General features: G+C 73.2%; 53 protein-coding genes and 1 pseudogene (1 of these 54 cut by a window edge). 31 read left to right on the top strand and 23 right to left on the bottom strand.

All coding sequences use genetic code 11. The features are described 5' to 3' along the window. The 3 genes in view from ABZ899_RS08165 to ABZ899_RS08155 are tightly spaced (at most 43 nt apart) and all read right to left on the bottom strand, a layout consistent with a single transcriptional unit that may run on beyond the window. A protein-coding gene (locus tag ABZ899_RS08165; protein ID WP_361342413.1) for a hypothetical protein crosses the window boundary here: on the bottom strand, positions 1-351 show its 5' portion. Its footprint begins 450 nt before the window's first position; the window shows 351 of its 801 coding nt (coding positions 1-351); it begins with the start codon at positions 349-351; the stop codon falls past the left edge of the window. After that, a complete protein-coding gene (locus tag ABZ899_RS08160; RefSeq protein WP_361342410.1) occupies positions 351-1,619 on the bottom strand; it encodes a VWA domain-containing protein in 1,269 nt (422 codons plus the stop codon). The genes ABZ899_RS08165 and ABZ899_RS08160 overlap by 1 nt, the downstream gene beginning before the upstream one ends. Before the next feature lie 43 nt (positions 1,620-1,662). Further along, complete coding sequence (locus ABZ899_RS08155) at positions 1,663-3,168, bottom strand: IucA/IucC family siderophore biosynthesis protein (RefSeq protein WP_361342408.1); 1,506 nt, start codon at positions 3,166-3,168, stop codon at positions 1,663-1,665. Between the two features lie 94 nt (positions 3,169-3,262). On the opposite strand from ABZ899_RS08155, the gene ABZ899_RS08150 reads away from it, so the two are divergent. The 4 genes from ABZ899_RS08150 to ABZ899_RS08135 all read left to right on the top strand — a co-directional run bounded on the left by ABZ899_RS08150 (position 3,263) and on the right by ABZ899_RS08135 (position 6,595). Then, positions 3,263-4,783: an IucA/IucC family protein gene (locus tag ABZ899_RS08150; RefSeq protein ID WP_361342405.1), complete on the top strand. Its 1,521-nt coding sequence runs from the start codon at positions 3,263-3,265 to the stop codon at positions 4,781-4,783. Positions 4,784-4,916: 133 nt separating this feature from the next. Next, the gene (locus ABZ899_RS08145; protein ID WP_361342402.1) at positions 4,917-5,246 is read left to right on the top strand and encodes a hypothetical protein; all 330 of its coding nucleotides are present in this window, start codon (positions 4,917-4,919) and stop codon (positions 5,244-5,246) included. Positions 5,247-5,390: 144 nt separating this feature from the next. Continuing rightward, a complete protein-coding gene (locus ABZ899_RS08140; protein ID WP_361342399.1) occupies positions 5,391-6,305 on the top strand; it encodes a HipA family kinase in 915 nt (304 codons plus the stop codon). Further along, entirely contained in the window at positions 6,302-6,595 is a 294-nt protein-coding gene (locus ABZ899_RS08135; protein WP_361342396.1) for an Rdx family protein, read from the top strand. Before ABZ899_RS08140 ends, ABZ899_RS08135 begins: the two co-directional genes overlap by 4 nt. Here the strand turns inward: ABZ899_RS08135 and aceB are convergent. Beyond that, on the bottom strand, positions 6,585-8,207 hold the full coding sequence (gene aceB, locus ABZ899_RS08130; RefSeq protein WP_361342393.1) for a malate synthase A: 1,623 nt from the start codon (positions 8,205-8,207) through the stop codon (positions 6,585-6,587). The genes ABZ899_RS08135 and aceB overlap by 11 nt on opposite strands. Positions 8,208-8,418: 211 nt before the next feature. Next, complete coding sequence (locus ABZ899_RS08125; RefSeq protein WP_361342391.1) at positions 8,419-9,021, bottom strand: nucleotidyltransferase family protein; 603 nt, start codon at positions 9,019-9,021, stop codon at positions 8,419-8,421. A gap of 176 nt (positions 9,022-9,197) precedes the next feature. Between ABZ899_RS08125 and ABZ899_RS08120 the strand changes: the two genes are divergently transcribed. Further along, positions 9,198-9,518, top strand: a complete 321-nt coding sequence (locus ABZ899_RS08120; RefSeq protein ID WP_361342388.1) for a DUF5955 family protein — start codon at positions 9,198-9,200, stop codon at positions 9,516-9,518. Positions 9,519-9,524: 6 nt separating this feature from the next. Here the strand turns inward: ABZ899_RS08120 and ABZ899_RS08115 are convergent, their stop codons facing one another. After that, positions 9,525-10,316 carry an IclR family transcriptional regulator gene (locus ABZ899_RS08115; RefSeq protein ID WP_361342385.1) on the bottom strand — a complete coding sequence of 264 codons (792 nt, stop codon included), beginning with the start codon at positions 10,314-10,316 and terminating at the stop codon, positions 9,525-9,527. A gap of 276 nt (positions 10,317-10,592) precedes the next feature. Here ABZ899_RS08115 and allB point away from each other — a divergent pair, with 276 nt between their 5' ends. Next, positions 10,593-11,930, top strand: a complete 1,338-nt coding sequence (gene allB / locus ABZ899_RS08110; protein ID WP_361342382.1) for an allantoinase AllB — start codon at positions 10,593-10,595, stop codon at positions 11,928-11,930. A 37-nt stretch (positions 11,931-11,967) separates the two neighbouring features. Then, positions 11,968-13,083 (top strand): allantoicase, encoded by a 1,116-nt coding sequence (alc, locus tag ABZ899_RS08105; protein WP_361342379.1) that lies wholly within the window; start codon positions 11,968-11,970, stop codon positions 13,081-13,083. A gap of 99 nt (positions 13,084-13,182) precedes the next feature. Here alc and ABZ899_RS08100 read toward each other — a convergent pair whose 3' ends face one another. Continuing rightward, on the bottom strand, positions 13,183-13,569 hold the full coding sequence (locus ABZ899_RS08100) for a ribonuclease domain-containing protein (protein ID WP_361342376.1): 387 nt from the start codon (positions 13,567-13,569) through the stop codon (positions 13,183-13,185). Between the two features lie 106 nt (positions 13,570-13,675). Then, positions 13,676-13,876 (bottom strand): hypothetical protein, encoded by a 201-nt coding sequence (locus ABZ899_RS08095; protein WP_361342373.1) that lies wholly within the window; start codon positions 13,874-13,876, stop codon positions 13,676-13,678. 169 nt (positions 13,877-14,045) lie between these two features. Between ABZ899_RS08095 and ABZ899_RS08090 the strand changes: the two genes are divergently transcribed. Together ABZ899_RS08090 and ABZ899_RS08085 are read left to right on the top strand one after the other, a co-directional pair. Next, positions 14,046-15,299: a histidine kinase gene (locus tag ABZ899_RS08090; RefSeq protein WP_361342370.1), complete on the top strand. Its 1,254-nt coding sequence runs from the start codon at positions 14,046-14,048 to the stop codon at positions 15,297-15,299. A gap of 76 nt (positions 15,300-15,375) precedes the next feature. Then, positions 15,376-16,065, top strand: coding sequence for a response regulator transcription factor (locus tag ABZ899_RS08085; RefSeq protein WP_361342367.1), 690 nt, complete (start codon positions 15,376-15,378; stop codon positions 16,063-16,065). A gap of 15 nt (positions 16,066-16,080) precedes the next feature. Here ABZ899_RS08085 and ABZ899_RS08080 read toward each other — a convergent pair whose 3' ends face one another. After that, positions 16,081-17,103: a Gfo/Idh/MocA family oxidoreductase gene (locus ABZ899_RS08080; protein WP_361342364.1), complete on the bottom strand. Its 1,023-nt coding sequence runs from the start codon at positions 17,101-17,103 to the stop codon at positions 16,081-16,083. Between the two features lie 129 nt (positions 17,104-17,232). On the opposite strand from ABZ899_RS08080, the gene ABZ899_RS08075 reads away from it, so the two are divergent. The 5 genes from ABZ899_RS08075 (at position 17,233) to ABZ899_RS08055 (ending at position 24,737) form a co-directional block, all read left to right on the top strand. Then, positions 17,233-17,970, top strand: coding sequence for a GntR family transcriptional regulator (locus ABZ899_RS08075; RefSeq protein WP_361342539.1), 738 nt, complete (start codon positions 17,233-17,235; stop codon positions 17,968-17,970). Positions 17,971-18,138: 168 nt separating this feature from the next. Further along, positions 18,139-19,287: an ROK family glucokinase gene (locus ABZ899_RS08070; protein ID WP_055619448.1), complete on the top strand. Its 1,149-nt coding sequence runs from the start codon at positions 18,139-18,141 to the stop codon at positions 19,285-19,287. Further along, a complete protein-coding gene (locus ABZ899_RS08065) occupies positions 19,284-19,865 on the top strand; it encodes a sugar kinase (RefSeq protein WP_361342361.1) in 582 nt (193 codons plus the stop codon). Before ABZ899_RS08070 ends, ABZ899_RS08065 begins: the two co-directional genes overlap by 4 nt. A gap of 106 nt (positions 19,866-19,971) precedes the next feature. Beyond that, the gene (locus ABZ899_RS08060) at positions 19,972-22,794 is read left to right on the top strand and encodes a DEAD/DEAH box helicase (protein ID WP_361342358.1); all 2,823 of its coding nucleotides are present in this window, start codon (positions 19,972-19,974) and stop codon (positions 22,792-22,794) included. Continuing rightward, positions 22,791-24,737 carry an SWIM zinc finger family protein gene (locus ABZ899_RS08055; protein WP_361342355.1) on the top strand — a complete coding sequence of 649 codons (1,947 nt, stop codon included), beginning with the start codon at positions 22,791-22,793 and terminating at the stop codon, positions 24,735-24,737. The genes ABZ899_RS08060 and ABZ899_RS08055 overlap by 4 nt, the downstream gene beginning before the upstream one ends. Before the next feature lie 299 nt (positions 24,738-25,036). Here the strand turns inward: ABZ899_RS08055 and ppdK are convergent, their stop codons facing one another. Continuing rightward, positions 25,037-27,730: a pyruvate, phosphate dikinase gene (ppdK, locus tag ABZ899_RS08050; protein ID WP_361342352.1), complete on the bottom strand. Its 2,694-nt coding sequence runs from the start codon at positions 27,728-27,730 to the stop codon at positions 25,037-25,039. A gap of 304 nt (positions 27,731-28,034) precedes the next feature. On the opposite strand from ppdK, the pseudogene ABZ899_RS08045 reads away from it, so the two are divergent. The 3 genes and pseudogenes from ABZ899_RS08045 to ABZ899_RS08035 form a co-directional block, all read left to right on the top strand. Then, positions 28,035-28,133: pseudogene (locus ABZ899_RS08045) on the top strand (universal stress protein); the annotation flags it as partial. Between the two features lie 184 nt (positions 28,134-28,317). Then, positions 28,318-29,202, top strand: coding sequence for a glycosyltransferase (locus ABZ899_RS08040; protein WP_361342349.1), 885 nt, complete (start codon positions 28,318-28,320; stop codon positions 29,200-29,202). After that, complete coding sequence (locus ABZ899_RS08035) at positions 29,199-30,095, top strand: glycosyltransferase (RefSeq protein WP_361342346.1); 897 nt, start codon at positions 29,199-29,201, stop codon at positions 30,093-30,095. Before ABZ899_RS08040 ends, ABZ899_RS08035 begins: the two co-directional genes overlap by 4 nt. A gap of 474 nt (positions 30,096-30,569) precedes the next feature. On the opposite strand, the gene ABZ899_RS08030 is transcribed toward ABZ899_RS08035, so the two are convergent. Then, a complete protein-coding gene (locus tag ABZ899_RS08030) occupies positions 30,570-31,481 on the bottom strand; it encodes a polysaccharide pyruvyl transferase family protein (RefSeq protein ID WP_361342343.1) in 912 nt (303 codons plus the stop codon). A 338-nt stretch (positions 31,482-31,819) separates the two neighbouring features. On the opposite strand from ABZ899_RS08030, the gene ABZ899_RS08025 reads away from it, so the two are divergent. The 4 genes from ABZ899_RS08025 to ABZ899_RS08010 all read left to right on the top strand — a co-directional run bounded on the left by ABZ899_RS08025 (position 31,820) and on the right by ABZ899_RS08010 (position 34,387). Further along, on the top strand, positions 31,820-32,845 hold the full coding sequence (locus ABZ899_RS08025; protein ID WP_361342341.1) for a DNA topoisomerase IB: 1,026 nt from the start codon (positions 31,820-31,822) through the stop codon (positions 32,843-32,845). Positions 32,846-33,179: 334 nt separating this feature from the next. Further along, complete coding sequence (locus tag ABZ899_RS08020) at positions 33,180-33,347, top strand: hypothetical protein (RefSeq protein ID WP_361342338.1); 168 nt, start codon at positions 33,180-33,182, stop codon at positions 33,345-33,347. A gap of 28 nt (positions 33,348-33,375) precedes the next feature. Next, a complete protein-coding gene (locus ABZ899_RS08015) occupies positions 33,376-33,699 on the top strand; it encodes a hypothetical protein (protein ID WP_361342336.1) in 324 nt (107 codons plus the stop codon). A 145-nt stretch (positions 33,700-33,844) separates the two neighbouring features. Then, positions 33,845-34,387: a DUF1360 domain-containing protein gene (locus ABZ899_RS08010; protein WP_361342333.1), complete on the top strand. Its 543-nt coding sequence runs from the start codon at positions 33,845-33,847 to the stop codon at positions 34,385-34,387. Between the two features lie 56 nt (positions 34,388-34,443). Here the strand turns inward: ABZ899_RS08010 and ABZ899_RS08005 are convergent, their stop codons facing one another. From ABZ899_RS08005 to ABZ899_RS07965, 9 genes are all read right to left on the bottom strand, one after another. Further along, positions 34,444-35,547, bottom strand: a complete 1,104-nt coding sequence (locus ABZ899_RS08005) for an MSMEG_0565 family glycosyltransferase (protein ID WP_361342331.1) — start codon at positions 35,545-35,547, stop codon at positions 34,444-34,446. Between the two features lie 19 nt (positions 35,548-35,566). Then, positions 35,567-36,403 carry a carbon-nitrogen hydrolase family protein gene (locus ABZ899_RS08000; RefSeq protein WP_361342328.1) on the bottom strand — a complete coding sequence of 279 codons (837 nt, stop codon included), beginning with the start codon at positions 36,401-36,403 and terminating at the stop codon, positions 35,567-35,569. Further along, a complete protein-coding gene (locus ABZ899_RS07995) occupies positions 36,400-37,251 on the bottom strand; it encodes a carbon-nitrogen hydrolase family protein (RefSeq protein ID WP_361342326.1) in 852 nt (283 codons plus the stop codon). The genes ABZ899_RS08000 and ABZ899_RS07995 overlap by 4 nt, the downstream gene beginning before the upstream one ends. Continuing rightward, positions 37,248-38,750 carry an MSMEG_0567/sll0787 family protein gene (locus tag ABZ899_RS07990; RefSeq protein ID WP_361342323.1) on the bottom strand — a complete coding sequence of 501 codons (1,503 nt, stop codon included), beginning with the start codon at positions 38,748-38,750 and terminating at the stop codon, positions 37,248-37,250. Before ABZ899_RS07990 ends, ABZ899_RS07995 begins: the two co-directional genes overlap by 4 nt. Before the next feature lie 2 nt (positions 38,751-38,752). Next, a complete protein-coding gene (locus ABZ899_RS07985; RefSeq protein WP_361342320.1) occupies positions 38,753-39,868 on the bottom strand; it encodes an MSMEG_0568 family radical SAM protein in 1,116 nt (371 codons plus the stop codon). 10 nt (positions 39,869-39,878) lie between these two features. Then, the gene (locus ABZ899_RS07980) at positions 39,879-40,409 is read right to left on the bottom strand and encodes an MSMEG_0572/Sll0783 family nitrogen starvation response protein (protein ID WP_361342317.1); all 531 of its coding nucleotides are present in this window, start codon (positions 40,407-40,409) and stop codon (positions 39,879-39,881) included. Between the two features lie 62 nt (positions 40,410-40,471). Beyond that, positions 40,472-41,287 (bottom strand): amidohydrolase family protein, encoded by an 816-nt coding sequence (locus tag ABZ899_RS07975; RefSeq protein ID WP_361342314.1) that lies wholly within the window; start codon positions 41,285-41,287, stop codon positions 40,472-40,474. A gap of 14 nt (positions 41,288-41,301) precedes the next feature. Continuing rightward, positions 41,302-42,651 carry an MSMEG_0569 family flavin-dependent oxidoreductase gene (locus ABZ899_RS07970; protein WP_361342311.1) on the bottom strand — a complete coding sequence of 450 codons (1,350 nt, stop codon included), beginning with the start codon at positions 42,649-42,651 and terminating at the stop codon, positions 41,302-41,304. After that, positions 42,648-42,953, bottom strand: coding sequence for an MSMEG_0570 family nitrogen starvation response protein (locus ABZ899_RS07965; protein ID WP_361342308.1), 306 nt, complete (start codon positions 42,951-42,953; stop codon positions 42,648-42,650). The genes ABZ899_RS07970 and ABZ899_RS07965 overlap by 4 nt, the downstream gene beginning before the upstream one ends. 350 nt (positions 42,954-43,303) lie before the next feature. Between ABZ899_RS07965 and ABZ899_RS07960 the strand changes: the two genes are divergently transcribed. From ABZ899_RS07960 to ABZ899_RS07950, 3 genes are all read left to right on the top strand, one after another. Further along, entirely contained in the window at positions 43,304-43,792 is a 489-nt protein-coding gene (locus ABZ899_RS07960; RefSeq protein ID WP_361342536.1) for a GNAT family N-acetyltransferase, read from the top strand. Positions 43,793-44,175: 383 nt separating this feature from the next. Further along, positions 44,176-45,591, top strand: coding sequence for a DEAD/DEAH box helicase (locus tag ABZ899_RS07955; protein WP_361342305.1), 1,416 nt, complete (start codon positions 44,176-44,178; stop codon positions 45,589-45,591). Positions 45,592-45,797: 206 nt separating this feature from the next. Continuing rightward, positions 45,798-46,040 carry a DUF5302 domain-containing protein gene (locus ABZ899_RS07950; RefSeq protein ID WP_361342302.1) on the top strand — a complete coding sequence of 81 codons (243 nt, stop codon included), beginning with the start codon at positions 45,798-45,800 and terminating at the stop codon, positions 46,038-46,040. A 322-nt stretch (positions 46,041-46,362) separates the two neighbouring features. On the opposite strand, the gene ABZ899_RS07945 is transcribed toward ABZ899_RS07950, so the two are convergent. Beyond that, positions 46,363-48,048, bottom strand: a complete 1,686-nt coding sequence (locus ABZ899_RS07945) for a ribonuclease J (protein ID WP_361342299.1) — start codon at positions 48,046-48,048, stop codon at positions 46,363-46,365. A 414-nt stretch (positions 48,049-48,462) separates the two neighbouring features. On the opposite strand from ABZ899_RS07945, the gene ABZ899_RS07940 reads away from it, so the two are divergent. Together ABZ899_RS07940 and ABZ899_RS07935 are read left to right on the top strand one after the other, a co-directional pair. After that, a complete protein-coding gene (locus tag ABZ899_RS07940) occupies positions 48,463-48,666 on the top strand; it encodes a cold-shock protein (RefSeq protein ID WP_014670069.1) in 204 nt (67 codons plus the stop codon). A 342-nt stretch (positions 48,667-49,008) separates the two neighbouring features. Beyond that, on the top strand, positions 49,009-49,287 hold the full coding sequence (locus tag ABZ899_RS07935) for a GlsB/YeaQ/YmgE family stress response membrane protein (protein ID WP_361342296.1): 279 nt from the start codon (positions 49,009-49,011) through the stop codon (positions 49,285-49,287). 265 nt (positions 49,288-49,552) lie between these two features. Here the strand turns inward: ABZ899_RS07935 and ABZ899_RS07930 are convergent, their stop codons facing one another. Next, the gene (locus ABZ899_RS07930) at positions 49,553-49,999 is read right to left on the bottom strand and encodes an ATP-binding protein (protein WP_361342294.1); all 447 of its coding nucleotides are present in this window, start codon (positions 49,997-49,999) and stop codon (positions 49,553-49,555) included. A gap of 210 nt (positions 50,000-50,209) precedes the next feature. Here ABZ899_RS07930 and ABZ899_RS07925 point away from each other — a divergent pair, with 210 nt between their 5' ends. Then, positions 50,210-50,572, top strand: coding sequence for an STAS domain-containing protein (locus ABZ899_RS07925; protein ID WP_361342291.1), 363 nt, complete (start codon positions 50,210-50,212; stop codon positions 50,570-50,572). A gap of 25 nt (positions 50,573-50,597) precedes the next feature. Here ABZ899_RS07925 and ABZ899_RS07920 read toward each other — a convergent pair whose 3' ends face one another. Continuing rightward, positions 50,598-50,909 (bottom strand): ANTAR domain-containing protein, encoded by a 312-nt coding sequence (locus ABZ899_RS07920; protein WP_361342288.1) that lies wholly within the window; start codon positions 50,907-50,909, stop codon positions 50,598-50,600. Positions 50,910-51,477: 568 nt separating this feature from the next. On the opposite strand from ABZ899_RS07920, the gene ABZ899_RS07915 reads away from it, so the two are divergent. The 4 genes from ABZ899_RS07915 (at position 51,478) to ABZ899_RS07900 (ending at position 55,237) form a co-directional block, all read left to right on the top strand. Beyond that, positions 51,478-51,681, top strand: coding sequence for a cold-shock protein (locus ABZ899_RS07915; protein ID WP_361342286.1), 204 nt, complete (start codon positions 51,478-51,480; stop codon positions 51,679-51,681). A 348-nt stretch (positions 51,682-52,029) separates the two neighbouring features. Next, complete coding sequence (locus ABZ899_RS07910) at positions 52,030-53,520, top strand: DEAD/DEAH box helicase (RefSeq protein WP_361342284.1); 1,491 nt, start codon at positions 52,030-52,032, stop codon at positions 53,518-53,520. A 120-nt stretch (positions 53,521-53,640) separates the two neighbouring features. Next, a complete protein-coding gene (locus ABZ899_RS07905) occupies positions 53,641-53,949 on the top strand; it encodes an SCO5918 family protein (RefSeq protein ID WP_361342282.1) in 309 nt (102 codons plus the stop codon). A gap of 949 nt (positions 53,950-54,898) precedes the next feature. Next, positions 54,899-55,237 carry a MerR family transcriptional regulator gene (locus tag ABZ899_RS07900; protein WP_361342279.1) on the top strand — a complete coding sequence of 113 codons (339 nt, stop codon included), beginning with the start codon at positions 54,899-54,901 and terminating at the stop codon, positions 55,235-55,237. Positions 55,238-55,273 lie beyond the last annotated feature (36 nt).

Below are 55,273 nucleotides of genomic sequence, written 5' to 3'. Positions count from 1 at the left end.
GCGCGTCTGCGCCCCGAACCGGCACGCCTGGCGGCGCCGCAGACCGTCGTACACGTCGATCTGCCAGGTCTCGGCGGCGTGTTCGGCCGGCAGCTTCACCGTCGCCTCGACCGTCGGCCGCTGACCGGTGTCGGCGGGGAACGACCAGTACAGGTAGTCACCCGTGGAGGCGTTCGCCGTGGCGGTCTGCCCCTGCTCGACCTCGGTCGCCGTACGGAACGAGGTGCCCGCCCGCGTCGGCGCGTCCGCATCCTCCGACGCGCCCGGCGACGGCGAGGAGTCCGCCGCGGCGGGTCCCGCGGCCAGTCCCAGGGTGAGCAGGGCCGCGCCCAGCACACGTGTCATCCGCATCAGTTGGTCCTCCAGACCGCGACGCGCCAGCGAGACAGCCAGCCCCAGACGAGGCCGGCGAGGAAGCCGGCGAGGATCAGCGCGCCCAGCAGCCACCAGCCGCGCCCGAGACCGAAGGAGGCCACGTCCCGGGCGGGCGACGGCCCGTCCACGACGTCGACCGTCAGCTCCAGCGGCAGACCCGGAGCGGTCTTCACGCCGGAGCCCGCCGAGAAGGAGTGCGTCACCTGCAGGCACACGGTCTCCGCCGGGGCGTCCTCCTCGTCGTCGTCCGCCTCCGCCTTCGGGTAGCGCAGACCGGCCGACACGACGTCCGTGCGGCCGGTGCCGGCCGCCTCGCCGCGCACGATCTCCCGGCCCTTGGCCGTCACGGCCCGCACCAGCACGCCGTACGACGGGTTCACCGCCCGGTCGGCCGCCACGCTCACCGAGGCCCGCAGCTCCTGGCCGGGTCGCACGTCGACCCGGTACCAGCGCTGCTGCCCGAACTCCTCGCGGTCGGTGTACAGGCCGGACTTCAGCGTCGGCGCCTTCTCGCAGCGGTCCGCGCCGTCGGTCGCGACCGGTGTCACCACCGGATCGGCCGCCCGGTCCACCAGCTGGTTGACCTTGTCGGTGAGTTCCTCGGTGTGCTCGACCGAGGTGAAGGTGCCGCCCGTCGCCTCGGCGATACAGCTCAGCTGCTGCCGCAGCTTGGTGTTCGGCACCAGGCCGAGCGTGTCGATGGTCAGTCCGATGCCCCTGGCGGCGATCTCCCGCGCCACCTCGCACGGGTCGAGCGGCGCACAGGTGTCCTCGCCGTCGCTGATGAGCACGATGCGCTTGGAGCCCTCGCCGCCGTCGAGGTCCTCGGCGGCCTTGAGCAGCGCCGGGCCGATCGGCGTCCAGCCGGTCGGTGACAGGGTGGCCACCGCGGCCTTCGCCTCGGTGCGGTCCAGCGGGCCGACCGGGTACAGCTGCGCGGTGTCCTTGCAGCCCGTCTTGCGGTCGTCGCCGGGGTAGTTCGCGCCGAGCGTGCGGATGCCGAGCCTGACCTCCTCGGGCGTGGCGTCCAGCACCTCGTTGAACGCCTGTTTCGCCGCGGCCATCCGCGACTGGCCGTCGATGTCCCGCGCCCGCATCGAGCCGCTCACGTCCAGGACGAGATCGACCTTGGGCGCCGTCGCGCTCACCTCGTCGGCGACCGCCCCGGCCGGGAACGCCAGCCCGGTCGCGAGCAGGGCGAGCAGGGCGCACGCCCCGGCCGCCAGCCGTGTTCGTATGATCATCGGCGGAGCCTAGTGACCGGGGGCGGCCCGCTCCAAACCGGGGTCAGAACACGTCCTGCCGCAGCGGGTTGGGCAGGGCGGTCCACTGGTCCCCGCCCACCCCGGGCGACAGCCGCATCAGTGTGAGCGCCTTCGCGGGCACCTCCTCCTCGCGCAGGGCCGCCAGGTCCCCGGTCACCGGCAGGTCCGGCACGGCCGCCGCGAGGGCCGCGCGCAACGCCGGCCCCGAACCCGCGGTGCCCGCCAGCGCCCCGGCCACCAGGGACCCGAACAGCTTGCGGCGCAGGACCGCCACGTCGTCCGTGACGATCCGCCCGGTCAGCTCCGGCACCGGGACGCCGTGCCGCGCCAGCCGGGCCGGGCTGATCCGGATGTCGGCGAGATCGCGGTAGACCAGCCGCACCGGCGCCCCGTCCGCGGCCAGCACGACGAGCAGGTTCTGCCCGTGCGCCTCCAGCGCCACGCCCATCTCCAGCAGCCGCAGCCCCGCCGTCAGCGCCAGCCGTGCGAACGCCGCCAGCCACGCGCCGGTGGCGGGCAGTCCGGTGCCCGGCAGTGCGGCCACCGGCACCACCCGCTCGCCGGGCCCCGCGTACCGGCCGGGCGGCTCCCGCAGCACGGCCGCCAGATCCGCGGACCCGGCCGCCACGGCCCCCAGCGTGCGCGTGAAGTGCACCTGCCCGTCCAGCCGGTCCCCGAGGTCCGCCGCGAACCCGGACAGCGTCTGCGACATCCCCACGGAGTACACCGAGATGTCCCGCACCGAGGACGTCAGCCGCGCGCTCAGCGCCGTCTTGACGTGCGGCCCCCCGGGCACGGCCAGCGTGCGCAGCGACATCAGCGGATGCGCGTCCGCCCAGTCCTCGTACGGCCGCTTGAGCACATGCTCGGCCTGCCACGGGTGCACCGGGATCAACAGGTCGTCCCCGTCCCGCAGTTCCTCCGGCCACACGCCCGTCACCAGGCACCCGTCCGCCCGCACCGCAGCCCGCGCCAGCGACACGACCGGCCGGTGCTCCGGCCCGTACGCCAGCTGCTCGGCGACCGAGAAACCGGGCCGGGAACGGCAGTTGGGGTGGAACGGATGCCCGTCCACCACGCGCTGCTCCCACTCCCAGTCGTGCTCCGGCCACTCTTTCGGGTGAGAGTCCTGCGCGGCCCGCGCGAGGGCCAAGGAGGCCACGCTGTGCCCGATCTCGGAGGTGAGCGCCCCACCGTGCGGTACGGCCAGGTCCGTCAGCAGCCGGACCGGATCGTCGTACACCGTCCCGTCCAGCCGCACGGAGGTGACGTAGGCGGCGGTGGCGTACGGGTCCGCCCGCGGCCCGTCCAGCCGGCGGCCGTCCCCGAGCCGCAGGACGAGCCCCTCCCCGCCCCCGTCCCGGCCGGTCACCCAGGGCAGCGGCTCGTACGCCAGGGCACGCCAGAGCCGGGTCAGCACCGCGGCCCTGGCCCCCGGCAGCGCGGCCGTGTACCGGGGCACGAGGGCGGGGCGGGCCTCGGCCAGTTCGGCGGCGATCTCGGCCTCGGCGCTCGGAGGACGATGCACGGGAGGACTCCTCGGGGTACGTGTAGGGCGTCGGGACGGCCGCCGACGACAGCCATACTGATCGTCTCCCGCCTGAACGGACCGTAGGGAACCAGTGGATCGCGTGCACCTCACCCCGCCGACCGCCGCGGACGCCGCGGCCCGCGCCGACGCCCTGGCGACCGCCCCGCTGCTCAACTGCCTGCTCCGCGAGGTGGCCGAGCCGCAGCGCGACGGAGCGGCCCGGGCGGACGCGCCGGACGACGAGCGGCGGGTGCACCGGCTGCGCGGCTCGGGCCGCCTCCTGCGGGTCCTCGGCGCGCGCCGGCCCGCCGAACCCGAGGTGTTCACCGGCGGCGCCTGGCGCCGCGTCGGCCACACCGAGCTGGTCAAACTCGTCGCGGACGAGCTGCGCCGCCACACCGGCCTGTCCAACCACGAGCTGCCCGCCGAGATGATCGACAGCCGGGACGCGCTGGCCGCCCTGCTCACCGCACGCGCGCGTGCCGTGCCGCCCGGCGACCTCTATCTGCGCTCCGAGCAGTCCCTCCTCACCGGCCACCCGTACCACCCCGCGCCCAAGGCGCGCGGCGGCGGCCCGGTCGCGGCCTGGCTGCCGTACGCGCCCGAGGCGTACGCCCGCTTCCCGCTGGCGCTGCTCGGCCTGCGCGAGGACCTGGTCGTCGAGGAGGGCGACACGACCGGCCTGGACGCCCTCGGTGCGGCCCCGCCCGGCTACCGGCTGCTGCCCGCGCACCCCTGGCAGCTCGACCTGGTGGACCTCGAACCCGCCTTCGCCGACGGCCGGCTGGTCCGGCTCGGCACGACCGCCTTCGACGCACGGCCGACGGCCGCGATCCGCACGCTGTACGCGCCCGGGCACGACCTGTTCCTCAAGTTCAGCCTCGACGTCCGCATCACGAACGACATCCGCCGGCTGTGGCGCCACGACCTGCTGCGGCTGCGCCGCACCGACGCGGCGGCCACCGCGGCCCTAGCCGGCCAGGACGCCGCCTGGCTGAGCGACCGCGGCTACCGCACCGCCTCGTTCGCCTTCGAGGAGCTGGCGGTCCTGGTGCGCGACGGGCTGCGCGGCCAGGTCCGGCCGGGGGCGACACCGCTGCTGGCCGCCGCGCTCGTCGAGGGCTTCGAGGGCAGCCCGCTGGACGCAGCCGGGGACCCGGCGGCCTGGTGGGAGGCCTACCTCGCCCAGGTCGTCCCACCCGCGCTGACGGCGTTCGACACGCACGGCGTCGTCCTGGAGGCGCACCTGCAGAACTCCCTGGTCGCCGTCGACGCCGGCGGCCTTCCCGTGCAGGCGCTGTTCCGGGACGCCGAGGGCGTGAAGCTGCTCGGGGACGTGTCCCGGGCGGCCGGCTGGGAGCGGCTGGTGTACTGCCTGGTCGTCAACCACCTCGCCGAGATCGCGGGGGCCCTGGGCGCCCGCCACCGCGGGTTCGACCCCTGGCCGGCGGTCCGCCGCGAGCTGGCCCGGCACGACCTCCCCGAGATCCCGGCCCTGCTGTCGGCCCCCACGCTCCCCGGCAAGACCAACCTGCTGCTGCGCTGGACGGGCGCGGGCGGCGCGGACGCCCGCTATCTGCCGCTGCCGAACCCGCTGGCGGAAGACGGGTGAACGACGGGCCCGGGCCCTCGGCGGTCCGGGGCGCACAAGCCGCGAAATGGGTACTGGACCCGATGGTCCCGGCCCCCCGGCGTGTGAGGGTGACAGTGAACCCCCGGCCTCCCGGCCCCCGGAAGGAGGAGGTATGCCGCACCCGACCCGGCCCCCGCACTCCCTCGGCGCACGGCCACGACGCTCCGACCCGCGTCCCACCCGGGTCCCGGAGACGGGGCCTCCGCCGCCGGACGGCCCGCGCGGCCGGCGTGGGGCCTGGGCGCTGCTCGCCGCCTCGGTGGTGATGCTGACCGCCGGCGCGATGCTGCCGCAGGGCCTGCTCCTCGCCTCCGGACTGGTCGCGGCGGGCCTGGCCGTCCAGACGCTCATCCCGCCCGAGAAGCCGGAGCCCCCGCGCCCCCGCGTACCGGAGCCCACCCGCCCCCACGACCCGACCGGCCGCCCGCACGACGACGCCTGACGAGATACGGGCGCGGGACCAGCGCCCGCCCGCCTCCTTCGGTCGACGAGTCCGCGCAGCCGTCCGGCGCGGCGGCCGCCCCCTCCGGCACGAGGTGATCCCGACTATGCTCGGTCCGTACCGCAGGCCGAAAGCAGGGGTCGGATGTTGAGAGAGGTCGTAGCCACCCGCTACATCGAGCCCCTGACGTCCGGCGGCTCCGTCCCCGGCGTCGTCGAGGCCGACGACCTCGGCACCTACGTCGTGAAGTTCACCGGCTCCGCGCAGGGCCGCAAGGCCCTCGTCGCCGAGGTGATCGTCGGCGAACTGGCCCGCGCGCTGGGCCTGCGGTTCCCGGAACTGGTGCTGGTGCACTTCGACCCCGCGGTCGCCGACGGCGAGCCGCACCAGGAGGTGCGGGACCTGCACACCGCCAGCGCCGGGGTCAATCTCGGCATGGACTACCTGCCGGGCGCCCGCGACTTCACCCCCGAGGTCGCGAAGACGTTCCGCGTGGACCCGCTGGAGGCGGGCCGGGTCGTCTGGCTGGACGCGCTGACCGCGAACGTCGACCGGACCGTGCACAGCTCCAACCTGATGGTCTGGCCGACCCTCGGCACCGTCCCGCCCCGGCTGTGGCTGATCGACCACGGCGCGGCCCTCGTCTTCCACCACCGCTGGGACGCCTCCGACCCGGAGCGCGCCTACGACCTGCGCCACCACGCCCTCGGGCAGTACGGCCCCGACGTGCGCGCCGCGGACGCGGAGCTGGCGCCCCGGGTGACGGGGGACCTGCTGCGGGAGGTCGTGGCGGCGGTGCCGGACGCCTGGCTGCCCGCCGAACCCGGCTTCGCCACGCCGGAGGAGGCGCGCGACGCCTATGTCGCGCATCTGCACGCGCGCGTGCGGGCGTCCGCCGCGTGGCTGCCCACCGGCTTCCCGACCCGGGAGGAGCTCGCCGCCGAGGACGTCGCGCGGGCGGCGAGGACACAGCGAGGCCGGCCGGACTGGCTCAAGCGGGTCCCCGACCTGCACGGCAAGCCGGCCGTGGAACAGGACGGATCGGTGCACCTGGGATGAGCGGCCGCGTCGAGATCGAGTACTGCACCCAGTGCGGCTGGCTGCCCCGCGCGGCCTGGCTGGCGCAGGAACTGCTCACCACCTTCGAGGCGGAGCTGTCCGAGCTGGCTTTGAGGCCGGGCAAGGGCGGGGTCTTCGTCGTCCGGGTGGACGGCGAGCCGGTCTGGGACCGGCGCGAGCAGGGCTTCCCCGAGCCCACGGCGGTCAAGCGCGCCGTACGGGATCGAGTGGCCCCGGGGAAGTCCCTGGGCCACTCGGACAAGGCCGGTCCGGACGCCGTCAGCCCCTGAGCCGCTCGTACGCCGGCAGGGTCAGGAAGTCGGCGTAGTCGGCGTCCAGGGAGACCTCCAGCAGCAGGTCGTGGGCCTCCTGCCAGTGGCCGGCGGCGAACGCCTCCTCGCCCAGCTCCTGCCTGATGTTCCGCAGCTCCTCGGCGGCGACGTCGCGGGCCAGCGCGGGCGTGGCCTTCTCGCCGTTCTCGAACTCGACGCCCGCGTTGATCCACTGCCAGATCTGGGAGCGGGAGATCTCGGCGGTGGCCGCGTCCTCCATCAGGTTGAAGATGGCGACCGCACCCAGCCCGCGCAGCCAGGCCTCGATGTAACGGATGCCGACCTGCACGGCGTTGACGAGCCCGTTGTACGTCGGCCTGGCGTCGAGCGAGTCGATCGCGATGAGGTCGGCCGCCTCGACGTGCACGTCCTCGCGCAGCCGGTCCTTCTGGTGCGGCTTGTCCCCGAGGACCTTGTCGAAGGACTCCATGGCGATCGGGACCAGGTCGGGGTGGGCGACCCAGGAGCCGTCGAAGCCGTCGGCGGCCTCGCGGTCCTTGTCGGCGCGGACCTTCTCGAACGCCACCTTGTTGACCTCGGCGTCGCGGCGGGACGGGATGAACGCCGCCATGCCGCCGATCGCGTGCGCTCCGCGCTTGTGGCAGGTGCGGACGAGGAGTTCGGTGTAGGCCCGCATGAACGGGGCAGTCATCGTGACCGCGTTGCGGTCCGGCAGGACGAACTTCGGCCCGCCGTCCCGGAAGTTCTTGACGATGGAGAACAGGTAGTCCCAGCGGCCGGCGTTGAGCCCGGAGGCGTGGTCGCGCAGTTCGTGGAGGATCTCCTCCATCTCGTAGGCCGCCGTGATCGTCTCGATCAGCACGGTGGCCCGGACGGTGCCCCGGGGGATGCCGAGGTGGTCCTGGGCGAACACGAACACGTCGTTCCACAGGCGGGCTTCGAGGTGCGACTCCGTCTTCGGCAGGTAGAAGTACGGACCCTTGCCAAGCTCGATCAGGCGCCGCGCGTTGTGGAAGAAGTACAGGCCGAAGTCGACGAGGGCGCCGGGGACCGGCTGCCCGTCGAGCTGGAGATGCCGCTCGTCGAGGTGCCAGCCGCGCGGGCGCATGACGACGGTGGCCAGCTCGTCGTCGGGACGCAGGGCGTACGACTTGCCCGAGCCGGCGTCGGTGAAGTCGATGTTCCGGGTGAAGGCGTCGATCAGGTTGAGCTGGCCGAGGACGACGTTCTCCCAGGTCGGCGCGGAGGCGTCCTCGAAGTCCGCGAGCCAGACCCGGGCGCCCGAGTTCAGGGCGTTGATCGTCATCTTGCGGTCGGTCGGGCCGGTGATCTCGACCCGGCGGTCCTGGAGCGCGGGCGGGCACGGGGCCACCTGCCAGGAGTCGTCGGCGCGGATCGCGGCGGTCTCCTGGAGGAAGTCGAGCGTGGAGGTGCGGGCGATCTCGGCGCGGCGCTCCGCGCGGCGGGCGAGGAGTTCGTCACGGCGGGGCGTGAAGCGGCGGTGCAGCTCGGCCACGAAGGCGAGGGCCGCGTCGGTGAGGACCTCCTCCTGCCGGGGCAGGGGCTCGGCGTCGACGATGGCCAGCGGGGACGGCGCTGGTGCGGACATGAGCTGTCACTTCCTTCAGCGGGCGGTGGGGCGAGCGGTCGAGCTGTGTGACACCGGGTGCCAGTCTTCCCGGATGCGGGGCGAAGCGTCCGTCGAACGGCCAGAGCGCTTCTGATCAGTGGATACTAGTTTCCTCATGGTGGAAGTTCAATGGTTTGTTGATGTCGAGATTCCTGGTGCCGTCGCGGGGTGGCGCCGGGTGTCACCGCGGTCACTCCAGGTGGGCGAGATCGGCCTCCGTGTCGATGTCGTACGGCTCCGCCACATCACCGCAGTCGACGAGCGCGACCGAGTCCGCGTGCTCCCTGAGGTAGGCGCGCGCCCCCCGGTCCCCGGTGGCGGCCGCGCTCACACCGGCCCAGTGGGCCGCGCCGAACAGCACGGGATGCCCGCGGACGCCGCCGTACGCGGCTGAGACGAGGGACGACTCGTCCCGGTACGCCGAGAGGACCCGCGCCACCGCCTCCGGGCCGATGCCCGGCTGGTCGACCAGCAGGACGAGCGCCGCACGCGCGTCCGAATCGGCCAGCGAGTCCAGCCCGGCCCGCAGGGAGGAGCCCATCCCCTCGGCCCACTCCGGGTTCTCCACCAGGAGGCACCCGTCGAGCCGCGCCCGCTGACGTACGTCCGCCGCGCGCGCCCCCAGGACCACGTGCACGCGGGCGCAGCCGCCCGCGCGCAGTACTCCGGCGGCGTGCTCGACCAGGGGCCGGCCGCGATGCGCCAGCAGGGCCTTGGGCCGTCCGCCCAGCCGTCTGCCGCCGCCGGCCGCGAGGAGCAGACCGGCCACCGGGAGGGCTCGTGAGTCCGTCATGCGTCCTGCATACCTGACACCCGCGCGAGGGGGCGCCCCGCAGGGCTGAATTTCCGTCCGCGCTGTAGCGGATCGGTACGGGGTGGCGTTTACTGACCCGCGTCCCCGGCGCCCCTAGGGGCGTTCGGCGAGGGCGCGCGGCTGGTGGCGCACAACGGCGTGCGAGGGGGAGGGCTTTGTTGCGGAGCTTGGGGCAGAGGTCGGTGACGGGCACAGGCGAGGATCCGAGGGTGGCGGAGCTGCGGACGGCCGTGTCCCGTCTGCGCCGCGAACTCGCCGCGCACCCGGCCGACTTCCCCGACCGGGGGATCGCCGAGGAGGAACTGGCCGCGCTGGCCGCGATGACGGCCGACGGGGCGCCCGAGGCGCCACGGCTGCGCCGGTCGTTACTGCTGATCGCCGGGGCCATCGGCTCGGTGAGCGCGCTGTCGCCAGGACTGACCCAGGTGCGGGACGCCGTGGAGATGTTCGGGGCGCCCCCGCGCGGCCGGGGATAGGTTCCGTCAGGAGTGGTTCTGGCTGGCCAGCGCCTCGGCCAGTTCGTCGGCGATCTGCTGGAGCACCGGCACGATCCGCTCCGTCGCCGCCTCCGTGACCCGGCCCGCCGGCCCCGAGATCGAGATGGCCGCCGGGGTGGGGGAGTCGGGCACGGGGACCGCGAGGCAGCGCACCCCGATCTCCTGCTCGTTGTCGTCGACGGCGTAGCCGGTGCGCCGCACGTCCTCCAGCGCCGCGAGGAAACCGTCCGGCGTGGTGATCGTCCGCTCCGTGGCGGCCGGCATGCCGGTGCGCGACAGCAGCGCGCGCACCTCCTCGGCCGGGAAGGACGCCAGCAGCGCCTTGCCGACGCCCGTGGAGTGCGGGAGCACGCGCCGGCCCACCTCGGTGAACATGCGCATCGAGTGCTTGGACGGCACCTGGGCGACGTAGACGATCTCGTCGCCGTCGAGCAGGGCCATGTTCGCCGTCTCGCCGGTCTCCTCGACCAGGCGGGCCAGATAGGGGCGGGCCCAGGTGCCCAGCAGCCGGGAGGCGGACTCGCCGAGCCGGATCAGCCGCGGTCCGAGGGCATAGCGCCGGTTGGGCTGCTGGCGGACGTATCCGCAGGCCACCAGGGTGCGCATCAGGCGGTGGATGGTGGGCAGCGGCAGACCGCTGCTGGCGGACAGTTCGCTCAGGCCCACCTCGCCACCGGCGTCCGCCATCCGCTCCAGCAGGTCGAAGGCGCGCTCCAGGGACTGGACGCCGCCGCTGGGCCGGGCGGAGTCGGTGGTGCTGGCGCTGGACGTCGGCACGGCGCGTTCCTTTCGGGGCCGGTGGGAAGGGCAGAAGCCTACCCGCCGGTCGGTCGACCGCCCGCGAAGGCGTCTTTCACATTCTGCTTGATGGAAGGCTAATTCCACTTCGTGGAACTGTCCAGAGTTCTCGAGCGCGGTGCACTGTGGAGAAGTGTGCCCTTGACGGCGCCGCGACGGGAGTGAAGACTCCTTCAACAGAACGTTGAATTTCCGTGGTCCGAGCGGGCGTCCCGAGCGGCTCGCGGAAGCCGAGGCGGCAGAGAGGGGTCCGGGGTGTCCGACGTCGAACTGGTGCTGCGCTCGACGCGCGTCATCACCCCGGAGGGGACGCGGGCCGCCTCGGTCGCGGTCTCCGCCGGAAAGATCACGGCCGTCCTCGGGTACGACGCCGGCGTCCCGTCGGGCGCCCGGCTGGAGGACGTCGGCGACGACGTCCTGCTGCCCGGCCTCGTCGACACGCACGTGCACGTCAACGACCCCGGGCGCACCGAGTGGGAGGGGTTCTGGACCGCCACGCGCGCCGCGGCGGCCGGCGGCATCACCACCCTCGTCGACATGCCGCTCAACTCCCTGCCGCCCACCACCACGGTCGACCACCTGCGCGTCAAGCGGAAGACGGCCGCCGACAAGGCGCACGTCGACGTCGGCTTCTGGGGCGGCGCCCTGCCCGGCAACACCGGGGACCTGCGCCCGCTCCATGAGGCCGGGGTCTTCGGCTTCAAGGCGTTCCTGTCGCCGTCCGGCGTGGACGAGTTCCCGCACCTCGGCCCGGACGACCTCGCCCGTTCCATGGCCGAGATCGCCTCCTTCGGCGGACTGCTGATCGTCCACGCCGAGGACCCGCACCACCTGGCGGCGGCCCCGCAGCACGGCGGGCCCCGCTACGCGGACTTCCTCGCCTCCCGCCCGCGGGACGCCGAGGACACCGCGATCGCCCGGCTGATCGCCCAGGCGAAACGCCTCCACGCGCGCGTGCACGTGCTGCACCTGTCCTCCGGTGACGCGCTGCCGCTGATCGCCGAGGCCAAGCGGGAGGGCGTACGGATCACCGTCGAGACCTGCCCGCACTACCTCACCCTGACCGCCGAGGAGGTCCCGGACGGGGCCAGCGAGTTCAAGTGCTGCCCGCCCATCCGCGAGTCCGCCAACCAGGACCTGCTCTGGCAGGCCCTGGCCGACGGCACCGTCGACTGCGTGGTCACCGACCACTCACCCTCCACGGCCGACCTGAAGACCGACGACTTCGCCACCGCCTGGGGCGGCATCTCCGGTCTCCAGCTCAGCCTGGCCGCCGTGTGGACCGAGGCGCGCCGGCGCGGGCACGGCCTGGAGGACGTGGTCCGCTGGATGTCCACCCGGACCGCCCGGCTGGCCGGGCTCGGCCGCAAGGGCGCCATCGAGGCCGGCCGCGACGCCGACTTCGCCGTGCTCGCCCCCGACGCGACCTTCACCGTGGACCCGGCCGCCCTGCAGCACCGCAACCGCGTGACGGCGTACGCGGGCAGGACCCTGCACGGAGTCGTGCGGTCCACCTGGCTGCGCGGCGAACGCGTCTTCGCCGAGGGCGAGTTCACCGACCCGAAGGGACGTCTCCTCACCCGCACCCCGTGACTCCCATCCGACGACGCGAAAGGCAGACCTGATCACCGTGACGGCGATCCCCAGCTTCACCGGCGACGCGAGCCCCTACCGCGGCGGCGACCCGTACGCGGACTACCGCACCGCCGACTTCCCCTTCACCCGGTACGCCGATCTCGCCGACCGGCGCCTCGGCGCCTCCGTCGTCGCCGCCAACGACGAGTTCTTCGCCCAGCGCGAGAACCTCCTGGTGCCCGGGCGGGCCGCGTTCGACCCCGAGCACTTCGGGCACAAGGGCAAGGTCATGGACGGCTGGGAGACCCGGCGCCGCCGCGGCGCCTCGGCCGATCACCCCTGGCCGACGGCCGAGGACCACGACTGGGCGCTGGTACGCCTCGGCGCCCCCGGCGTGATCCGCGGAATCGTGGTCGACACGGCCCACTTCCGCGGGAACTACCCGCAGGCGGTGTCCGTCGAGGGCGCCTGCGTGCCGGGTTCGCCGTCGCCCGAGGAGCTGCTCGGCGACGACGTGAAGTGGACGACGCTCGTACCGCGCACCCCGGTCGGCGGCCACGCCGCGAACGGCTTCGCCGTCCGGGTCGAGCAGCGCTTCACCCACCTGCGGCTCAACCAGCACCCCGACGGTGGCACGGCGCGCCTGCGCGTGTACGGGGAGGTCGTGCCCGACCCCGCCTGGCTGGCGGCGCTCGGCACCTTCGACGTCGTCGCCCTGGAGAACGGCGGCCAGGTCGAGGACGCCTCGAACCTCTTCTACTCGCCCGCCACCAACACCATCCAGCCGGGCCGCTCCCGCCAGATGGACGACGGCTGGGAGACCCGCAGGCGCCGCGACCAGGGCCACGACTGGATCCGCTACCGGCTGGCGGCCCAGTCCGAGATCCGGGCCGTCGAGATCGACACCGCCTGTCTGAAGGGAAACAGCGCCGGCTGGGCGTCGGTGTCCGTGAAGGACGGCGAGAGCGGCACCTGGACGGAGATCGTCCCGCGTACCCGTCTCCAGCCCGACACCGATCACCGCTTCGTCCTGCCGTCCCCGGCCGTCGGCACGCATGCGCGCGTGGACATCTATCCGGACGGCGGCATCTCGCGGCTGCGCCTGCACGGCTCGCTGACGGAGCAGGGCGCCGCGGGCCTGCGCGCCCGTCACCAGGAGCTGGGCGGGTAGCCGGGCGGCGAGGGAACGGTCTCGCCCCGCGGCCGGTGGTGCTGTGGGGGGTCCGCGGGGCGAGCGTTCAGTGGTGCGGTACGGCCTGCCGGCCGGACCTCAGCAGCCGGGGTCGATCAGGTCGAAGGTCGCGTAGTGGTCGGCCGTGTAGTAGTCCTCCTGTGGCTCCTCACCGGTGACGACGCGCCGCGCGCCCCGGGTGTCGGAGCCCGGCGTGATCACCGTGTACTCGTGGTAGTAGCCGGTCGACCGGCTCGGCAGGACGCCTTCCCGGTTCTGGAAGACGGTGCCGTCCTGTTCGAAGGGGAAGGGGCCGCCCCGTTCGATCAGGTCCAGGGTGTCGTGCGCCTGCGACGGCAGGTCGCTCTGGCAGATGCTGCCGACGGCGGCCGTCGCGGGGGTGGCGGTGACGGCGCCGCCGACGAGCAGCGCGGTCAGCAGCGCCGCCGCGGAGCCGATACGGGCGAGGTGTGGGGGGAATCGCATGGCCGTATGATGACGCGCGTAGAAGATGGCATGTCAATGTCAACTCTGCGGTTCTCCACCGGATGTCCCCCCGATGTGCACGCCGCTGCCACGGCGTGCGAGGCGGTCACCCGGGCTTCCGGCTCTCGGCCACCGCGAACAGCGCGAACGCCAGCACCAGCAGGGTCACGCTCGCGTAGACCTCGTAGCCGTCGAGGAAGCCGACGCGCTGCACCAGCCCCCAGTGCCAGTCGGTGAACTCGTGGACCAGGCCCGCGACGCCCTGCACGAGACAGATGAACCCGAGGAACTCCAGGAGCTGCTTCATGCCCCCAGCCTCGCCCGCCGGGCACCTCGCGCCCATCGGCCGGTGGGCGCGACAGGCGCGGCCGAAGGAGGCCTTCCGGGCGGCCCGCGTCCACCAAAGTCCCCGGTGCCGCGACTTTGGTCGGTGATGCCGTCGCGAGAGGCCCACCGGAAGCCGCCTCTGCGTAGATTTGTCGACCGTGACCACCGAACAGCGCCCGTCCCCACCGCAGTTCCTCGCGGAGCGGCGCTGGCTGCTGCCCTCCGCCCTGGCCGAGGAGTTCGAACCCGACCCCGACCGGCCCGGCCGGCCCCGGCGCACGGCCCGCGACTGGGTGGTCGACTTCGGCTGCTTCCTGCTGGCCGTGCTGCTCGGCCTGCTCACCGCGGACACGCTGGCGCAGGAGGACCTCCCCTCCGGCCTCGTCGCCGCCGACCAGCTGCTCGGCGCCCTGGCCTGCGCCGCGGTGTGGCTCCGGCGCCGCTGGCCGGTCGGGCTCGCGGTCGCCATGGTCCCCGTGTGCTTCGTGTCGAACACCGCGGGCGGCGCGGGTGTCGTCGCCCTGTTCACCCTGGCCGTCCACCGGCCCTTCCGGTACGTCGCCTGGGTCGCCGGCGCCTCGCTGGCGCTGACCCCGCTGTTCTTCTGGCTGCGCCCCGACCCCGACGTCCCCTACGGCTGGGCCGTCTTCTCCGTCGTCCTGCTCACCGGGGCGATGGTCGGCTGGGGCATGTTCGTACGGTCCAAGCGGCAGCTCATGGTGAGCCTGCGCGACCGCGCGCGGCGCGCCGAGACGGAGGCCCGGCTGCGCGCGGAGCAGGCGCAGCGCCTGGCCCGTGAGGCCATCGCCCGGGAGATGCACGATGTCCTCGCACACCGGCTGACCCTGCTCAGCGTGCACGCGGGAGCGCTGGAGTTCCGGCCGGACGCGCCCCGCGACGAGGTCCAGCGGGCCGCCGGTGTCATCCGGGAGAGCGCCCACGAGGCCCTGCAGGACCTGCGCGAGATCATCGGGGTCCTGCGCGCCGGCGAGTCCGACGACTCCGGCCGGCCCCAGCCGACCCTCGCCGCGCTGGAGGCCCTGGTCGCCGAGTGCCGCGAGGCGGGCATGAAGGTCACCCTCGACCTGCGCGTCACCGACCAGGCCGCCGTACCGGCCTCCGTGGGCCGCACCGCCTACCGCGTCGCCCAGGAGGGACTGACGAACGCCCGCAAGCACGCCCCGGGCACCGAGGTCACCGTGACCGTCACCGGCGCACCGGGACAGGGCCTGACCGTGGCGGTGCGCAACCGGGCCCCCGAGGGGGAGGTGCCGCCCGTGCCCGGCTCCGGTCAGGGGCTCATCGGGCTGCGGGAGCGGGCGACGCTGACGGGCGGCCGGTTCGAGCACGGGCCCGAGGCGGACGGGGGGTTCGGCATCCGGGCGTGGCTGCCGTGGGCGTGACCGCGGGCGTGCGGGCGGAGTCCTTCCTGGGCGGACCCGTCCCCGCGCACCGGACGACCGTGATTACGTGAGGCCCATGACTGCCATCAGACTGCTCCTCGTCGACGACGATCCGCTGGTCCGGGCCGGACTGTCCCTGATGCTGGGCGGGGTCGAGGACATCGAGATCGTCGGTGAGGCGGCCGACGGCGCCGACGTCGGACCGCTGGTCGACCGCACCCGGCCGGACGTCGTCCTGATGGACATCCGCATGCCGGGCGTCGACGGCCTCACCGCGACGGAGCGGCTGCGCACCCGGAAGGACCCGCCGCAGGTCGTGCTGCTGACCACCTTCCACGCCGACGAGCAGGTGCTGCGCGCCCTGCGCGCCGGGGCCTCCGGCTTCGTGCTGAAGGACACCCCGCCGGCCGAGATCGTCGACGCGGTGCGCAAGGTCGCCGCCGGCGACCCGGTCCTGTCGCCCACCGTGACCCGCCGGCTGATGGACCACGCCGCCGGTACGGCCGCCGACACCCGCCGCGCCCACGCACGCGAGCGGCTGACCGCCCTGAACGACCGTGAGCGCGAGGTCGCCGTCGCCGTGGGCCGGGGCCTGTCCAACGCCGAGATCGCCGGGGAGCTCTACATGAGCGTCGCCACCGTGAAGACCCACGTCTCTCGCGTCCTCGCCAAGCTGGACCTCAACAACCGGGTGCAGATCGCGCTCCTGGCGTACGACGCGGGACTCCTGGAGGAGCTCGACGACCTCAAGGGCGAGGGACGCTAGGGCGCCGACGGGGCCTCAGAGGGCCGCGGTCGTGGTGCCCCCGGGCAGCTCGCCGAGCGCCACCGGTCTTCGCTCGCGCCGCGACATCTCGCACGCCTCGGAGATCCGCAGCGCCTGCAGGGCCTCGCGCCCGTCGCAGGGGTTGGCCCGCTCGCCGCGCACGACCTCGACGAAGGCGTTCAGCTCGGCCTCGTAGGCGGGCCCGAACCGCTCCAGGAACCCGGTCCACGGCTTGTCCGCGGCGGGCGGCCCGGTCGGCTCGGTGGACGCGATCGGCGTTCGGTCGTCCAGGCCGACCACGACCTGGTCCAGCTCGCCGGCCAGCTCCATGCGCACGTCGTACCCGGCACCGTTCAGCCGGGTCGCCGTCGCCGTGGCGAGCGTCCCGTCCTCCAGCGTCAGCACGGCCGCGGCGGTGTCCACGTCGCCCGCCTCGCGGAACATCGCGGGCCCGGCGTCCGAACCGGCCGCGTACACGTCCACGACCTCCCGCCCGGTCACCCAGCGCAGCATGTCGAAGTCGTGGATCAGGGTGTCCCGGTAGAGGCCGCCCGACAGCGGCAGCCACGCGGCGGGCGGCGGCGCCTGGTCGCTGGTGAGGGCCCGCACGGTGTGCAGCCGCCCCAGCCGGCCGGAGCGCAGCGCCTCGCGGGCCCCGGCGTACCCGGCGTCGAAGCGGCGCTGGAACCCCATCTGCAGAATCGTCCCTGCTGTCTCTACCTCCGCGATGGCCTGCAGCGTCCCGGGCAGGTCCAGCGCGATGGGCTTCTCGCAGAACACGGGCAGACCGGAGCGGGCCGCCCGCCCGATCAGTTCGGCGTGGGCGGACGTCGCCGTGGTGATCACCACCGCGTCCACGCCCCACCGGAAGATCTCGTCCATGCCGGGCGCCGCCGTCTCGCCGAGCCGGTGCGCCAGCTCCTGGGCCCGCGACGGGTTCGCGTCCGTGAGGATCAACGACCCGACGTCACGATGGCGACTGAGCGTGTTCGCGTGGATGGTGCCGATGCGGCCCGTACCGATGACCCCGATGCGCATGGAAACAAAGTGGGGGTTCGGTGTGGACGCTGTCAATGACAATGTCCGGACAATCGAACTACACAACTTCCCGTCAACAGGCCGTGGGACTACAGTCGGGCCGTGCCGAAACCAGAAATGGACCCGACCGTGGAACTCGAGCTCAGTGTGGACCGGAGCAGTCCGGTGCCGTTGTACTTCCAGCTCTCCCAGCAGCTCGAGGCCGCCATCGAGCACGGCGCCCTCACCCCCGGCAGCCTGCTGGGCAACGAGATCGAACTCGCCGCGCGCCTCGGTCTGTCCCGCCCCACCGTCCGCCAGGCCATCCAGTCCCTGGTCGACAAGGGGCTGCTGGTGCGCCGCCGCGGCGTCGGCACCCAGGTCGTGCACAGCCAGGTCAAACGCCCGCTGGAGCTCAGCAGCCTCTACGACGACCTGGAGTCGGCCGGGCAGCGCCCGGCGACCAGCGTCCTCGTCAACACCGTCGTCCCCGCGTCCGCCGAGGTCGCCGCCGCCCTCGGGGTCACCGAGGGCGGCGACGTCCAGCGGATCGAACGGCTGCGCCTGGCGCACGGCGAGCCGATGGCCCACCTGTGCAACTTCCTGCCGCCCGGCCTGCTGGACCTGGACACCGAGCAGCTGGAGGCGACCGGCCTGTACCGGCTGATGCGCGCCGCCGGCATCACCCTGCACAGCGCCCGGCAGACCATCGGGGCCCGCGCCGCCACCGCCGCCGAGGCCGACCGCCTCGCCGAGAAGGAGGGCGCGCCTCTGCTCACGATGCAGCGCGTGACGTTCGACGACACCGGCCGCGCGGTCGAGTACGGCACCCACACCTACCGGCCGAGCCGCTACTCGTTCGAGTTCCAGCTCCTCGTACGATCCTGACCGGACCGGTCGGTACGTAGCAATGTCAGGACAAACGGGCGACCGCTGCGAAGCGCTCGGCACCCGCTCCCCACGGCACATTCCACCCCGGAACCGGCCACTCGCGGCAACCGTCCCATTGCTCCCCCGCTCGGCACCCAGTGTGAGCGTGCGGCAGAATCGGGCCCGATGAGCACCTACCGCGACTTCACCGCACCGATCGGCTCCCGCCGGGCCCCCGTGCTGCGCACGGTCGGCTCCAGAGAGCGCCGCTCGCACCTGTCGGCTCCCCGCGTGCCCACGGTGGGCATCGACATCGGCGGCACCAAGGTGATGGCGGGCGTCGTGGACGCGGACGGCAACATCCTGGAGAAGCTCCGCACGGAGACGCCGGACAAGTCCAAGAGCCCCAAGGTCGTCGAGGACACGATCGTCGAACTCGTCCTGGACCTGTCCGACCGCCACGACGTGCACGCCGTCGGCATCGGTGCGGCCGGCTGGGTCGACGCCGACCGCAACCGCGTCCTGTTCGCCCCCCATCTGTCCTGGCGCAACGAACCCCTGCGCGACCGCCTCGCGGGCCGTCTCGCCGTGCCCGTCCTGGTCGACAACGACGCCAACTCCGCCGCCTGGGCCGAGTGGCGCTTCGGCGCCGGACGCGGCGAGGACCACCTCGTCATGATCACGCTCGGCACCGGCATCGGCGGCGCGATCCTGGAGGACGGGCAGGTCAAGCGCGGCAAGTACGGCGTCGCCGGCGAGTTCGGCCATATGCAGGTCGTGCCCGGCGGCCACCGCTGCCCGTGCGGCAACCGCGGCTGCTGGGAGCAGTACAGCTCGGGCAACGCGCTCGTGCGCGAGGCCCGCGAGCTCGCCGCCGCCGACTCCCCGGTGGCGTACGGGATCATCGAGCACGTCAAGGGCCAGATCTCCGACATCACCGGCCCGATGATCACCGAGCTCGCCCGCGAGGGCGACGCCATGTGCATCGAACTGCTCCAGGACATCGGCCAGTGGCTCGGCGTCGGCATCGCCAACCTGGCCGCCGCCCTCGACCCGTCCTGCTTCGTCATCGGCGGCGGCGTCTCCGCCGCGGACGACCTGCTCATCGGGCCCGCCCGCGACGCCTTCAAGCGCCAGCTCACCGGCCGCGGCTACCGCCCCGAGGCCCGTATCGCCCGCGCCCAGCTCGGCCCCGAGGCCGGCATGGTCGGCGCCGCCGACCTCGCCCGCCTCGTCGCCCGGCGCTTCCGCCGCGCGAACCGGCGCCGTGTCGAGCGCTACGAGCGCTACGCACGCTTCACGGAGTCCCGCCGGACGTCCCAGGGGTCGGCGTGACCATGTCCGTACCCCGTCAGGTCGACTCCCCGGACGAGCCGCAGCAGCCCACCGAGGACCGCCGCCACCGCAACCGCCGCCGGGCGCTCACGCTGCTCATCATCGTGCTGCTCATCGGCGTCCCCGCCGGCTACCTGGTCATCTCCGCCAACCAGAGCCGCGACAGCGGCAAGGACAAGGAGGCCAAGTACTCGGCGACCGGCCTCACCGCGGGCTGGCCCGCGCGCGTCCAGCGCCACATCTACAAGGTGACCATCCCGGTCCCCTCGTACAAGGTCGCCTACTACGAGACCAACAACTGGAAGACCAGCCGGCTCTACGTCCAGTTCGAGACCGTCCCCGGCGGCCTCGACGGGTACCTCAGGACCATGGGGCTCGACCGGAACGACCTGAAGCGGGACGACATCACGATCAGCGCCCGCGACCAGAAGATCACCGGCTGGAAGTTCACCGGCGAGGGCCCCTGGTACGGCGTCGTCGACAAGCGGGAGAACCCGGCACCCACCCACGACATCGTGGTGAACCTCGCCGACCCGCGGAAGCCCTTCGTGTACGTCGTCGCCCGCACCGTCCCGTAGCCCGCGCCGAAGGGCGCCCGCCCCGGTGGCCGGGGCCGATTGTCAGACCCCGCCCGTAGAGTCGGAGACAGTCGGTCCGACGTCGGGGAGGGAGGTGACAGGACGCATGAGCAGCGCACCCGCGACGACCGCGAGCACGGACGGGACCGTCCCCCCGCGGCTCGCCGCCGTCTTCCTGCCCGCACCGCTCCCGCGCGAAGGCCGGATCGCCTTCTGGGACCCGGACGGCGACCCGCTCCCCGCCCAGGACGGCGAGCTCACCGTCGTACGGCCGCACGGCTCGACGGTCCGCCGCCGCACCACCGCCTCGCTGACCCTGTCCCTCACCGAGGCCCTGCCGCTGCTCGTGCGCGCCCGGCACGACCCGGCCGCCCACCCCGCCACCGCCTGCTGGGGCGCCGCCGCCCTGCACGCCCTGCGGCTCACCGCGCGCGGCCGCCTCCTGCCCGGTCTGACCCCCACCGGCCACGACGCCTGGCGGGCCGGCCCCCTCGACCCCGACGACATCACCCACCTGCGGGCGATCGCCGCCGCCCTGCCCCCCGAGGGCCACGCCGTCCCGCTGCCCGGCCCGGGCCCGCTGCGGCTGCCCGAGCCCGAGGCGCTCCTGCGGTCCTTCCTGGACGCGGTCGCCGACAGCCTGCCCCGCACCCCCGCCGCCCCCTACGCCGCCGGCCGCCCCTTCGCCGCGCGCGAGGCCCAGCCGCTGCCCACCGCCCACGCGTGGGCGGCCGAGGTCGCCGCCGGCATGGACGCCGGCGTACGCGTCTCGCTCCGCCTGGACCTGTCCGCCCACACCCTCTTCGACGAGGACGCGGGCGGCTCGCGCAACGCGGGCGCCGCGATCGTCCAGGTGCACAGCCTCGCCGACCCCACCCTCGTGGCCGACGCCGCCGCCCTGTGGTCCGGCGAGGCGGACACCGCCTTCGGGCCCCGCGCGCGGGTGGACGCCGCGCTCGCGGTCCGGCGCGCCGCCCGGGTGTGGCCGCCGCTCGACCGCCTCTCCGAGCAGGACGTGCCCGACGTCCTCGCCCTGTCCGACGAGGAGCTGGGCGACCTGCTCGGCGTCGCGGCGACCCGGCTCGCCGCCGCGGGCGTCGCGGTCCACTGGCCCCGGGACCTGGCACAGGACCTCAGCGCCGCCGCGGTCGTCCGGCCCGCCCCCGGCTCGGCCACCGACGGCACCGGCTTCTTCGAGAGCGAGGAACTGCTCCAGTTCCGCTGGCAGCTGGCCATCGGCGGCGACCCGCTGACCGAGGCCGAGATGGACGCGCTCGCCGAGGCCCACCGCCCCGTCGTCCGGCTCCGGGACCAGTGGGTGCTGGTCGACCCGGCCCTGGTGCGCAAGGCCCGCAAACGCGAACTCGGCCTGCTGGACCCCGTCGACGCGCTGTCCGTCGCGCTCACCGGCAGCGCCGAGGTCGACGGCGAGACCGTCGAGGCGGTGCCGGTCGGCGCGCTCGCCGCCCTGCGCGACCGGCTCACCGCCGGCATCCGCCCCGCCGAGCCCCCGGCGGGGCTGCGGGCGACCCTGCGCGACTACCAACTGCGGGGCCTGGCCTGGCTGGACCTCATGACCTCGCTCGGACTCGGCGGCTGCCTCGCCGACGACATGGGACTCGGCAAGACGATCACCGTCATCGCCCTGCACCTGCAGCGTGCCCGCCGGGCCCCCACCCTGGTCGTGTGCCCGGCCTCCCTGCTCGGCAACTGGCAGCGGGAGATCACCCGGTTCGCGCCCGGCGTCCCCGTCCGCCGCTTCCACGGCCCCGACCGCACCCTGGACGGCCTCGACGGCGGCTTCGTCCTCACCACGTACGGCACCATGCGCTCGGCCGCGCCCACGCTCGCGGCGGCCACCTGGGGCATGGTTGTCGCCGACGAGGCCCAGCACGTCAAGAACCCCTACTCCGCGACGGCGAAGGCCCTGCGCACCATCCCGACCCCGGCGCGCGTGGCCCTGACCGGCACCCCCGTCGAGAACAACCTCTCCGAGCTGTGGGCCCTCCTCGACTGGACGACCCCGGGCCTGCTCGGCCCCCTGAAGTCCTTCCGCGCCCGCCACGCGCGCGCCGTGGAGAACGGCGAGGACGACGAGGCGGTCGAGCGGCTGGCCCGCCTGGTCCGGCCGTTCCTCCTGCGCCGCAGGAAGTCCGACCCCGGGATCGTCCCGGAGCTGCCGCCCAAGACGGAGACGGACCATCCGGTGCCGCTCACCCGTGAACAGGCCGCGCTCTACGAGGCGGTGGTCCGCGAGTCGCTGATCGCCATCGAGACGGCCGAGGGCATGGCCCGCCGGGGCCTGGTGCTGAAACTGCTGACGTCCCTGAAGCAGATCTGCGACCACCCCGCCCTGTACCTGAAGGAGGACCCGTCCGCCGCCGCCGAGCGCCTCGCCGTCCGCTCCGGCAAGCTGACCCTCCTGGACGAACTCCTCGACACCGTGCTCGCCGAGGACGGCTCGGCGCTCGTCTTCACGCAGTACGTCAGGATGGGCCGCCTGATCACCTCCCACCTCGCCGCCCGGGCGGTCCCGGTGGAGATGCTCCACGGCGGCACCCCGGTCCCGGACCGGGAACACATGGTGGACCGGTTCCAGAGCGGTGCCACCCCGGTCCTCGTGCTCTCCCTGAAGGCGGCGGGCACCGGGCTCAACCTGACCCGCGCGGGCCATGTCGTCCACTTCGACCGCTGGTGGAATCCGGCCGTCGAGGAGCAGGCCACCGACCGGGCCTACCGCATCGGCCAGACCCAGCCCGTCCAGGTCCACCGGCTCATCACCGAGGGCACCGTCGAGGACCGCATCGCGGACATGCTCGCCTCCAAGCGGGCCCTGGCCGACGCGATCCTCGGCACCGGCGAGTCGGCCCTCACGGAACTGACGGACCGTGAGCTGACCGACCTGGTGTCCCTGAGGAGGGAGTCATGACGGGGGAGGACGAGCGCGCGCAGAGCCCGGCCGACGCCGCCCGGCAGGCGTTGCGGGCCGCCCGGGAGAGGCGCGAGGCGGAGCGGGACGCCGACGGGGACGGCACACCGGCCTCCGAAGGGCGCCCCCCTGCGGAGGCACGTCCCGGTGACGCCGCCCGCGCGGCGCTGAGGCGTGCGGCGTCACCGGCGCCGGACGCGCGGACGGAGTCTCCAGCCGACTCCGGTGAGGGTCCCGGTCCCGGCCCCGCGCGGCGCGCGGCCGAGGGAGCCAGGGAGGCGCTGCGCGCCGCCCGGGCGGACAGGCGGCGGGCCGCGGCGGAGGCCGAGCGCGAGGAGCGGGCCGCTCACCGGCCCCGGCGCGCCGCCTCCGACGCCCCGGCAGGGGAGCGGGCGGCTGGGAGCGAGGCCCGGGACACCGCCGCCCGGCGTGCCGGCGACGTGAGGCGCTTGGTGGCCGGCGCCTTCCGGATGCCGTCCTGGGAAGACGCCGACGACGCCGACGACGCCCATGACGCCGACGACCCCGGGTCCGCCCCGGCCTCGGCGGATCGCACCGACGAGACGGTCCGGGCTGTCGGCGACGCGACGCCGGTGGAGCCGTCCGGGACCCCTGCGCCGGGCCAGGGCCCCCCTTCGCCGGGCCCCGCTCCCGCGGCCACCCCCCAGGTGCCCCGTTCCATGGCCGCCCCCGGCCGGGACGGCGAACTGCGGCGTACCTACCCGGCCTTCGCCCCACGACCCTCGGACGACGCCGGGTTCGCCGAGACCTGGTGGGGCAACGCCTGGGTGACCGCCCTGGAGGAGGGCGCCCTGGACGTCAAGCGCCTCGCCCGTGGCCGTGGTTACGCGCAGGAAGGACACGTCGACGCCATCACGGTGACACCGGGACTGGTGCTGGCGTACGTGCGCGGCAGCCGGCCCCGGCCGTACCGCGTGCAGGTGCGGCTGCGGACGCTGGGCGACGCCGACTGGGCGCGATTCCTGGACGCCGTGGCGGAACACCCGGGGCACATCGCCGCGCTGCTGGACAAGGAGATGCCGCAGTCCCTCGCCGAGGGCGACGTGCCGCTGCTGCCCGGACCGGGCGACCTCGACCCCCGGTGCAGCTGCCCCGACCGGGGGCATCCCTGCAAGCACGCGGCGGCCCTCTGCTACCAGACGGCACGGCTGCTGGACGCCGACCCGTTCGTCCTGTTCCTGCTGCGCGGCCGCGGCGAGCGGGAACTGCTCGACGCCCTGTCCCGGCGCAACGCGGCGCGAGCGGCCCGTGCCGCGCAGGAACGGCAGCCGGCGCCCCTGGCGGGCGTACGCGCCGCCGAGGCGCTGGCCGCGGAGCGCCGGCTCCCGCCGCTGCCGCCCCCGTTGCCGGCGCCGCCGCACCCCGAGCAGCCCCCGGTCTATCCGGCGGCGCCGGGCGGGCCGGACCCGTTCGCGCTGGACCAGCTGGCCACCGACGCGGCGGCACGGGCGCACGCCCTCCTGGGGACCGGCCGGGACCCGGTCGGCGGTCTGACGCTCTGGCAGGACGCGGTCCGGCTCGCCGCCGCGCGCCCCGGTTCCGGCCTCACCGCCGGCAGCCGTGCCCTGTACGCCTCCCTCGCGTCGGCCGCCGGCCGTACGACGGCCGACCTCGCCCGGGCCGTCGCCGCCTGGCGACAGGGCGGACTGGAGGGCCTCGCCGTCCTCGAGGAGCCCTGGGATCCTCCGGCGGGGCGCTTCGACCGGGCCCGCCCGCTGCTCCTGGCCGCCGACCTCCCGGCGTTCCGGCCCTGGCGCAACCGCCTCACCCACCCGCGCGGTCATGTCCAGGTCCGCCTGGGCCGGGACGGGCTCTGGTACCCGTACGAGTCCGAGCCGGGCCGGGACGACTGGTGGCCCAGGGGCACCCCCGACCTGGACCCGGTCGGCGCCCTCACGGGACTCGGCAGCGCCCAGGACTGACGCCGGTCCCGGAATCCGCCGTCAGGTCGTTCACCACACGGACCACGCCGTCGACGCGCCACGCCGACCGGGCGGCGAGGAGGACGGCGTCCCGTCTTCGAGCCGTCCCGTCAGCGTGACCGCGCCGTCCCGGACCGGCACGGTCACACGGCGAGTCCCCGGCGGGGGCAGCAGGCGGCAGGACGTCGCCGGCCATCTCGCGGCGGATCTCGTGGGGTCATCACCTCACCGACCCTGCGGGTCGTCATGCCGGCTCCCTTCTCGCCCGGGGCCGTTCGGCCCGCGCCACCGGGCTCCCGTCACCGGTTGTCACTGCCGTCCGTCCCCGTCAGGGCCGCCCGTCCCGCCTCCAGCCGGGCGACGGGCACCCGGAACGGGGAGCAGGAGACGTAGTCGAGGCCGGCCGCGTGGAAGAAGTGCACCGACTCCGGGTCCCCGCCGTGCTCGCCGCAGACCCCGATCTTCAGGCCGGGCCGGGCAGCGCGGCCCTCGGCGACCGCGATCTCGACCAGCCGGCCCACGCCTTCGCGGTCGATCGTCTCGAACGGGGAGACCTTGAAGACGCCCTTGTCCAGGTAGGCCGAGAAGAAGGCCGCCTCGACGTCGTCCCGCGAGAACCCCCAGGTGGTCTGGGTGAGATCGTTCGTGCCGAAGGAGAAGAACTGCGCCTCCCCGGCGATCCGGCCCGCCGTCAGCGCGGCGCGGGGCAGCTCGATCATCGTGCCGACGGGGCAGTCCACGACGAGCCCGGACTCCTCGGACACCTCGGCGAGGACCTGCCGCACCTCCTCGCCCACGAGCCGCAGTTCCTGGACGGTGTCGATCAGCGGCACCATGATCTCCGCGCGCGGATCACCACCGGCCCGCCTGCGGTCGACGACCGCCTCGGCGACCGCCCGCACCTGCATGGCCACGAGACCCGGCGCGACCAGCCCGAGGCGCACCCCGCGCAGGCCGAGCATCGGGTTCTCCTCGTGCATCCGGTTGACGGCGTCCAGCAGTTCGCTGTCGTGGGCGCTGGGTGAGACGCCCCGGGCCTGCGCGGCGGCGAGGCGGACGGCGAGTTCGGTGCGGTCGGGCAGGAACTCGTGCAGCGGCGGATCGAGCAGCCGGATCGTGACGGGCAGGCCGTCCATCGCCTCCAGAATGCCGGTGAAGTCCTGGCGTTGCAGCGGCAGCAGCTCCGCGAGGGCACGCTCGCGTTCGGCGTCCGTACGGGCCAGGATCATCGCCTCCACCAGAGGCCGCCGGTCGCCGAGGAACATGTGCTCGGTGCGGCACAGCCCGATGCCCTCGGCGCCGAAACGGCGGGCGCGCGCCGCGTCCTCGGGGGTGTCGGCGTTGGCGCGCACGCCCAGCCGGCGTGCCCCGTCGGCCCGTTCCATGACGCGGGCCACGGCGCCGACCAGCTCCGCCGAGGGCCCCGACCGGTCCCCGGTCTCGAAGTAGCGCATGACGGCGGAGTCGACCAGCGGCGCGGCACCGGCGTACACCGATCCCGCCGAGCCGTCCACGGACAGGACCGTGCCCTCCTCGACGACCGTGCCGCCCACGGTGAAACGGCGGCCACGCGGGTCGACGTCGATCTCCTCCGCCCCGCACACGCACACCTTGCCCATGCCCCGGGCCACCACGGCGGCGTGGCTGGTCTTGCCGCCCCGGCTGGTGAGCACGGCCTGCGCGGCCACCATCCCGGGCAGATCGTCGGGCGTCGTCTCCTGCCGCACCAGGACGACCTTCTCCCCGGCGGCGGCACGGCGGACCGCCTCCGCGGAGTCGAACACGGCGGCTCCGACCGCGGCCCCCGGCGAGGCCGGGATGCCCCGTGCCAGCACCTCGCCGACCCTCGAGGTGTCGAACCGGGGGAACATCAGCCGGGCCAGCCCCTCGCCGCCGACGCGCCGCAGCGCCTCGTCCTCGGTGATGAGCCCCTCGTCGACGAGTTCGGCGGCGATGGCGAACGCGGCTTCGGCGGTGCGCTTGCCGACCCGGGTCTGCAGCATCCACAGCCGGCCGCGCTCGATGGTGAACTCGATGTCGCACAGATCCCGGTAGTGCTCCTCCAACGCCCGCATGTGCTCCCGCAGTCGGGCGTACGACGTCGGATCGAGGCGCTCCAGGTCGGCCAGCGGGACGGTGTTGCGGATGCCGGCGACGACGTCCTCGCCCTGCGCGTTCGGCAGGTAGTCGCCGTACAGGCCGGGCCGGCCGGTGGCCGGGTCGCGGGTGAAGGCGACGCCGCTGCCCGAGTCGGAGCCCAGGTTGCCGAAGACCATCGTCTGCACGTTGACCGCGGTGCCCAGGTCGTCCGGGATGTGCTCGCGGCGCCGGTAGAGGCGGGCGCGCTCGACGTTCCACGACGAGAAGACGGCGAGGACCGCCCGGCGCAGCTGTTCGGCCGGGAGCTGCGGAAAGTGGTCGCCGGTGTGCCGGTGGATCAGCTCCTTGTAGGCCTCGACCAGCTCGGCGAGGTCGCCCGCGTCCAGACCGAGGTCGTCCGCCGCGCCCCGGGCCTGCTTGAGGCGGGTCATGGCGTCCTCGAACAGGGCGCCGTCGACCCCCATGACCGTACTGCCGAACATCTGCACGAGCCGGCGGTAGGAGTCCCAGGCGAAGCGCTCGTTCCCGGAGGACTTGGCGAGGCCCTCGACGGACGCGTCGTTGAGTCCGACGTCGAGGATCGTCTCCATCATGCCGGGCATGGAGAACCGCGCCCCCGAGCGGACGGACAGCAGCAGTGGGTCGTCCGGCTGCCCGAGGCGCCGCCCGGCGGCCTCCTCCAGCGCGGTCAGGTGGTCGGAGATCTCGCGGGACAGACCGTCCGGCTCGGCCCCGGTGGCGAGGAAGGCCCGGCAGGCCTCGGTGGTGACGGTGAACCCCGGCGGCACCGGCAGCCCCATCCGGGTCATCTCGGCGAGGTTGGCGCCCTTCCCGCCGAGCAGGGCGGCCATGTCCCGGCTGCCCTCGGTGAACGCGTACACGTGACGGACCATTTCCCTGCTCTCCCTTCCGGCCACGTGCTCTCGGATCACCCCTGGGGCGGCGCCGGCCGGTGTGCGGTACCCCTCCAGCCTCGGCCGGACGGCGGCGGGACGGCAGCCGCTGGACGTCCTCGGGGTGAGGCCGATCGGCCCCCTGGCGGAACGCGCCGGCCCGCCCGCCGAGGGACACGGGCACCGGATGCCGGGGGAGGGCCGCCCGGTGAAGACTTGACGGAGCGGGGCGACGACGGCGAGGGAGTCAGCGGTCGGGTGGTCGTGGGCGTGGACGGGTCGGCGTCGAGTCTGGCCGCCGTGGAGGCATCGCGGCGGCTTCGGCGGACTGCTGCTCGGCTCGGTCAGCCAGGCCGTGCTCCATCACGCCCACTGCGCGGTCGCCGTCGTCCGCGGGACGTGACGGCCACCGCGTTCCGCCTCCTTCGGCTCGCCCCTTCGCGTGTCCGCCGTCGCCCGCCGGGCACTCGGCCGGGGAACGGTGACCCGTGAGGAGGCCCTATGCGGTGGTCGTCCCGTCACAGCCCGCTCCCCGGCCGCGCCGGCCCGGCGGTCCGCTCCGCACGCGATCCGAAAGCCGCCGGCCGGTGACCCCCGGGGCCGTCGGCGTCGTCATCGCCACCCGCAACCGCGCGCCCTCGCTGGCCCTCACCCTCCGGCACCTCCTGCGCCTGCCCGAGCGGCCACCCGTCGTCGTCGTGGACAACGCCTCCACCGACGGCACCCCCGGCCTGCTCTCCCGCGAATTCCCGCAGGTCCGCGTGGTGCGGCTGCCGGTCAACCGCGGAGCCCTCGCCCGTACGACGGGCGTCCGCGCCCTGGACACGCCGTACGTGGCGTTCAGCGACGACGACTCGTGGTGGGCGCCGGGCGCGCTGAGCCGTGCCACCGCACTGTTCGACGCGCACCCGCGGCTCGGCCTGCTCTCCGCGCGGACGCTGGTCGGCCCGGCGGCGGAACCCGATCCGCTGAACGAGGTGCTGGCCGGGTCGCCGCTCGGCCCGGCGACCGACCTCCCCGGCACCCAGGTCCTCGGCTTCCTCGCCTGCGCCGGCATCGTCCGCCGCAGCGCCTACCTGGACGTCGGCGGCTTCCATCCGGTGCTGTTCTTCGGCGGCGAGGAGACCCTGCTCGCCTACGATCTCGCCGCCCGCGGCTGGGGCGTCACCCACTGCGCCGACGTCGTCGCCCACCACCACCCGGCGCCGTCGCCCCGCACCGGCCGCTCGGTCATCGTCCTGCGCAACGCCCTGCTCACCGCGTGGCTGCGCCGCCCGCTGCCGTACGCGCTCGGCCTCACCCGCGACCTGGCCCGGGATGCCCGCCACGACGACGACGCCCGCCAGGCCCTGCGCGGCGCCCTCGCCCGCCTGCCCGCGGCACTGCGCGCGCGCAGGCCGCTGCCCCCGCCCGTCGAACGGGCCGCCCGCACCCTGGACACCGCGGCCGACGCCATCGGAGCACCGGTATGACCGACCCCCGCACGACCGTCGTCGTCATCACCCACGACCGCCGCCCGGAACTGCTGCGCACCCTCGACCGGCTGGCGGAGCTGCCGGAGCGGCCCCGGGTGATCGTCACCGACAACGGCTCCACCGACGGCACCGCCGACGCCGTCACCCGGTACCACCCCGAAGCGCTCCTGCTGCGCCCCGGCCGCAACCTGGGCGCCGTCGGCCGCAACCTGGCCATGCGGCATGTGCGCACGCCGTACGTGGCCTTCTGCGACGACGACTCCTGGTGGGCGCCCGGCTCCCTGACCGGGGCCGCCGACCTGCTCGACCGGCACGCCGGGCTCGGTACCGTCACCGCCCGCATCGTCGTCGAACCCGACGGCACGGAGGACCCGATCGTCGCCGAGCTGCGCGGCTCGCCCCTGACCGGGCCCGCGTGGCTGCCCGGACCGGCCCTCGGCTCCTTCCTCGCCGCCGCGACGGTGCTGCGCGCCGACGCCTTCCGGGCCGCCGGCGGATTCCACCCCCGGCTGTGGCTCGGCGGCGAGGAGGAACTGCTCGCCGCCGACCTCGCCGCCGACGGCTGGTGGCTGATCTACGCCGACCACCTGACGATCCATCACCAGGCGTCGGTCGTCCGGGACCCCACCCTGCGCCGCTCACACGGCATCCGCAACACGCTGTGGTTCACGTGGCTGCGCCGCCCGGCGGGGCGCGCCCTGAGGCGCACCCTGCACCTGGCCCGCACGGTCCCCCGGGACAGGGCGTCCCTGCGCGCCTTCACGGAGGCGGCGGCCGCGCTGCCCTGGGTCCTGCGCGAACGGCGGCTCCTCCCCCCGGACGTGGAGTCCCGGCTACGGCTCCTGGAGACCTCCCAACGCCACTCGACGGCCCGCCGGTACGTGGGCTGAGCGAGCCCACGCGCCTCACCGCCCGGCACCCGCCCGCAGGACCCCCGGCACCTCCTGCGCCCTTCCCCCCGTCCCGACCGGCACCCGCGGGGCGGGTGGGCCCCGCCTCACTGCCCGGCGCGCGCCCCCAGGACCCCCGGCACCTCCTGCGCCCTTCCCCCCGTCCCGACCGGCACCCGCGGGGCGGGTGGGCCCCGCCTCACTGCCCGGGGCCCGCCCGCAGGACCCCCAGCAACTCCCGCGCCCCGTCCCGGCCCGTCCCGACCGGCACCCGCGGGGCGGGTGGGCCCCGCTTCACTGCCCGGCGCCCGCCCGCAGGACCCCCGGCACCTCCTGCGCCCTTCACCCCGTCCCGACCGGCATCCGCGGGGCGGGTGGGCCCCGCTTCACTGCCCGGCGCCCGCCCGCAGGACCCCCGGCACCTCCTGCGCCCTTCACCCCGTCCCGACCCGCACCCGCCGGGTGGGCCCCGCCTCACTGCCCGGCGCCCGCCTCCAGCACCCCCAGCAACTCCCGCGCCCCGTCCCGGCCCGTCCCCCCGCGGAACCCTTCCGCGATCTCCCGGGCGACCCCGCGGCCGGAGGTCGCGCACCACGTCCACCAGTGGTCCAGCACGGACGCGTCGAGGTGTTCCGCGGGCACCAGTGCGGGCCAGCCGCAGGCACGGGCCTGCGCCGTCACCTTGGCGCCGCCCTCCACCGGGTCGACGGCGAGTGCGGGAACCCCTGCCCGCAGCGCGAGCACCATGCCGTGCAGCCGGTCGGTCACCACCAGGTCGAGCCGTGAGAGCACCGCCTCCAGCTGGGCGGGCGTCGCGCACAGCCGCCAGTCGTGCACGTCCAGCCGGGTCTCCAGCTCCAGACGCGCGCAGTCCCGGCCGGCCAGCCACCGGGTCACCTCCTCGGCGACCCGCGCATGCCGCCGGCGTGCCCCGTACTCCCGCTGCCCGTGGGTGAGGACGACCCCGACGACCGGCCGGGAGGGAAGGGCGGGTGCGCCAGCCGACAGGTCCGGCCTCGGTTCCGTACGGGGAGCGTCCCGCGCCACGACCCGGTGGAACCCGGTGACGGCCGGGCTTGCGGCGTCGACGACGGACGTGCCCACGGCGATCCGCACACAGTGTGCGAAGCGCCCGTGCAGTTCCTCGAGCTGCGGGCCGTGCAGGGGACCGCAGACGAACACCAGATGGGAGTAGTCCTCGGGGCGGACCTCGGCCAGGGACGGCCCCTCCGGGCGGAAGCCGGGGCTCCAGGCGATGTCGTGATCGAGTCCCGCGCCCCGCAGCGCCTCCTGCACCCGCTCCAGGGCGAGCACGTCCCCGGCGGTCGCCTCCCCGTGCAGGAAGGAGAACCATCCCGTCAGCAGGATCCGTGGCCGTTCCGTCACGGCGCCCGGGTGCCCTCGCCGGCGCACGGACAATCACCGTCGTCGAAGGCGTGGGCCGTCCGCGCCGCTCGCGGTCCCCGGGGAGCCCGTGTCCCGTCGGCGGTCCGAACTGCCGGCCGTCGCCTCACCCGGCCGCCCGCGCCATCCGTCCGCCGCGGCACGGCTCACCGGAGTCCAGGCCCGCCGGCTCGCCCGGCTCCGCCACCGGGGCCGAGGACTGAGCGCACACCCCGGGAGCGGGCACGCCGGGCGTGCGCGGGGCGCGGATGGGTACCCCGACACCACACAGCTGCCTTCCGCCCGCCCTTCGACGTGGCGGACCCGTTCCGGAGGTGGGGATGCGTCTCTTCCACAGCCGTCCCACCGACCCCGGGTACCGGCGCCTGCGCCACGGACGCGGCTTCCGCTACCTGGACACCCAGGGGGCGCCGCTGCGCGACCGCGAGGAGCTCAAGCGGATCCGGGCCCTGGTCGTCCCGCCCGCCTGGCGCGACGTGTGGATCTGCACCAAGGCCAACGGGCATCTGCAGGCCGTCGGCACGGACGAGGCCGGCCGCCGCCAGTACCTGTACCACCCGCGGTTCCGTGCCGAACAGGAGCAGGCCAAGCACGAGCACGTCCTCGACGTCGCCGAGGCCCTGCCCGCCGTGCGCGAGGCCGTCCGGGGACACCTCGGCGACCGGGGACTGACCCGGCAGCGGGTCCTGGCCACGGCCGTACGCCTGCTCGACCTCGGCTTCTTCCGCGTGGGCAGCGACCGCTACACCGAGGCGAACAACAGCTACGGCCTCACCACGCTGCTGCGAGAGCACTCCCGCTACCGGACGGGCGCGGTGCTGTTCAGCTACACGGGCAAACACGGCAAGGAGATCGTCCGGACGGTCGTGGACCCCGCCGCCTGCCGCTCCCTCACCGCGATGCTGCGGCGCCGGGGCGGCGACGACCGGCTCCTGGCCTACTGGGAGCAGGGCTCCTGGCACCCCGTGACCGGCGACGACGTCAACACCTACCTGAAGGAACTCGCGGGGTGCGAGATCAGCGCCAAGGACTTCCGTACCTGGCACGCCACCGTCATGGCCGCCATCGCCCTGGCCGTCTCCCAACCCGTCGCCCGCAGCGAGACCGCCCGGCGCCGCGCCATCGCCCGGGCCGCGCGCGAGGTCGCCGGCTACCTCGGCAACACACCGGCGGTCTGCCGCGCCTCGTACATCAACCCGCGGGTGATCGAGCTCTACGAGGAGGGCGTCACGGTCGCCGCCGCCCTGCCCGACCTGGGCGACGAGGCCACCCCGGGCACCCCCGCCACCCACGGCCCGGCCGAACGAGCGGTCCTGCGCATGCTGCGGAACGCCTCCGCCGGGTGACACACGGCCGAGGCTGCCCGCCGGGGGCGGCGAGGCGTTGCCGAAGAGGAGCCGATCGGGCTGAGACCGGCCACGGCGGTCTCCCTTTCCGGGATGCGCAGTGACCGACGGACACCCGGGGCGACCGCGCGCCGTCGGTGGGTCCGGGCTCCACGTCCCCATGGCGGCAGCGTGCCGTCGCGGGGCGGAACGAAACCGCCCGGTTCCCGGCGGGAGCAGGTGTTTAGCGGGCATCGCTGAGGTTAGTCGGTCTGTCCCGCCGCCCGTCCGGGCCGCCCGCCGAGCAGGCAGCCGCAGGACGTGCCGGCCAGACGCGACGCGACAAGGGGCCGTGATGACCACTCCTGAAGAGAACCGTCCGAAGACCGACACGACCGACGAGATCCTCACGAAGAGGAACGCCTCGGAAACCGGCACCCCGGCTGCCGGGGCCACCGGACGCACGGTCAAGGAAGCCCTCGAAGAGGCGGGTGTGAGCCCCGAGGACTTCGAGGAGAAGTGACCCGCCAGCTCACGGAGAGGGAACGGCCATGACGCAGAAGCACGAGAACGACGACTCCGGCCGGGCCGCACGGAAGGCCCTCGCGGAGGAGGAGGAACGCGCGCGGTCCCAGCCGTTCAGCTACCCGTATCCGGAGCGCCGCGCGAACGTCCGCGCCACCCGCCGCATCTCGCGGGAGGAGGCCGACGCCGACCTCACGCCCGGCGTCCCCGGCGGATACGGCAGCACCGGGGGCGGTCAGCCCGGCGGCAGCCCCGGGATCGCCCCGGACCGCGACGGCACGCTCGACCCGTCCGAGCGGGCGGACACGATCGACGCCGCAGACGTCGCCGACGACCCGGACCGGGACTGAGGCGCACGGGCACGACTCCGGCTCACGAGGACGAGACCGCCCCTGAGTGCCGCCGGGAAGACACTTGGCGGTCGCCGCCCCCGGGCCGACCGCCGGGGGAGACGACTCCCCAGGACCCCACGACCGAGGCATGGAGAGGGAGCCCATGGACACGGCAGCTGACAGTCGCCTGACAGGACGTCTGCGCGGAACGCTGCGGCGTACCCGCGACGAGTACGCGGCGGGGCACGACCGCCCGCTGGGCGGCTACCTCGCGGCCATGGCCGGGTTCGCCGGCTACACGGCGGCCTGGGCCACCGCCGTACGGCTGCGCGGCCGGCCGCTGCCGGAGCGTCCCGAGCCGTGGGACGTGGCCCTGACCGCGATCGCCACGTTCCGGCTGAGCCGCCTGCTGACCAAGGCCTCGGTCACCAGCCCGCTGCGCGCTCCCTTCACCCGGTACGTCGCCCCGCAGGGTCCCGCCGAACTGCATGAGGAGGCCCAGCCCGAGGGCGGCCGGCACACCGCCGGCGAACTGGCGACCTGCCCGTTCTGCATGAGCGTCTGGGTGGCCTCCACCCTCACCGCCGGCCAGCTGCTGTGGCCCCGCGCGACCCGCACCGCCATGGGCGGCCTGGCCGCCCTCGCCGGGGCGGACGCGCTGCAACTGGCCTACGGTTCGCTGATCGGCAGGACGACCGGCGACTGACCGGACCCGCCCGGTTTCCACCACGCCCACCCGCTCCCGCGAGGAGTGGGACCCCTTCAAGAGCCGACGCGGCTGTCCGCAGCGAGGGGCAGCGTGCGGTAGAAGTCCAGGTGGCGCTGGGCCGCGGCGTCCCAGGTGTGGGCGGCGGCGAGCTCCCGGCCCCTTTCGCGGCGTACGGGGTCGCCGTTCGCGAGCGCCGCGCCGAGTTCGGCGGCAAGCTCCCGGGGCGTGGCGGCGAAGCGGGCCGCAGGGCCGAAGACCTCACGCAGGACGGGCAGGTCGCGGACGACCAGGGGGACCCCGGCGGCGAGGGCCTCCATCGCGGCCAGGCCGAAGCCTTCCTTGACGGAGGGGAACGCGAAGGCGTCCGCGGCGGCGACGAGCGGCGGGAGATCCTCCTCGGGGACCTGGCCCAGGACGACCGGTTCGACGCCGAGTTCGGCCGCGCGGTGCTCCCAGCGGGCCCGGTAGTCGCGGTAGTCGAAGAGGGTCTCGCCACCCGCGATCACCAGCCGCACGTCCGGGCGGTCGGCGCGCAGGAGCGCGTACGCCTCCAGGAGGTCCAGGGAACCCTTGCGGGGTTCGATGCCGCCGACGGTGAGGACGTACCGGCCGAGGCGGGTCCGCCAGGCGGCGCGGGCCGCCGGGTCGGTGACGGCGAAGCGGTCGTACGCCACACCGTTGGGTATGACCTCCGCCTTCAGGCCCCAGCCCTGGGCGAGTTCACCGGCGACCGAGCGTGAGACGCAGATGTGGGCGTACGGCTCGACGACGGCCCGCTCGTGGCAGGAGGCCAGCTCGGGCGTGGTGAAGTGGTCGAGGTGGTGGACGGTGCGGACGCAGCGGCCGGCCGCGTTGGCGCTGATGCAGTCCTGGGCGTGGACGACGTCGTACGGGGTGGGATCGAAGGCGTCGCGGAGGGTGGCGATGGAGCGCAGGATGCGTTCCCCGACGGTCTCCGCCGCGGGTCCGTCGGGGAAGGGCACGATCCGTACACGCACATCCGGGTCGACCGCGCGGAAGAAGCCGCCGTCGCCGCCCCGCCCCAGCGACCAGACCGTGACGTCCTGCCCGGCGGCGGCGAGCGCCTCGGCGAGGGCGAGGGTGTGGACGACGCCACCACGGGGCTTGGTGGAGTAGCTCAGCAGGGCGATCTTCACGAGGGGTTCTCCCGGTACGTCACGAGGGGTTCTCCCGGTAGGCCGCCGGGCGGCGCTCGTCGAGGTGGCGCAGGACGCGGCGCGCGCGGTCGATCTCCTCGGACACGTCCACTTCCGCGACGGCGAGGCCGGCCTTGGCCCAGGTGCGGGCGAGGATGTCGCCGCCGGGGCCGACGACCTTGGACTGCCCGAGGAAGCGCATGCCCCCCATGGCGCCGGTCTGGTTGGAGGAGGCGAGAACGACCTGGTTCTCGGCGGCGCGCGCCTGGTCGTACAGGTCGAACAGCTTGGCCTGGCGGTCCTGGGCCATGCGCGGGGCGCGGTTGGTGATGCTGGTGGGCCAGGCCGAGAGGCAGGCGAGGATCTCGGCGCCGTCCAGGACGAGGGAGCGGGCGGACTCGGGGAAGGTCTTGTCGTAGTCGATGAGCATGCCGAGACGGCCGACGGGCGTGTCGAAGGCGTCGAAGCGGTCGCCGGGCGTGTAGGCGGCGGTTTCCCCGGCGGGGAGGTGGACCTTGCGGTGGCGGCCGAGGATGCCGTCGCCGCTGACGCAGACGGCCGCGTTGTAGTGCTCGTCGCCGCCGTCCTCGCAGTAGCCGACGCAGACCACCATCTCGGCGGCCAGGCGGGCGACGTGGAGGATCAGCGGGTCGTCGGGCTTGAGTGCCGGGGGCAGCGCTTGCGGGTCGGGGTGGCGCAGATCGGCGAGATAGCCGCCGAGCGCGGCGTCGGGGAGCACGAGCAGCCCGGCGCCCGACCTGCGGGCGTCGTCGATGAGTTTGGCGATGCGGGCCATGTCGAACTCCAGGTCGCGGCCGAAGTGGGCGGCGGCCGCCGCGATCCGGATCGTGCTCATGCGCTGACCGCTCCCGCGTATGTGTAGGTCTCCGGGCGCCGGTCGCGCAGGTGGCCCATGGCGCGGCGGGCGGTCTCCAGGGCCTGGGCGACGTCGAGTTCGGCGACCGCCAGGCCCGCACCCACACCGGTGTCCGCCAGTACCTCACCGCCGGGGTCGACGACCTTGGCGCTGCCGACGAAGCGCAGCGACCCGAACGTGCCCGCCTGGTTGGCGGAGACCCACACGATCTGGTTCTCCAGCGCGCGGGCCCGGTCGAACAGGTCGAAGCGCCGCTTCCAGCGGTCGCCCGCGAGATCGGTGGTGGCGTTGGTCCGCGCGCCCGGCCAGGCCGAGACGACGACGCCGATCTCGGCACCGTCCAGCGCGAGGGCGCGCGCCGACTCCGGGAACGCCTTGTCGTAGCAGATCATCATGCCGAGCCGGCCGACCGGCGTGTCGAAGGCGTGGAAGCGGTCGCCGGAGGCATAGCTGGCGTCCTCGGCGAGCGGCTGGTGCACCTTTCGGTGGTTGCCGAGAACGCCGTCGCCGCCGACGCACACGACGCTGTTGTAGCGCCGTCCGTCCGTGCCGGCCTCGCAGTAACCGGCGACGACGGTCATCTCACCCGCCAGCGCGGCCAGCCGGCGGATCTCGGGGCCGTCGAGAGCGAGCGCCGGCGGGCCCTCGTCCAGCGCGGTGTCGTTGTCGAGGCTGAGCAGATAGCCGCCGAGAGAGGCTTCGGGCAGGGCGAGCAGCCGTACGCCGTCGGCCCGGGCCTCCTTGATCAGCCGCTCGGCGATGGCGAAGTCCTCTTCGAGGTCGCGGCCGAACTCGGCGGCGGCGGCCGCCATGCGAAGGGTGCTCATGCGGTCCCCATCCCGGTCACCGTGGAGGTGACCGCGTCTGTGATCTCTCCGTCGGGCCAGCGCAGCCCCACGCCTTGTCCTTCCGCCAGCCCCCCGCACACGGCCCCGGTGGCGGGCCCGGCGGGCAGCGGTGCGCCGCCCGGCTCGTCGGCCGTCAGCATCGCGAAGCCGGGGAAGCAGGTGAGCCAGTCACCCATGGGCACGGACCCCGGGCGCGGTACGGAGGCCACGTCGAGGACGGCGCGGCAGCCGCTCGCCTCGGCGAGCATGCCGAGAGTGCCGGCGATCCCCGCCATGGACACGTCCTTCGCCGCGGCGGGCCGGACGGCCGCCACCGCCCCGGTCATGGCGCGCAGTTCGTCCGTACGGCGGTGGGTGGTCGAGTCCCACTGGCGGCCCCGGTAGCCGGTGCGCCAGCCGCCGCCGAGGTCGGCGGTGAGCCGCACCGCGTGTCCGGGCCGTCCGCCGCCGCCCGGCACCGGGTGGTCCGTCCGGCCCAGCGCGGTGACGGACAGCGCCGCGGGTACACCGAGTTGCGTGTGCCCGCCCAGGACCGGCACACCGTACGCCTGGGCCGCCCGGCCGAGCCCATCGAGGACCCGCGCGGCATGCGCCGCGTCCTCGGCGCCCAGGGCGTCGAGCAGGCCGATCGGCGAAGCGCCCATCGCGGCGAGGTCGTTGATGTTGACGAGGACCGAGCACCAGCCCGCCCAGCCCGGGTCCCGCTCGACCATGGACGGCACGATCGCGTCGCACGCGGCGATCACATCGGTGCCCGGGACGGGGGCGCCGTCGTCGCCGACGAACCCGGGCCCGCCGAGGACGGCCCGCGCGTCCGCGCGCAGGGCCCCGCCCGCCGGGTCATGACCGCGGGCGTGGGGCGCCGGTCCGTGGAGGGCCGCGAGGAGCGGCCCGAGCGCGGACTTGGCGGCCGCCGCCTGTGCCGCGATCCGGCCGATCGGCCAGCGCATCAGCGTGTGCGGCGCGCCCGCGACCTCGATCTCGCGTACGGAGGACCAGCCGAGCCGCTTGAAGAGGACTTCTTTGCGGGCCTGAACCGTCGCGTCGAAACGCAGGACTCCTTCGGCCTCCGCGCGGGCGCAGGCCGCCCGGACCAAGGCCGCGCCGATGCCGTGCGGGCCGCGGGCCCGGCGGGCCACGACGAGGCGTCCGCCCTGCCACCAGCCGATGTCGGGGCCGTCGTCCACCGGCCCGAGGCGTACGCCGCCCACCACGGTGCCGTCCGCGTCCTTGGCGACCAGGACGAGGGTGCGGGCGTCGGTGTCCCGGTCGTCCAGGTCATGGCCGGTGAACAGCCCCTGCTCGTGGACGAAGGCCTCTCGGCGCAGGCGCCGGTACTCGGACAACTCGGCTGCGGAAGAAGCCTGTTCGACGTGGACGACGGGCTGCCGCGCCAGGGTGCTGCGGTCTCCGAGCAGCGCCAGGACGTCGACCGGACGGTCGGCCGCCGGCGGTGCGGTGGATCCGTCGAGGTACATCGTCACCCGCCTGCCGTCCCGAGCACGCTGCACGCCCCGCAGGCCGCGCAGCCGGCCTTCTGGTCGGCGCCGCTCATCCCGGCCGCGCGCAGTTGCGCGGCGACGCCTTCGGTGACGTACCGCAGCAGTTCCGCGCTCGGGGCCCCGGCCCCGTCGCGGGCGGCGAGCGTGCCACGCATCGGCCGGAACGGAACGACGAACGGGTAGACCCCCCTGCCGATCAACTTCCCTGCGCCAGCGATGAGTTCGTCCGGATCCTCGCCGAGACCGACGAGCAGGTAGGTGGAGACACGGTTCGGCCCGAAGACCCGCACCGCCTCGTCCCACGCGGCCTCGTAATCGGCCATCGGGACGGTCGACTTGCCGGGCATCCAGCGCCGTCGTACCTCGTCGTCGAGGGACTCGACATGGATGCCGATGGCGGTGGCACCGGCGTCGTGCAGTTCGCGGATCCACGTGAGGTCCCCGGGCGGCTCGCACTGGACCTGAACGGGCAGTCCCGGAACCGCCTCGAGGACGGCGCGCACCGAACGGACGAGATTGCGGGCACCCCGGTCCGGGCCGGTGGTCGTGCCCGTGGTCATCACCATCTGCCGCACGCCGTCCAGCCGCACCGCCGCCTCGGCGACCTCGGCGAGCTGCGCCGGGGTCTTGGCGGCGACGGTGGCGCCCGAGCGCAGGGACTCCTCGATGGTGCAGAAGCGGCAGCGATCGGCCTCGGCGTAGCGGATGCACGTCTGGACGACAGTGGTGGCCAGGACGTCGGCGCCGTGCAGCCGGGCGATCTGCTCGTACCGGGTGCCGTCGGCCGTCGTCAGGTCGTAGAACCTGGGCCGCCGCACGGGGGTGAGGGAGAGCCCGGTGTCGGTGAGGGCTCCGGTCTCGTCGCCGAGCCAGACCTTGCCGTCGCGGACCGTGTAGGGACTGCCGGGGTTGCGGGGAAGCGCGGCGTTGGCACCGTCGACGAGGACGTGTCCGTCGTCGCTGGGGCCCGCGCCGTCCGGCCGTTCGACCTCGACCTCCTGACGGATGCCGCGCAGGGCGAGTTCGGTGCGGGTCGTGATCCGCACGTCCACCGCCGTACGCCCTGTCACTGTCGGCTCGGTGCCAACGCTCACGGCGTGCCCCTTACAGCTGGTAGGTGGAGTTGATGATGGCGCCCTTGCGCGCGTAGTGGATCAGCGCGTCCTGGACGTCGAGGGGGTGGGTGGGGATGACGCCCTCGATGAGGTCCTCCTCGCGGGCGCCGTGCAGGGACAGTCCGAAGCGGCAGCAGTAGACCTTGCCGCCCTCGGCGATGAACGTCTTGAGCTGGTTGTTGATGTTGTGCTCGCCGGGGAAGGCGGAGTTGCCGACGGTCGGGAAGCCGCGGGTGGCAAGGCAGTTGAGGGAGCCGGGGCCGTAGAAGTAGATGCCGGTCTCGAAGCCCTTGCGCAGCGCGCGGGTGGCCTGCAGGACGGCCACGAAGGACACGGACGACTCGTGGGCGATGCCGTGGACCAGGGTGAAGTAGCTCTCGCCGTTCTCGGCCTGGTAGTCGGGGAAGACCTTGGTGGAGCCGTAGATGCTGGAACCCTCGGGCAGGGAGGGGTGCGGGATCTCGTTCAGGGACTTCTGCTCGACGTCGGTGAGTTCCGCGGCGGAGGCGGTTTCGGACATGGCTGTCTCCTTGCTCGGTACGTGCTCGGTACCTGGTCGGTGCGGAAAGGGGGTGGGGCCGGTCAGTCGTAGAGCGTGGCGAAGGTGTCCCTGAAGACGAGTTCGCCGAGTTCGCCGCCGCCGGTCGCTTCGGCGAGGCGGGCGTACTCGCCCGTGAAGTCGCCCCACGGCTGGTCGCTGGCGAAGAGCACCCGGTCGTGGCCGATGCCGCGGCGCTCGATCTCCTGGGCCAGCCAGCGCGGTGTGAAGCCGATGGCCCAGGAGAGGTCGGTGTAGACGCGCTTGCCGGACTCGATCCAGTCGAAGAAGCGCGAGCCGACGAGCTTGATGTGACCGCTCATCCCGCCGCCGAAGTGGACGAGGTGGACGGGGACTTGGTCGGCGTACCAGTCGACGAGATTGCCGACCTCGTCGATGTCGGACGCGGCGCCCGGGGAGGTGTGGACATGGACGACCAGCCCGTGCTCCTGTGCCGTCCGGAAGATCCGGTCCAGTTGCGGGCGGCAGGCCGGGTCCGTGGGGCGGCCGCCGAGCAGGAAGCTGAGCTTCAGGGCTCGTACGCCGTCCTCTCCCGCCAGGGCGAGGGCCTGCTCGGTGCGTTCGATGTCCTCGGGGCGCGGGGACACCCACAGGCCGGCCCGGATGCGGTCGTCGCTCTGCGCCGCCTCGATCGCCAGCTCGTTGAAGGAGAAGGCGATGGCGGGGTCGGGGACGCCGTAGTTGGGGATGACCAGGGCGCGTTCGGTGCCCTCGTCGTCGAGGTCGGCGACGAGCTGCTTGACGGTCGCCCGGGCGGTGGTGTCCGGGTTGACGGGCGGTCCGCCGTAGAACGGGTAGGCGGGCAGGACGCCGATGTGGCGGTGTGCGTCGTAGACCATGACCGTGGTTCCTGTCAGCCCAGGGGAACGGCGGAGGCGACGGAGGCCGGCACTCCGGTGAGGGCGCCGCACACGTCGGTGAGGCGGCGGCTGGTGTCGATGTGGCCGGCGAGGAACTCGGCGTCCCTGCCCACCGCTTCGAAGCGGCCGGAGCCCCACGAGTACTGCCAGGGCAGACCCAGGAAATACAGGCCGGGCGTGCTCGTCGCGCCGCGCCAGTGCATGGGGTAGCCGCGGCCGTCGAAGACGGGTACCTCGATCCACCGGTGATCGCGGGTGAAGCCCGTGGCCCAGACGACGGAGGTGATCCCCGCCTCGGCCAGATCGAGTTCGGCCACGTGCCCGGAGGGCTCCCACACCGGTATGTACCGTGCCTCCTCGGGGGCGTGGAGCCCGTGCGCGGAGATGTGGGCGTCGATGGCGTCCTTGATGCCCTCGGCCACCGCGTCCGCCCGGTCCAGGTTGGCCTTCAGGTCGTCCGCGAACTCCAGCGCCGCACCGGCGATCCCGGTCAGCCGCCCGTACAGGCGCATGCCGTCCCGGGCGAACGCCCGCAGGTCGATGTCGCGGCCGCCGTCGCGCCCGGTGACGTAGTGGTTGACCCGCATCCGCACGGCACCGGCGTCGTCGAACTCATCGATGTTCTTCGCGTAGTGCCCCATGTCGTCGAGCCAGGCCACACAGTCCCGGCCGCGGTAGAAGCGGGCGACGCGGGGCGCGCTACCGACGGCCAGGTGGACCTGCCGCCCGGCCAGATGCAGGTCTTCGGCGATCTGGCAACCGGACTGACCGGTACCGACCACCAGGACGCCGCCCTCGGGGAGCCGGCCCGCGTTGCGGTAGCGGGAGGAGTGGATCTGCTCGACGTGGGAGGGCAGCCGCTCGGCCATCCGCGGGATGGACGGGGCGTGGTAGGGACCGGTGGCCACCACCACCTGTTCGGCGGTGAACTCGCCTTCCGTGGTGGCCACTTCGAAGAGGCCGTCGGCGGCCCGCCGCAGCCCGGTGACGGATACGCCCTCCACCAGCGGCGGCCCGAAGAAGGCCACGTAGTCCTGGAGATACCGGATGATCTCGTCCCGGACCATGAACCCGTCCGGATCGTCGCCCTGGTAGGGGAAGCCCGGCAGTCTGCACTGCCAGTTCGGCGTCACCAGGCAGAAGGAGTCCCAGCGGCGCTCGCGCCACTCGCGGCCGACCCGGTTCGCCTCGATCACGATGTGGTCGATGCCCCGTCGACGCAGGTGGTAGCTGACCGACAGACCGGCCTGTCCGCCGCCGATCACGGCCACCGGGATGGGGGTGGCTCCGCTGCCCTTCAGGCTGTGGAGGAGGGCTCCGGCCGGCCGCGGCGTGGGGTTCATCGGGTGCTCCCGTCCGCGTTGACCAGGGACTCGACGGTGACCTCGGCCCCGTCGGCGACCGCGTAGAGGGCGGCGGTCCGCTCGATCTGCGCGAGCTGGTCGGAAGCGCCGGTGCAGTGGAAGCCGAACTTCTCCTTCACCCGCTCACCGGCGATGCCGAGCGCCGTGCGGCTGCGCTCCACGAAGTCGGTGAGCTCGTACGCGCGGCCGGCCACGAAGTAGTCCTCGACCACCGTGGAGGGGGAGTAGCAGCGCTGGGTCACGCCATCGGGCCAGCGCACATGGAAATACATCTCAGGCATGAAGTCCTCCATGCGAGGCGCCGAGGTCTTGACACCTCGCCGCTGCTTGTGAGGACAACTTCAGCCAGGAGCGATTACCGAACCGAGGCATCCGGAATAAGGCGGCGTTACATGCTCCTCACGTCAAGTGAGTGAACGTGTACGGGCAGTTGCCTCAGAGGCAAATCCGCGCCCGAAGGGGCACCCCGGGAACGTTCCGCCGTGGCCCGCGCGAGCGGTCGAGAGCTTCGAGACTCCAGCGGCGGGCTGTCCGTGATCACGCCGGTTGTCCATCCGGAGCGGTGCAGGAACGCCTGTCCGAGCAGCGGCCCCGCCGCACGAAGGCAGTCCCGGTGCGAAATACTTGTCCGATGGGTCCACGCACTTCCCCGATCAGCCGTCCGGTCACGATACGGAGGGCGGTCGCGCGGGACGCCAAACGGCTCACGCGGCTCGTGCGCGGCTCAGGCGCCTATGCGGGTAAGTACGCGGCCGCCGTAGCGGGCTACCGGGTCGGTCCTGATTACATCGAGGCCCACCGCGTCTTCGTGGCCGTCGGCGCCGACGAGCAGGGAGGCCGGGTCCTCGGGTTCTACTCGCTCGTCCTTGCTCCACCGGAGCTCGACCTGCTGTTCGTCGCCGACGACGTGCAAGGACGGGGTATCGGACGGCTGCTGGTGGCGCACATGCGGTCCGAGGCCCGTGCCGCCGGGATCGACCGCGTGAAGGTCGTGTCGCACCTTCCCGCCGAGGACTTCTACCACCGCGTCGGTGCGGTGCGGACCGGGACCGCGCGCGCGAACCCGCCCGCCGTGCCGTGGGACCGTCCAGAGTTCGAGTTTCGCATTCCGTCGGAATGACGCGGTGCGCCGGTCCGCAGGGCACCGGCTTCGCCCGCATGGCGGGCGGCTCGCAGGCTAGGGGGCGCCGGCGGCGAGGTGGGCCGCGCGCGTCAGAGCCGCTGGGCGCCGCGCGCTCCGCACGTGCCGTCTCCTCCGCCCTGGCGCCGTGATCGGAACACCTGGCACGTTCCCGGGCGCGAGAACGGCTGGCCCAGGCCGACCGGCTGCCGGCCCCGTACCCAGCGGGGATCGGTATCAGCGGGCCAGGTGGTGCCGTGTGGTAGTCTGACGCGTTTGCGTGGTCGTCGCGGTGGGCGATTCGTCTGTTCCGTTCGGCTTGTGCGTGGGCTGTTCAAACCCGCCGGGCCTTCCTCGGTACGTTCCCTTGCGGAAGGCTGTTCATGAAGCATCCCCATGACTCCGTCATCGCTCACGGCGGTCCCGCCCAGCCTGGGGCGACGACCCCGGCACCGCCCCCGGCCGTCACCTTCGCCGGTCTGGAACTGCCGACGGAGGTGCTGCGGACACTGAGCGAACTCGGGGTGCGCGAACCCTTCCCGATCCAGGCCGCCACACTGCCCGATGCCCTGGAGGGGCGGGACATCCTGGGACGCGGGCGCACCGGATCAGGCAAGACGCTCGCTTTCGGCCTGCCGCTGCTCACACGGACGGCCGGGCGGCGCGCCGAACCGAAGCAGCCCCTCGCTCTGATCCTGGTGCCTACCCGGGAGCTGGCCCAGCAGGTCACCCAGGCGCTGGCGCCGTACGCCGAGGCACTGCGCCTGCGGATCGCCACGGTCGTCGGCGGAACGTCGATCGGCCGGCAGGTCGCCGCGCTGCGCGAAGGAGTCGAGGTGATCGTCGCCACCCCCGGACGCCTGCACGACCTGATCGAGCGCAACGCCTGCCGCCTGGGGCGGGTGAGAATCACCGTGCTCGACGAGGCCGACCAGATGTGCGACCTGGGATTCCTGCCGCAGGTCGCCGACGTGCTCGACCAGGTGCACCCCGACGGCCAGCGGATGCTTTTCTCGGCCACTCTCGATCGCGACGTCGATCAACTGGTCCGCCGCTACCTCCACGACCCCGTCGTCCACTCGGTCGACCCGGCCGCGGGCACCGTCACGACGATGCAGCACCACGTCCTGGTCGTCCACGGCCCCGACCGCTACGCCGTCATCACGGAGATCGCCGCCCGAGACGGCCGCGTACTGCTGTTCCTCGACACCAAGCACGCAGTCGACCAGCTCACCCGGCATCTGCGGGCCAACGGGGTGCACGCCGGGGCCCTGCACAGCGGCAAGTCCCAGCCACAGCGCACACGGACCCTGGCGCAGTTCAAGAACGGCCAGATCACCGTTCTGGTGGCGACCAACGTCGCGGCCCGTGGCCTGCACATCGACGACCTCGATCTCGTGGTCAACGTCGACCCGCCCACCGATGCGAAGGACTATGTGCACCGGGCGGGCCGCACCGCACGCGCCGGTGAGTCGGGCAGCGTGGTCACGCTCGTGCCGGCGGGCCAGCGCCGTGAGACGAGCCGCATGATGGCCGGGGCCGGCATCGAGCCGACCGTCACCAAGGTGCGCTCGGGCGAGGCGGAGCTGAGCCGGATCACCGGCGCCAGGACTCCCTCCGGGATCCCGCTCGACGGTGGGCCCGCCGTTCCTCGACCCAAGAACACCAACGCTCCGTTCCGCGGCCTCGGCACCAGCAAGGGCACCTCCGGCGGCGCCGGCGGCAAGTCCCGAAAGGCGGGCGAGGCCCGCAAGCTCGCCGAGGCCCGCAGGGCCGCCCTCGTGCGTCGCAACGGCTGAGAGCCGTCGCCCTGGCGGCCTGGCCACGGGATCGACAACCCTCGGCCCGTCCCGAAGCCGTCCCGTGTGCCTCACCTACGACGTCAACGCCTTCGGTCGTGAGGGGGATGCCCGCCGAAACGGCGCAGGATGATGTTGCCGGCGCCTCGCACTGCGTCCGGCATGACAAGCTGTGCTTGCCCACCCCCCGAACCCAGGAGGTCACCATGACCGCAGAGCCCGTATCCACGGAAGGTTCGGAGCCGGCTGCCCCCGGGACCTCCCCTCTGGAGCCGGACAGCGACGGCAACTACGACCTCAAGCGCAAGTTCCGCGAAGCCCTGGCGCGCAAGCGCGGTGCGCAGGCGGACGCCGCTGATGTCGCCGCCACGTCCGATGCGTCCAAGGTGCGTTCGGCGCACGGCCCCGCTGCGAGCCAGCGGTCGTTCAGGCGCAAGAGCGGCGGCTGAGTCGGTGAGTCCCGCGATCTGACCGCTTGCCCGGCACGCGCGCTGTCCACGCGCGCGTCCCGGGCAGCGGTCGCCTTCGTGCCCCGAGTGGACGCTGTTGGATCTTGTGCACCACCTGAGTGGGGTGCACCGCCGCCCTGGAGCGCGGCGACAGGGCCGTCTCCCGCAGCACCGACTCCCTCGCGGACCTGCCGACCGCCGGCGACGAGGCGATCCGCCGCGTTGCGCCCGGCGGCTTCGCCGCCGGGCGGTCCGGGTATGCCCGATCTCGATGCCCGCGGGGCCGCCGCCGGAACCGCGCACCGTGCTGCCGGGCCGGGGCTCAGGCGTCGATGATGACGGGGATGATGAGCGGCTTGCGGCGGTGGGTGCGGAACGCCCAGTTCGCCACGGCGCGGGCGATGAGCTGTTCGAGTTGGCGCGCGTCCCCGACGCCTTCCTGGGCCGCGGTGGCCAGTGTCTTCTCGATGACGGGGATGACCGGCTCGAAGGTGGTGTCGTCGTGGACGAAGCCGCGGGCCAGGAAGTCGGGCGCCTCGGCGAGGGCGCCGGTGTCCGCGTCGACGATCGCCACCACCGTGACCACGCCTTCGGAGGCGAGGGTGAGGCGGTCCTTGAGGGACGCCTCGGTGGCGCCGCCGACTTCCATGCCGTCCACGTAGACGTTGCCGGCGGGGACCTTGCCGGTGATGGACGCGCGGCCGTCGACCAGGTCGACGACGACGCCGTCCTCGGCGATGACGACCCGGTCGGGGTCGACACCGGTACGGATGGCGAGGTCGCCGTTGGCCCGCAGGTGGCGCCATTCCCCGTGCACGGGCATGACGTTGCGGGGTTTGACGACGTTGTAGCAGTAGACGAGTTCGCCGGCGCTGGCGTGCCCGGAGACGTGCACCTTGGCGTTGCCCTTGTGGACCACGTGGGCGCCCCACCGGGTGAGTCCGTTGATCACCCGGTAGATGGCGTTCTCGTTGCCGGGGATCAGGGAACTGGCGAGCAGGACGGTGTCGTCCTTGCCGATGCGGATCATGTGGTCGCGGTTGGCCATCCGTGACAGCGCGGCCATCGGTTCGCCCTGGGAGCCGGTGCACACCAGAGTGATCTTGTGGTCCGGGAGCTTCTCCAGCTCCTTCGTGCTCACGAGCAGACCGGAGGGGACCTTCAGATAGCCCAGGTCACGGGCGATACCCATGTTGCGGACCATCGACCGGCCGACGAAGGCCACCTTGCGGCCGTGCTGGTGGGCGGCGTCCAGGACCTGCTGGATGCGGTGCACATGGCTGGCGAAGCTGGAGACGATGACCCGGCGTGGCGCGGTGCGCATCACCTGCTCGATCGCCGGGTTCAGCTCCCGCTCGGAGGTGGTGAAGCCCGGTACCTCGGCGTTGGTGGAGTCGGTGAGGAACAGGTCCACGCCCTCCTCACCGAGGCGGGCGAAGGCGCGCAGATCGGTGATGCGGTCGTCGAGGGGGAACTGGTCCATCTTGAAGTCGCCGGTGTGCAGCACCAACCCGGCCCGGGTGCGGATCGCGACCGCGAGGCTGTCGGGGATGGAGTGGTTGACCGCCACGAACTCGCAGTCGAAGGGCCCGAAGCCGCGCCGGTCGCCCTCCCGCACCCGCACCGTGCGCGGCCGGATGCCGTGTTCCTTGAGCTTGGCCTCCAGGAACGCCAGGGTCAGCTTGGAGCCGACGACGGGAATGTCGGACCGCTCCCGCAGCAGGTACGGCACGCCGCCGATGTGGTCCTCGTGGCCGTGGGTGAGCACCACGGCCACGACGTCGTCCAGCCGGTCCCGGATCGAGGTGAAGTCCGGCAGGATCACGTCCACGCCGGGCTGGGTTTCCTCGGGGAACAGCACGCCGCAGTCGACGATGAGCAGCTTGCCCGCGTGCTCGAAGACGGTCATGTTGCGGCCGATCTCACCTAGGCCGCCCAGGGCGACGACCCGCAGCCCTCCTTCGGGAAGGGGCGGGGCGGCTTTGAGCTCGGGGTGCGGATGACTCATACCCTGACGGTACCCGGAGAACGGGACAGGGTGATCCACTGCCTGTGCGATCTCCTCTTCGGGTGCCCTCGGCACTCAGGGGCAAATGGGCCGAGGACACCCGAAAAACAGTCGGCGGCGAGAGGCCATGCCTCGCCGCAGCCTTGTGCGGAAGAAGGGCGCCGAACCGCTTGATCACCATCGGCCGAGCCTCACGGGCGATCCAGCCCTTCATTCCGGGCCAGATGTCGGCGCGTTTTCGGTAGCGGCTTCGGTCATGCCGTTATAGCGTTGTGATCAGCAGTCGTGGTTCCGAAGTCTGTTCGCCCGTGATCGCCTCACGGGCGTTCTTGCTGTTCAGCGCCTCTCCGGACCAGGGCGATCACCTCCCGGTCGCGCAGGGTGCGTGCCCGGTTTCCCTCGAAGGAGACAGTCATGGCCAAGGGCACAGTGAAGTGGTTCAACAGCGAGAAGGGCTTCGGCTTCATCGAGCAGGAGGGCGGCGGCCCCGACGTCTTCGCCCACTACTCCAACATCGCCAGCCAGGGCTACCGCGAGCTGCAGGAGGGCCAGAAGGTCGAGTTCGACGTCACGCAGGGCCAGAAGGGCCCGCAGGCCGAGAACATCCGCCCCGCCTGATCGCGTCCCGATAAGGGCCCGGCATCCCGGCTTCGGGACGCCGGGCCCTTGCCGTCGCACGGACCCGTCGCACGACGGTTCATCCGTCCGCGTCGGCGTCGACCGCATCCTGGCCGGCATCCCCGGCAGCCGACAGGGCCACAGTCGCGCTCGCTCCGCCCACCAGCGGGGATGGGCTCGCCGACGCCGATCGCCGTTCGCCGCCTGACGTCACTGCCGCGCCGACGGCGGGAGTTGGTGTCAGAAGCCGGCACAGCTGGCTTCGAACTAGACGTTTGTTCGGGCGAGATCGGTGCACACGATGACCTGACACAACCTTTATATGCGAAGTGGAGAAGCACCGTGGGCATCATCGCGTGGATCATCATCGGCCTGATCGCCGGCGCCATCGCCAAGGCTCTGATGCCGGGCAAGGACCCCGGCGGCATCATCATCACCATGCTCATCGGCATCGTCGGCGGTCTCCTCGGCGGCTGGCTCGGCAAGGTCATCTTCGGCGTCGACTCCATCGACGGGTTCTTCGACCTCTCCACCTGGATCGCCGCGATCGTCGGCTCCGTCATCCTGCTCGCTCTTTACCGCCTCGTGGCCGGTAACCGGCATTCGCACCGTCACGCATAACCCGCTGAAGGCGTAACGCCCCCGGAGACACCTGGACGGCTCCCCTCCCTGTTCGCAGGACGGGAGCCGTCAGCATGTGCGGCACCAGGCCCCCTGGTGCCGCACCGCCGGATGCCGTCGTGCCGTGCCTGGCGGTCGCCCAGTCCTGCTCGGCTTCTTGCCCACGCCCGCCTCGGGCACCTCTACCGCTACCTGCCCCAGCAGTCCGCCTGCGACAAGCGCCTCGACGCTGGGGACGGCGGTGAGGCCGACGGGGCGCAGGCTGTCACTGGGGGCGGCGTCCGGTGACGTCCCCGCCGGGGTCGTCGGGCAGGGCTATGCGGGCGGTGATGCGTTTGCCGACCGGCTCCCGCTGAACCTCGAAGCCCTGGGCGACGGCCATGACGATCTCCAGTCCGTGCTGCCCGACCCTGCCCGCGTCGGCAGCCCGCGCAACCGGCAGGACGGGATCGCTGTCCCACACGACCACTTCCACCACGGCGCCGATGATGCGCAGTTCCATCAGTACGGGGCCAGGGGCGTACTTGCGGGCATTGGTGACCAGCTCGCTGACCACCAGCTGGGTCAGGTCCATCGCGCGAGCGGACACTGGCAGGCCGTGCTCCGCCTGGACGCGGGTGAGGAAGTCCACTGCCCGGTGACGCGCCTCAGCGATCACGTACCCGTCGCCGTCAAGCGCGACGGTCTCCTGCAGCTGAGGGGCGTCCGGCATCACGCTGCCCTCACCCTCAGGGGTTGATTCAGCCGCGTCCACCCTTGTTCCCCCTTCACACCTCCTGCGCGTACCCTGCACTATGCCTCACATGTCCCGCGAGAACCGCATAATGGGCCGCACGTATGTTCGCCGTAGCATCGACGCAGGCTCCGGCGCACCATCACGCCGGGGCCTTGAGTCCCTTCAGCGAGCACAGTCGAGGAAACGGTGACAGACACCCACGGAGCAGCCCGGCCCGGCCAGCTGTCGATCGGCCACACCGCCATCGACGGCATCCGGGTGGTCACGGTGCGCGGCGAGATCGACCACGGCGTCAAAGACATGCTCAGCGAGGCCCTCCGGCCCTGCGACGGCGTGGCTCCGCGGACCGTGGTGGACCTCAGCGGCGTGACGTTCATGGACTCCAGCGGCATCAACGTCTTCGTCGCCGCCCACCAGGCCGCGCGTGACGATCAGGGGTGGCTGCGTATCGCCGGCGCCCAGGAATCGGTGCTACGGCTCCTTGAGATCGTCGGCCTGGACGAGGTCATCGACTGCCATCCCACCGTCGACGAGGCCCTGACCGCCTGACCGCGCCGCGCCCGGCCACCGTGTCCTACCCGGCCTCCGCGCCCGGGGCATCCCGCCGGCGTGAGCGCCGCTGCACGGCGGCGTCCAGCACCTGCGCCACCGGTTCCGGCAGCGGCGTCCCCAGCGCCCACGCGATCACCGTCTCGGCCACCGTGTGGAGCTTGGTATTGGTGTGCTGGGACACCTCACGCAGCACCTCGAACCCGACGGCCGGCGCGAGCTGGTGGATCGCGATGAGGACACCGATGGCCTGGTCCACCGTCGCATGGGAATCGACGGCGTGCCGCAACTGCGCGTTCTCCTGCTCCAGGCGGGCGGTCACGGCGCCGTCAGGCATGCCGTCACGCGAGGACCGCGGCACACGAGAGGTCGTCATCATCGGTCTCCATACAAGGGCAAGGCTTCCTCTACACCTGCCCCCTGCCGCGACAGCAAGTCGCCCTCAGTGCGACAGGGAAAATCACACCTGTGTGAGAGGCGATCTCGCCGGCCGGTGAGTCCGGCGACGAACCCGAGAGGCTCACCAGCCGTGGTCGGCAGGGGGCGCGGAAAGCGCGGGTTTTCCCGGCCGTCGCGCACCGTGCCGGCTGGCAACTCTGCTGAGACGTTGAAGTCCGGGTGAATCAATATCTGTTCCCGGGGGATCAGATATTGGGGTGGCGTGCAGCGGGGATTTTGCCGCGAGGAGCGGATTCGAATTGACCAGCACGCGCGGGGCCGCTCCGGCGTGCTACTGTCCATCTCAGTTGCAGTTGTGGTTCCCAAAACTTCAAGTGCCCCCACCATGCCTCTGCCGGGCGGGAGCGCTTTTGTATTTCCGGTCATTTCCGGGCGGGGCAATCATCGCGGCGACACGGTGTCCGCGCGGTGCGGAAACCGATGCACTGCCCCAAAGGAGAGATGACATGGCTGCTGGTACCGTGAAGTGGTTCAACGCGGAAAAGGGCTTCGGCTTCATCGAGCAGGAGGGTGGCGGCGCCGACGTGTTCGCCCACTACTCGAACATCGCCGCGCAGGGCTTCCGTGAGCTGCTCGAGGGTCAGAAGGTGAACTTCGACATCGCGCAGGGCCAGAAGGGCTCGACGGCCGAGAACATCGTTCCGGCCTGACGCTCACGCGCAATCCGTAGCTGGGGCCCGCATCCTTCGGGGTGCGGGCCCCAGCTGCACGCGTATCCCGCAGCGGCTTTCACCGCGGGACGACCCGGAGGAATCCGCAGTTACGACTGCAGGCGGCTCCTCCCTCATCAGGACGCAGACGCATCCTGAAGCGCTGCACAGCAGCCGGCGCCCGGATCACAAGGTCCCCATCGCGTCACCTCTTTCAGTATCTGTGCCCACGGATTTCTCCACCGGCCAGATCTGCATTCGTTTCCCACCGGTCCATACCTGTAATTCTCCATGCCGTTCATCGCAGCAGGAATTCCTTGATATGTGCCACATCGAGGAAGGTTCCGCATGAACCGCACGTACACGAACGACCGCCCCGCCCGCACCCGTGACGGCCGTACCGACGCCGGAAGGGGCGGCAGCGGCTACGGCTCGCAGACACCGCGTCGTTCCGGAGGGCCCGTCCGCAGCGGCGGTCACGGCCGTCGGCCCACCGCCGTGCAAGGTGAGTTCGCGCTGCCCAAGACGATCACCCCGGCACTGCCGGCCGTCGAGCGTTTCGCCGACCTCGACATGCCGGAGCTGCTGCTGGCGGAACTCGGCAGGCAGGGAGTGACCGTGCCGTTCCCGATCCAGGGAGCGACGCTGCCGAACTCGCTGGCCGGCCGTGACGTCCTGGGCCGCGGCCGCACCGGTTCCGGCAAGACCCTCGCCTTCGGCCTCGCCCTGCTCGCTCGCACCGCCGGACAGCGTGCCGAGCCCCGCCAGCCGCTCGGGCTGATCCTCGTACCGACGCGTGAGCTGGCACAGCAGGTGACCGACGCGCTGACCCCGTACGCCCGCTCCGTGCGGCTGCGGCTGGCCACCGTGGTGGGCGGCATGTCGATCGGCCGGCAGGCCGGCGCGCTGCGCGGAGGGGCCGAGGCCGTCGTCGCGACGCCAGGGCGGCTCAAGGACCTCATCGACCGCGGCGAGTGCCGGCTGGACCACGTGGGCATCACCGTGCTGGACGAGGCCGACCAGATGGCCGACATGGGGTTCATGCCGCAGGTCACCGCGCTGCTCGACCAGGTGCGCCCGGAGGGGCAGCGAATGCTGTTCTCCGCCACCTTGGACCGCAACGTCGACCTGCTGGTGCGCCGCTATCTGACCGACCCCGTCGTGCATTCGGTCGACCCGTCGGCCGGTGCGGTCACGACGATGGAGCACCACGTCCTGCACGTCCACGGTGCCGACAAGCACGCCGCCACGACCGAGATCGCCGCCCGCGACGGCCGTGTGATCATGTTCCTGGACACCAAGCACGCCGTCGACCGGCTGACCCAGGACCTGCTCAACAGCGGTGTCCGGGCCGCCGCGCTGCACGGCGGCAAGTCGCAGCCGCAGCGCACCCGCACGCTGGCGCAGTTCAAGACGGGGCATGTCACCGTGCTGGTGGCGACCAACGTCGCGGCGCGCGGCATCCACGTCGACAACCTCGATCTGGTCGTCAACGTCGATCCGCCGACCGACCACAAGGACTACCTCCACCGCGGCGGGCGTACCGCCCGCGCCGGCGAGTCGGGCAGCGTCGTCACCCTGGTCACGCCGAGCCAGCGCCGCGGCATGGTCCGTCTGATGTCGGATGCCGGAATCCGGCCGCAGACCACTCAGATCCGCTCGGGTGACGAAGCCCTGAGCCGGATCACCGGCGCCCAGGCCCCGTCCGGCATCCCGGTCGTCATCACCGCACCGGTGGTCGAACGTCCCCAGCGCAGCGCCACGTCCCGAGGCCGCCGCCGCCCCGCCTCGGCGACCAGGCGCACCCCCGTACGCCAGTCCGGCGTCGCGGCGGCCTAGAACTTGCGCCGGCTGGGCGTCCGGAGACGAGGAAGTCAGCGGCCCGGGCGTCCTCGCCCTCTCCCGCTGAAACGCCTCGCCCCTGGTCGGACCGTTCTTTCCTTCTCTTTGTGAGGCCACATGCGCTGCGTCATCGCCCGTTTCCCCTTCGAGCTCACCAGGGGTGGAGTGCTGGAATCGATGAAGGGCATCAAGCCTGAACCGGTCACCGGGGCTTCGGTGATCATCGGCCGCCGCCACTACCCCCTCAAGCAGGTCGGCCAAGTCATCACCCGCCAGGACCGCCGAGACTTCAGCGCCGCCGAGATCCTGCGGGCCATGACTCAGCTCGGCTTCACCTGCCGCGCCGTTCCCAAGACAGCGTCCCCGGGCATTCTCAGCCCGATGCAGTACGCCTCCGCGATGCTCGGCACCCCCATCACGGTCTGACCGGGTCAACAGACACGAGCCGTCGCCTGACCATCAGCGTGGGCCCGGCCGGTACGCCGGTCGGGCCCACGCTTACATGCAGCGGGTTCCCGCCGCCGTCGCCCAGTGGCCGGAACAGCTGAACCCACCCGTCTCGGGAAACCCCCAGCGAGGGCTCTGGTCGTGGTCCCTTCGGGGAACCGACGGCAGCGACCAACTCGGCGGGCCGCGACAGCGGCGGACCGTGTTCGTCTCCCTGCGGGGCGTCCGTCCCCGCCGGTGGAATCTCCACGAGACACCTGTGGGCCGGCGCCCGCCGACAGGAGCCGCGGCGCAGCCGGCGACGTCCCACTCAGCCCGACGTGGCTGCACGCCGGGGGAGTCCCTCCGCCGGAGCGAGCCCTGGAGTTGCTTGAACCAGCCATGGGCGCCGATCGAGGCGGATTACCTCGTCTCCGAGCACACCAAAATCTATGCCAGCCAAGGTAGACATTTGGCAGCGGTGTGGCTATGGTTTCTCTCGTAGGCAAGAGAGAGTGAGCCCGGCAGAGATGAACTGCCGGGCAGCAGTACCGCAGTTGCAGTTCGCAGGACGGTTCGGTGGTGGAGTTTCGAAGCCAGAGCGGTTGCAGGACGGCGACGGGACTGACGACCGGACCGGGTGGCCCGCAGTGATCAGGGGCCGCCATGAGCAGTACCGCAGTTGATCAAGAGGAAGAACGGAGGAGCCGAACGCCATCAGGATCGCCCGGGCGGAAGTCTTGGACCCGGGTACCGCAGGACATCGATAGTGAGGTGGTCTCCGGTCGAGCAACCGCGATCCCCGCACCCCCGACAGCGTCTAGGTCGGGTCCGCGGAAACTAGAGGGCCGGTGCAGTATCAGAACCGGCAGATGGTGTAGTAGTTCCTTCGGGGCCCTGGCGGCAGTACGGCGCCAGGGCCCCTCAACGCGTACCGCAGAGAGGTGCAATGACAGCAGACGACACGTTCGGCCGTCTCGACGACGACGATTACCCCGCCTACACCATGGGCCGAGCAGCCGAGTTGCTCGGCACCACTCCTGCCTTCCTCCGCGCCCTCGGCGAAGCCCGCCTGATCACCCCCCTGCGCTCCGAAGGCGGCCACCGCCGCTACTCCCGCTACCAGCTGCGCATCGCCGCGCGCGCCCGGGAACTCGTCGACCACGGGACCCCCATCGAGGCCGCCTGCCGGATCGTCATCCTCGAGGACCAGCTCGAGGAAGCCCAGCGCATCAATGCCGAGTACCGCCGCGCCGCCGAATCGATGAACCCGGCGGCAGCGGAATGAGATGAGCGTGCCCGTCAGCGCCGGCGGGCATCGCAC

This window comes from Streptomyces sp. NPDC046859, assembly GCF_040645135.1.
GTDB lineage: Bacteria > Actinomycetota > Actinomycetes > Streptomycetales > Streptomycetaceae > Streptomyces.
This window is presented reverse-complemented; position numbering and strand designations above follow the sequence as displayed.

What these genes read in the sequence shown, in the direction of transcription:
- ABZ899_RS07995 (WP_361342326.1), bottom strand. Translation starts at nt 37,251, where the DNA reads ATGAGCACCCTTCGCATGGCGGCCGCCGCCGCCGAGTTCGGCCGCGAC.
- ABZ899_RS07930 (WP_361342294.1), bottom strand. Translation starts at nt 49,999, where the DNA reads ATGCCGGACGCCCCTCAGCTGCAGGAGACCGTCGCGCTTGACGGCGAC.
- ABZ899_RS07900 (WP_361342279.1), top strand. Translation starts at nt 54,899, where the DNA reads ATGACAGCAGACGACACGTTCGGCCGTCTCGACGACGACGATTACCCC.
- ABZ899_RS07920 (WP_361342288.1), bottom strand. Translation starts at nt 50,909, where the DNA reads ATGCCTGACGGCGCCGTGACCGCCCGCCTGGAGCAGGAGAACGCGCAG.
- ABZ899_RS08015 (WP_361342336.1), top strand. Translation starts at nt 33,376, where the DNA reads ATGACGCAGAAGCACGAGAACGACGACTCCGGCCGGGCCGCACGGAAG.
- ABZ899_RS07905 (WP_361342282.1), top strand. Translation starts at nt 53,641, where the DNA reads ATGCGCTGCGTCATCGCCCGTTTCCCCTTCGAGCTCACCAGGGGTGGA.
- ABZ899_RS08080 (WP_361342364.1), bottom strand. Translation starts at nt 17,103, where the DNA reads ATGCGCATCGGGGTCATCGGTACGGGCCGCATCGGCACCATCCACGCG.
- ABZ899_RS07955 (WP_361342305.1), top strand. Translation starts at nt 44,176, where the DNA reads ATGAAGCATCCCCATGACTCCGTCATCGCTCACGGCGGTCCCGCCCAG.
- ABZ899_RS08140 (WP_361342399.1), top strand. Translation starts at nt 5,391, where the DNA reads ATGTTGAGAGAGGTCGTAGCCACCCGCTACATCGAGCCCCTGACGTCC.
- ABZ899_RS08060 (WP_361342358.1), top strand. Translation starts at nt 19,972, where the DNA reads ATGAGCAGCGCACCCGCGACGACCGCGAGCACGGACGGGACCGTCCCC.
- ABZ899_RS08020 (WP_361342338.1), top strand. Translation starts at nt 33,180, where the DNA reads ATGACCACTCCTGAAGAGAACCGTCCGAAGACCGACACGACCGACGAG.
- ABZ899_RS07965 (WP_361342308.1), bottom strand. Translation starts at nt 42,953, where the DNA reads ATGCCTGAGATGTATTTCCATGTGCGCTGGCCCGATGGCGTGACCCAG.
- ABZ899_RS08125 (WP_361342391.1), bottom strand. Translation starts at nt 9,021, where the DNA reads ATGACGGACTCACGAGCCCTCCCGGTGGCCGGTCTGCTCCTCGCGGCC.
- ABZ899_RS07960 (WP_361342536.1), top strand. Translation starts at nt 43,304, where the DNA reads ATGGGTCCACGCACTTCCCCGATCAGCCGTCCGGTCACGATACGGAGG.
- ABZ899_RS07970 (WP_361342311.1), bottom strand. Translation starts at nt 42,651, where the DNA reads ATGAACCCCACGCCGCGGCCGGCCGGAGCCCTCCTCCACAGCCTGAAG.
- ABZ899_RS08100 (WP_361342376.1), bottom strand. Translation starts at nt 13,569, where the DNA reads ATGCGATTCCCCCCACACCTCGCCCGTATCGGCTCCGCGGCGGCGCTG.
- ABZ899_RS07950 (WP_361342302.1), top strand. Translation starts at nt 45,798, where the DNA reads ATGACCGCAGAGCCCGTATCCACGGAAGGTTCGGAGCCGGCTGCCCCC.
- ABZ899_RS08160 (WP_361342410.1), bottom strand. Translation starts at nt 1,619, where the DNA reads ATGATCATACGAACACGGCTGGCGGCCGGGGCGTGCGCCCTGCTCGCC.
- ABZ899_RS08055 (WP_361342355.1), top strand. Translation starts at nt 22,791, where the DNA reads ATGACGGGGGAGGACGAGCGCGCGCAGAGCCCGGCCGACGCCGCCCGG.
- ABZ899_RS07910 (WP_361342284.1), top strand. Translation starts at nt 52,030, where the DNA reads ATGAACCGCACGTACACGAACGACCGCCCCGCCCGCACCCGTGACGGC.
- ABZ899_RS07990 (WP_361342323.1), bottom strand. Translation starts at nt 38,750, where the DNA reads ATGTACCTCGACGGATCCACCGCACCGCCGGCGGCCGACCGTCCGGTC.
- ABZ899_RS08000 (WP_361342328.1), bottom strand. Translation starts at nt 36,403, where the DNA reads ATGAGCACGATCCGGATCGCGGCGGCCGCCGCCCACTTCGGCCGCGAC.
- ABZ899_RS08035 (WP_361342346.1), top strand. Translation starts at nt 29,199, where the DNA reads ATGACCGACCCCCGCACGACCGTCGTCGTCATCACCCACGACCGCCGC.
- ABZ899_RS07940 (WP_014670069.1), top strand. Translation starts at nt 48,463, where the DNA reads ATGGCCAAGGGCACAGTGAAGTGGTTCAACAGCGAGAAGGGCTTCGGC.
- ABZ899_RS07980 (WP_361342317.1), bottom strand. Translation starts at nt 40,409, where the DNA reads ATGTCCGAAACCGCCTCCGCCGCGGAACTCACCGACGTCGAGCAGAAG.
- ABZ899_RS08095 (WP_361342373.1), bottom strand. Translation starts at nt 13,876, where the DNA reads ATGAAGCAGCTCCTGGAGTTCCTCGGGTTCATCTGTCTCGTGCAGGGC.
- ABZ899_RS07945 (WP_361342299.1), bottom strand. Translation starts at nt 48,048, where the DNA reads ATGAGTCATCCGCACCCCGAGCTCAAAGCCGCCCCGCCCCTTCCCGAA.
- ABZ899_RS08025 (WP_361342341.1), top strand. Translation starts at nt 31,820, where the DNA reads ATGCGTCTCTTCCACAGCCGTCCCACCGACCCCGGGTACCGGCGCCTG.
- ABZ899_RS08070 (WP_055619448.1), top strand. Translation starts at nt 18,139, where the DNA reads ATGAGCACCTACCGCGACTTCACCGCACCGATCGGCTCCCGCCGGGCC.
- ppdK (WP_361342352.1), bottom strand. Translation starts at nt 27,730, where the DNA reads ATGGTCCGTCACGTGTACGCGTTCACCGAGGGCAGCCGGGACATGGCC.
- ABZ899_RS08010 (WP_361342333.1), top strand. Translation starts at nt 33,845, where the DNA reads ATGGACACGGCAGCTGACAGTCGCCTGACAGGACGTCTGCGCGGAACG.
- ABZ899_RS08145 (WP_361342402.1), top strand. Translation starts at nt 4,917, where the DNA reads ATGCCGCACCCGACCCGGCCCCCGCACTCCCTCGGCGCACGGCCACGA.
- ABZ899_RS07915 (WP_361342286.1), top strand. Translation starts at nt 51,478, where the DNA reads ATGGCTGCTGGTACCGTGAAGTGGTTCAACGCGGAAAAGGGCTTCGGC.
- ABZ899_RS08135 (WP_361342396.1), top strand. Translation starts at nt 6,302, where the DNA reads ATGAGCGGCCGCGTCGAGATCGAGTACTGCACCCAGTGCGGCTGGCTG.
- aceB (WP_361342393.1), bottom strand. Translation starts at nt 8,207, where the DNA reads ATGTCCGCACCAGCGCCGTCCCCGCTGGCCATCGTCGACGCCGAGCCC.
- ABZ899_RS07975 (WP_361342314.1), bottom strand. Translation starts at nt 41,287, where the DNA reads ATGGTCTACGACGCACACCGCCACATCGGCGTCCTGCCCGCCTACCCG.
- ABZ899_RS08085 (WP_361342367.1), top strand. Translation starts at nt 15,376, where the DNA reads ATGACTGCCATCAGACTGCTCCTCGTCGACGACGATCCGCTGGTCCGG.